Origin of the sequence: Streptomyces sp. NPDC090032, assembly GCF_044748025.1 — a bacterium.
In the GTDB taxonomy this organism is placed as follows: Bacteria; Actinomycetota; Actinomycetes; order Streptomycetales; family Streptomycetaceae; genus Streptomyces.
Map to the genome: position 1 here is coordinate 238,064 of NZ_JBIVFF010000005.1, position 57,104 is coordinate 295,167.

46 protein-coding genes and 1 pseudogene (2 of these 47 running past the window's edge) are annotated in these 57,104 nt (G+C 71.2%); 21 read left to right on the forward strand and 26 right to left on the reverse strand.

The window, feature by feature from the left end; all coding sequences use genetic code 11:
- From ACIPWY_RS13825 to ACIPWY_RS13840, 4 genes are all read left to right on the forward strand, one after another.
- A protein-coding gene (locus ACIPWY_RS13825) for a hypothetical protein (protein WP_393699766.1) crosses the window boundary here: on the forward strand, positions 1-333 show its 3' portion. The gene continues 576 nt to the left of window position 1, outside the view; the window shows 333 of its 909 coding nt (coding positions 577-909); its start codon lies off the left edge, out of view; its stop codon occupies positions 331-333.
- Positions 330-818 carry a hypothetical protein gene (locus ACIPWY_RS13830; RefSeq protein ID WP_362901390.1) on the forward strand — a complete coding sequence of 163 codons (489 nt, stop codon included), beginning with the start codon at positions 330-332 and terminating at the stop codon, positions 816-818. Before ACIPWY_RS13825 ends, ACIPWY_RS13830 begins: the two co-directional genes overlap by 4 nt.
- 120 nt (positions 819-938) lie before the next feature.
- Complete coding sequence (locus tag ACIPWY_RS13835) at positions 939-1,967, forward strand: endonuclease/exonuclease/phosphatase family protein (RefSeq protein WP_401533248.1); 1,029 nt, start codon at positions 939-941, stop codon at positions 1,965-1,967.
- A gap of 32 nt (positions 1,968-1,999) precedes the next feature.
- Positions 2,000-3,964: an FUSC family protein gene (locus ACIPWY_RS13840; protein WP_401533251.1), complete on the forward strand. Its 1,965-nt coding sequence runs from the start codon at positions 2,000-2,002 to the stop codon at positions 3,962-3,964.
- 67 nt (positions 3,965-4,031) lie between these two features.
- On the opposite strand, the gene snpA is transcribed toward ACIPWY_RS13840, so the two are convergent.
- Positions 4,032-4,697: a snapalysin gene (snpA, locus tag ACIPWY_RS13845; RefSeq protein ID WP_362901394.1), complete on the reverse strand. Its 666-nt coding sequence runs from the start codon at positions 4,695-4,697 to the stop codon at positions 4,032-4,034.
- Between the two features lie 196 nt (positions 4,698-4,893).
- Between snpA and ACIPWY_RS13850 the strand changes: the two genes are divergently transcribed.
- Complete coding sequence (locus ACIPWY_RS13850) at positions 4,894-5,835, forward strand: LysR family transcriptional regulator (protein ID WP_362901396.1); 942 nt, start codon at positions 4,894-4,896, stop codon at positions 5,833-5,835.
- A gap of 32 nt (positions 5,836-5,867) precedes the next feature.
- Here ACIPWY_RS13850 and ACIPWY_RS13855 read toward each other — a convergent pair whose 3' ends face one another.
- Positions 5,868-7,958, reverse strand: coding sequence for a PhoX family protein (locus tag ACIPWY_RS13855; protein ID WP_401533254.1), 2,091 nt, complete (start codon positions 7,956-7,958; stop codon positions 5,868-5,870).
- 227 nt (positions 7,959-8,185) lie between these two features.
- On the opposite strand from ACIPWY_RS13855, the gene ACIPWY_RS13860 reads away from it, so the two are divergent.
- From ACIPWY_RS13860 to ACIPWY_RS13875, 4 genes are all read left to right on the forward strand, one after another.
- Positions 8,186-10,201, forward strand: coding sequence for a VWA domain-containing protein (locus ACIPWY_RS13860; RefSeq protein WP_401533256.1), 2,016 nt, complete (start codon positions 8,186-8,188; stop codon positions 10,199-10,201).
- Positions 10,202-10,398: 197 nt separating this feature from the next.
- Positions 10,399-11,412, forward strand: a complete 1,014-nt coding sequence (gene adhP, locus ACIPWY_RS13865; RefSeq protein ID WP_393699362.1) for an alcohol dehydrogenase AdhP — start codon at positions 10,399-10,401, stop codon at positions 11,410-11,412.
- Positions 11,413-11,571: 159 nt separating this feature from the next.
- A complete protein-coding gene (gene metG, locus ACIPWY_RS13870) occupies positions 11,572-13,284 on the forward strand; it encodes a methionine--tRNA ligase (protein WP_393699360.1) in 1,713 nt (570 codons plus the stop codon).
- 95 nt (positions 13,285-13,379) lie between these two features.
- Positions 13,380-13,832 carry a hypothetical protein gene (locus ACIPWY_RS13875; RefSeq protein ID WP_362901405.1) on the forward strand — a complete coding sequence of 151 codons (453 nt, stop codon included), beginning with the start codon at positions 13,380-13,382 and terminating at the stop codon, positions 13,830-13,832.
- Positions 13,833-13,854: 22 nt separating this feature from the next.
- On the opposite strand, the gene ACIPWY_RS13880 is transcribed toward ACIPWY_RS13875, so the two are convergent.
- Both ACIPWY_RS13880 and aspS read right to left on the reverse strand, forming a co-directional pair.
- Positions 13,855-14,796: an intradiol ring-cleavage dioxygenase gene (locus tag ACIPWY_RS13880; protein ID WP_393699358.1), complete on the reverse strand. Its 942-nt coding sequence runs from the start codon at positions 14,794-14,796 to the stop codon at positions 13,855-13,857.
- Positions 14,797-14,912: 116 nt separating this feature from the next.
- Positions 14,913-16,682 carry an aspartate--tRNA ligase gene (gene aspS / locus ACIPWY_RS13885; protein ID WP_383895344.1) on the reverse strand — a complete coding sequence of 590 codons (1,770 nt, stop codon included), beginning with the start codon at positions 16,680-16,682 and terminating at the stop codon, positions 14,913-14,915.
- Between the two features lie 132 nt (positions 16,683-16,814).
- Between aspS and ACIPWY_RS13890 the strand changes: the two genes are divergently transcribed.
- Positions 16,815-19,010, forward strand: coding sequence for a SpoIIE family protein phosphatase (locus ACIPWY_RS13890; protein ID WP_401533259.1), 2,196 nt, complete (start codon positions 16,815-16,817; stop codon positions 19,008-19,010).
- On the opposite strand, the gene ACIPWY_RS13895 is transcribed toward ACIPWY_RS13890, so the two are convergent.
- From ACIPWY_RS13895 to ACIPWY_RS13905, 3 genes are all read right to left on the reverse strand, one after another.
- Complete coding sequence (locus tag ACIPWY_RS13895) at positions 18,950-20,047, reverse strand: AI-2E family transporter (RefSeq protein WP_362901413.1); 1,098 nt, start codon at positions 20,045-20,047, stop codon at positions 18,950-18,952. The genes ACIPWY_RS13890 and ACIPWY_RS13895 overlap by 61 nt on opposite strands.
- Before the next feature lie 76 nt (positions 20,048-20,123).
- Positions 20,124-21,086, reverse strand: coding sequence for a pirin family protein (locus ACIPWY_RS13900; RefSeq protein ID WP_362901415.1), 963 nt, complete (start codon positions 21,084-21,086; stop codon positions 20,124-20,126).
- A gap of 142 nt (positions 21,087-21,228) precedes the next feature.
- Positions 21,229-21,696: an SseB family protein gene (locus ACIPWY_RS13905; RefSeq protein ID WP_127827615.1), complete on the reverse strand. Its 468-nt coding sequence runs from the start codon at positions 21,694-21,696 to the stop codon at positions 21,229-21,231.
- A gap of 174 nt (positions 21,697-21,870) precedes the next feature.
- On the opposite strand from ACIPWY_RS13905, the gene ACIPWY_RS13910 reads away from it, so the two are divergent.
- Together ACIPWY_RS13910 and ACIPWY_RS13915 are read left to right on the forward strand one after the other, a co-directional pair.
- The gene (locus ACIPWY_RS13910; protein WP_362901417.1) at positions 21,871-23,697 is read left to right on the forward strand and encodes an acyl-CoA dehydrogenase; all 1,827 of its coding nucleotides are present in this window, start codon (positions 21,871-21,873) and stop codon (positions 23,695-23,697) included.
- A gap of 133 nt (positions 23,698-23,830) precedes the next feature.
- On the forward strand, positions 23,831-25,126 hold the full coding sequence (locus tag ACIPWY_RS13915; protein ID WP_401533264.1) for a M18 family aminopeptidase: 1,296 nt from the start codon (positions 23,831-23,833) through the stop codon (positions 25,124-25,126).
- A gap of 33 nt (positions 25,127-25,159) precedes the next feature.
- On the opposite strand, the gene ACIPWY_RS13920 is transcribed toward ACIPWY_RS13915, so the two are convergent.
- Positions 25,160-26,965: a thioredoxin-like domain-containing protein gene (locus ACIPWY_RS13920; protein ID WP_401533266.1), complete on the reverse strand. Its 1,806-nt coding sequence runs from the start codon at positions 26,963-26,965 to the stop codon at positions 25,160-25,162.
- A gap of 165 nt (positions 26,966-27,130) precedes the next feature.
- Between ACIPWY_RS13920 and ACIPWY_RS13925 the strand changes: the two genes are divergently transcribed.
- Entirely contained in the window at positions 27,131-28,006 is an 876-nt protein-coding gene (locus ACIPWY_RS13925) for a YhjD/YihY/BrkB family envelope integrity protein (RefSeq protein ID WP_362901423.1), read from the forward strand.
- Positions 28,007-28,048: 42 nt separating this feature from the next.
- Positions 28,049-28,543 (forward strand): LURP-one-related family protein, encoded by a 495-nt coding sequence (locus ACIPWY_RS13930; protein ID WP_362901425.1) that lies wholly within the window; start codon positions 28,049-28,051, stop codon positions 28,541-28,543.
- A 24-nt stretch (positions 28,544-28,567) separates the two neighbouring features.
- Here the strand turns inward: ACIPWY_RS13930 and ACIPWY_RS13935 are convergent, their stop codons facing one another.
- A complete protein-coding gene (locus ACIPWY_RS13935) occupies positions 28,568-29,389 on the reverse strand; it encodes a carbon-nitrogen family hydrolase (RefSeq protein ID WP_362901427.1) in 822 nt (273 codons plus the stop codon).
- Between the two features lie 144 nt (positions 29,390-29,533).
- Here ACIPWY_RS13935 and ACIPWY_RS13940 point away from each other — a divergent pair, with 144 nt between their 5' ends.
- Positions 29,534-30,358: a maleylpyruvate isomerase family mycothiol-dependent enzyme gene (locus tag ACIPWY_RS13940; protein WP_401533270.1), complete on the forward strand. Its 825-nt coding sequence runs from the start codon at positions 29,534-29,536 to the stop codon at positions 30,356-30,358.
- Between the two features lie 93 nt (positions 30,359-30,451).
- Here ACIPWY_RS13940 and ACIPWY_RS13945 read toward each other — a convergent pair whose 3' ends face one another.
- Together ACIPWY_RS13945 and ACIPWY_RS13950 are read right to left on the reverse strand one after the other, a co-directional pair.
- Positions 30,452-31,756: an MFS transporter gene (locus ACIPWY_RS13945; protein ID WP_362901430.1), complete on the reverse strand. Its 1,305-nt coding sequence runs from the start codon at positions 31,754-31,756 to the stop codon at positions 30,452-30,454.
- Complete coding sequence (locus ACIPWY_RS13950) at positions 31,753-32,421, reverse strand: GntR family transcriptional regulator (protein ID WP_393699348.1); 669 nt, start codon at positions 32,419-32,421, stop codon at positions 31,753-31,755. Before ACIPWY_RS13950 ends, ACIPWY_RS13945 begins: the two co-directional genes overlap by 4 nt.
- A gap of 239 nt (positions 32,422-32,660) precedes the next feature.
- Here ACIPWY_RS13950 and ACIPWY_RS13955 point away from each other — a divergent pair, with 239 nt between their 5' ends.
- A complete protein-coding gene (locus ACIPWY_RS13955; protein ID WP_401533273.1) occupies positions 32,661-33,554 on the forward strand; it encodes a D-alanyl-D-alanine carboxypeptidase family protein in 894 nt (297 codons plus the stop codon).
- 228 nt (positions 33,555-33,782) lie between these two features.
- On the opposite strand, the gene ACIPWY_RS13960 is transcribed toward ACIPWY_RS13955, so the two are convergent.
- From ACIPWY_RS13960 to pdhA (ACIPWY_RS13970), 3 genes are read right to left on the reverse strand one after another with little or no spacing between them, the layout of a single operon-like run.
- The gene (locus ACIPWY_RS13960) at positions 33,783-35,210 is read right to left on the reverse strand and encodes a dihydrolipoamide acetyltransferase family protein (RefSeq protein ID WP_393699346.1); all 1,428 of its coding nucleotides are present in this window, start codon (positions 35,208-35,210) and stop codon (positions 33,783-33,785) included.
- 10 nt (positions 35,211-35,220) lie between these two features.
- Positions 35,221-36,201 (reverse strand): alpha-ketoacid dehydrogenase subunit beta, encoded by a 981-nt coding sequence (locus ACIPWY_RS13965; RefSeq protein ID WP_362901436.1) that lies wholly within the window; start codon positions 36,199-36,201, stop codon positions 35,221-35,223.
- Positions 36,202-36,203: 2 nt separating this feature from the next.
- Positions 36,204-37,382 (reverse strand): pyruvate dehydrogenase (acetyl-transferring) E1 component subunit alpha, encoded by a 1,179-nt coding sequence (gene pdhA, locus ACIPWY_RS13970; RefSeq protein WP_362901438.1) that lies wholly within the window; start codon positions 37,380-37,382, stop codon positions 36,204-36,206.
- Positions 37,383-37,765: 383 nt separating this feature from the next.
- Between pdhA (ACIPWY_RS13970) and ACIPWY_RS13975 the strand changes: the two genes are divergently transcribed.
- The gene (locus ACIPWY_RS13975) at positions 37,766-38,428 is read left to right on the forward strand and encodes a response regulator transcription factor (RefSeq protein WP_362901440.1); all 663 of its coding nucleotides are present in this window, start codon (positions 37,766-37,768) and stop codon (positions 38,426-38,428) included.
- Between the two features lie 281 nt (positions 38,429-38,709).
- Positions 38,710-39,720, forward strand: a complete 1,011-nt coding sequence (locus tag ACIPWY_RS13980; RefSeq protein ID WP_362907703.1) for a phosphotransferase — start codon at positions 38,710-38,712, stop codon at positions 39,718-39,720.
- A 41-nt stretch (positions 39,721-39,761) separates the two neighbouring features.
- Here the strand turns inward: ACIPWY_RS13980 and ACIPWY_RS13985 are convergent, their stop codons facing one another.
- Entirely contained in the window at positions 39,762-41,405 is a 1,644-nt protein-coding gene (locus tag ACIPWY_RS13985; protein WP_362907704.1) for a protein kinase domain-containing protein, read from the reverse strand.
- A 312-nt stretch (positions 41,406-41,717) separates the two neighbouring features.
- Here ACIPWY_RS13985 and ACIPWY_RS13990 point away from each other — a divergent pair, with 312 nt between their 5' ends.
- The gene (locus ACIPWY_RS13990; RefSeq protein WP_393699342.1) at positions 41,718-43,298 is read left to right on the forward strand and encodes a protein kinase domain-containing protein; all 1,581 of its coding nucleotides are present in this window, start codon (positions 41,718-41,720) and stop codon (positions 43,296-43,298) included.
- A 130-nt stretch (positions 43,299-43,428) separates the two neighbouring features.
- On the opposite strand, the gene ACIPWY_RS13995 is transcribed toward ACIPWY_RS13990, so the two are convergent.
- From ACIPWY_RS13995 to ACIPWY_RS14010, 4 genes and pseudogenes are all read right to left on the reverse strand, one after another.
- The gene (locus tag ACIPWY_RS13995; RefSeq protein ID WP_362907706.1) at positions 43,429-43,977 is read right to left on the reverse strand and encodes a bacterial proteasome activator family protein; all 549 of its coding nucleotides are present in this window, start codon (positions 43,975-43,977) and stop codon (positions 43,429-43,431) included.
- A gap of 398 nt (positions 43,978-44,375) precedes the next feature.
- Complete coding sequence (locus ACIPWY_RS14000; RefSeq protein WP_401533278.1) at positions 44,376-45,185, reverse strand: hypothetical protein; 810 nt, start codon at positions 45,183-45,185, stop codon at positions 44,376-44,378.
- Between the two features lie 293 nt (positions 45,186-45,478).
- A complete protein-coding gene (locus ACIPWY_RS14005) occupies positions 45,479-46,459 on the reverse strand; it encodes an NAD(P)H-quinone oxidoreductase (protein ID WP_393699338.1) in 981 nt (326 codons plus the stop codon).
- Between the two features lie 245 nt (positions 46,460-46,704).
- Positions 46,705-47,397: pseudogene (locus ACIPWY_RS14010) on the reverse strand (potassium channel family protein); the annotation flags it as partial.
- Between the two features lie 536 nt (positions 47,398-47,933).
- Here ACIPWY_RS14010 and ACIPWY_RS14015 point away from each other — a divergent pair.
- The gene (locus ACIPWY_RS14015; RefSeq protein ID WP_362907709.1) at positions 47,934-49,043 is read left to right on the forward strand and encodes a potassium channel family protein; all 1,110 of its coding nucleotides are present in this window, start codon (positions 47,934-47,936) and stop codon (positions 49,041-49,043) included.
- Positions 49,044-49,111: 68 nt separating this feature from the next.
- On the opposite strand, the gene ACIPWY_RS14020 is transcribed toward ACIPWY_RS14015, so the two are convergent.
- The 5 genes from ACIPWY_RS14020 to pdhA (ACIPWY_RS14040) all read right to left on the reverse strand — a co-directional run bounded on the left by ACIPWY_RS14020 (position 49,112) and on the right by pdhA (ACIPWY_RS14040) (position 55,366).
- Positions 49,112-50,686 carry a molybdopterin molybdotransferase MoeA gene (locus ACIPWY_RS14020; protein ID WP_401533281.1) on the reverse strand — a complete coding sequence of 525 codons (1,575 nt, stop codon included), beginning with the start codon at positions 50,684-50,686 and terminating at the stop codon, positions 49,112-49,114.
- The gene (locus ACIPWY_RS14025; RefSeq protein WP_393699333.1) at positions 50,683-51,657 is read right to left on the reverse strand and encodes an NTP transferase domain-containing protein; all 975 of its coding nucleotides are present in this window, start codon (positions 51,655-51,657) and stop codon (positions 50,683-50,685) included. Before ACIPWY_RS14025 ends, ACIPWY_RS14020 begins: the two co-directional genes overlap by 4 nt.
- 216 nt (positions 51,658-51,873) lie before the next feature.
- On the reverse strand, positions 51,874-53,229 hold the full coding sequence (locus ACIPWY_RS14030) for a dihydrolipoamide acetyltransferase family protein (RefSeq protein WP_362907712.1): 1,356 nt from the start codon (positions 53,227-53,229) through the stop codon (positions 51,874-51,876).
- The gene (locus tag ACIPWY_RS14035; RefSeq protein ID WP_362907713.1) at positions 53,229-54,233 is read right to left on the reverse strand and encodes an alpha-ketoacid dehydrogenase subunit beta; all 1,005 of its coding nucleotides are present in this window, start codon (positions 54,231-54,233) and stop codon (positions 53,229-53,231) included. The genes ACIPWY_RS14030 and ACIPWY_RS14035 overlap by 1 nt, the downstream gene beginning before the upstream one ends.
- Positions 54,230-55,366 carry a pyruvate dehydrogenase (acetyl-transferring) E1 component subunit alpha gene (gene pdhA, locus ACIPWY_RS14040; protein WP_393699328.1) on the reverse strand — a complete coding sequence of 379 codons (1,137 nt, stop codon included), beginning with the start codon at positions 55,364-55,366 and terminating at the stop codon, positions 54,230-54,232. Before pdhA (ACIPWY_RS14040) ends, ACIPWY_RS14035 begins: the two co-directional genes overlap by 4 nt.
- A gap of 173 nt (positions 55,367-55,539) precedes the next feature.
- Here pdhA (ACIPWY_RS14040) and ACIPWY_RS14045 point away from each other — a divergent pair, with 173 nt between their 5' ends.
- Positions 55,540-56,130, forward strand: coding sequence for an Lrp/AsnC family transcriptional regulator (locus ACIPWY_RS14045; RefSeq protein WP_401533284.1), 591 nt, complete (start codon positions 55,540-55,542; stop codon positions 56,128-56,130).
- A 91-nt stretch (positions 56,131-56,221) separates the two neighbouring features.
- Here ACIPWY_RS14045 and ACIPWY_RS14050 read toward each other — a convergent pair whose 3' ends face one another.
- Entirely contained in the window at positions 56,222-56,812 is a 591-nt protein-coding gene (locus tag ACIPWY_RS14050) for a TetR/AcrR family transcriptional regulator (protein WP_362907716.1), read from the reverse strand.
- Positions 56,809-57,104 carry the final stretch of a 3-hydroxyacyl-CoA dehydrogenase gene (locus ACIPWY_RS14055; protein WP_362907717.1) on the reverse strand. Its footprint extends 1,228 nt past the window's final position, so only the last 296 of its 1,524 coding nucleotides appear in the window; the start codon falls outside the window, past its right edge — the gene reads right to left on this strand; it ends in the stop codon at positions 56,809-56,811. The genes ACIPWY_RS14050 and ACIPWY_RS14055 overlap by 4 nt, the downstream gene beginning before the upstream one ends.

Consider the following 57,104-nt stretch of genomic DNA (forward strand, 5'->3'; position numbering starts at 1 on the left):
CGCCCCCGGCCCGCCCTGGCCGCGACGGCGCTCGGCGTCGCCCTGGCCGCGGCCGCGCTCCTCGTCGCGCTCTCTGCGGGCCGCTCCTTCACGCTCGACAACCTGCCGTCGGACGTGGACCGCCCGGCGGCGGGCGCGGCCTACGACGCCCTCAGCTCGTCGGTGCGCACCGCGTCCTGGTGGACCGCCGGCGTAGCCCTCGCCGTGGCCGGATGCGCCTGGCTGTGGGGACGCCTGCGCCACCGGCCCCCGCCGCGCCCGGCGGTTCCTCCCGAAATGCGGCCAGCTCCTTCCGGGGTGAGCATTCCAGTGACACCGAGGAGGACCGAATGAGCGAGAACCCCACCCCGACAACGCCCCACGACCCGGGCCACGGCACCTGGTCGAGCAAGCACCACTCCGCCGAGCCCGACCCCACCCTGGGCTACGGCGCGGGCAGCGGCTGGGCGAGCGGCGGCACGGTGTTCGCGGGAGTCCTGATGATGGTCAGCGGCATCCTGGGCATCCTGAACGGCATCGCGGGCCTCGCCAAGGACGACGTGTACACCCGTGTCGGCGACTACACGTACGCCTTCAACCTCACCACGTGGGGCTGGATCCACCTGATCCTCGGCGTCATCGTCACGATCACCGGCTACGGCATCCTCCAGGACTCCGGCTGGGCGCGCGCCGTCGGCATCGGCCTCGCGTCGCTGTACGTCATCGCGTACTTCCTGTTCCTCCCATACGCCCCCGTCTGGTCGGTCATCGCGATCGGGATCGGCGTCTTCGTCATCTGGGCGCTGGCCGAGGGTCCGAAGAGCGCCGCCCGCACCTGAACCGGGCAACCGTTCCCCGCGCCTTCCCGTCTTTGAGGGAGGATTCCGGCATCGGGCATCCGGCCTCCGGCGCCGGAGGCCGGCGGAGCGAGCGGAAGGCGGGGCCGGGCCTTGGAGCATGTGACGCAAGCGCCCGGCCCGCCGCCGGTCCTCCCCCACGACGACCGGGCCCGCGGTCCAGGCGGTCCGGGCCGCTCCCTGGCCGCCTGGACCGCGGGCCTGCTCCTGGCCGGCGTCAGCGCGGTCATGGGCTGCCGGATCGCGGACGTGGACGGGGTCACCCCCGTCCCGCAGCTCCTGGCGTTCCTGCCCTGGCTCCTCGCGCCCACGGGCGCCGCGCTGCTGCTCACGGCGCTCGCGCGCCGGCGCATCGGCATGGTGTGGGGCGTCGCCGTCCTGGGCGTCCTCGCCTGGTACATCGAGCCGTACGGCAAGGACCTCAAGGACTCCGAGGCGAGCGGGCTGCCGGTCGCCGAGGTGCGGGTCCTCGCCTCGAACGTCCAGTTCGGGCGCGGCACCGAGTCCCTGGTGGGTGCGGTGCGCCGCGAACGGCCCGCACTGGTGTTCGTCGAGGAGTGCGATTACGGATGCCAGGACACCCTGCGCCGTGAGCTGCCGCCCGCCGGCTTCCCGTACCGGCAGGCCGTGGAGGCGGGAGGTTCGCAGGGGTCGGTGATCCTCAGCCGGTATCCGCTCAAGGCCACCGCGGGTGTCCCCGGGACCATGGGCATGCCAGGCGCCGTCGCCGAGGTGAAGGGCCACGCGGTGCGGCTCCAGCTCGCGCACCCGATGCCGCCGCTGCCCCGGCAGGTCGGCCTGTGGCGCTCCGAGCTGGGCAGGCTGCGCGACTTCGCCGCCGCCGGCCGCTCGCAGCCGACGATCCTCGCCGGGGACTTCAACGCCACCCAGGATCACGCCGCCTTCCGCCGCATCCTCGACGCAGGCCTGCACGACAGCACCCGCCTCGCCGGGAACTCCCGCACCCCCAGCTGGCCCTCGCGCGCCCCCGCGCCGCTCGGCGCCCAGATCGACCATGTGCTGGTCAGCGAGGAGTTCTCCGCGCGCTCCGCCCGCTTCGTCCAGCTGGCCGACACGGACCACCGCGCGCTCGTGGTCGACCTGACGTTCCACCGGCCACCGGCGTCCTGACCCCCCGCCGCCCGTAGCGTTCAATGGACGGCATGCGCCCCGAGCCCCCGGCACGCCGTCTCGCACCGCCCGAGTGGCTGGTCAGGACCCTGCGCCCGCACCCCGCGCCGATCCCGTGGGCGGCCGTCGCGCGCGCCTGCCTCGCTCTGTCGCTGCCCCTCGCGATCGGGCTCGCCGCCGGGCAGCCCGCGTACGGGGCGCTCGCCTCGATGGGCGCCCTGTCCGGCGTCATCGGCGACACCGCCGACGCCTACCGGATGCGGATCCTCAACATCGCGGTGCCGCAGCTCTTCGGCGCGGTCGGCGTCACGGTCGGCTCGCTCGTGTTCGGGCACGGCTGGGTCGCCGTCGCCACCGTCACGGGCGTGGCCCTCGTCTCCGGGATGATCTCGACGATCGGCGCGGTCGCGTCCGTGTCCGGGCTGCTGCTCCTGCTGAACTGCGTGATCGGCGCCGGGCTGCCCCTGCCGGGCGAGTGGTGGCTCGCGCCGCTCCTCATGACCGGCGGCGGACTCCTCGTCCTCGCGCTCGCGCTGCTCGCCTGGCCGATGCGGTCCGGGGTGCCGGAACGCGCGGCCGTCGCCGCCACGTACCGCTCCGTCGCGAACATGCTCGCATCGGCGGCCGACCCCGAGAACTACGTCGAGACCCGCTACGCCCTCACCCAGTCCCTCAACCAGGCCTACGACCTCGTCCTCGCCCGGCGCGCCCTCGCCCACGGCCGCAACCCCGAACTGGTGCGCCTGCTGGCCCTGTTGAACGCGCTCACCCCGATCGCCGAGGCCGCGCCCGCCGCCCACCAGCACGGAGTACCGCTCCCCGCCGCCGTCCCCGACGCGGTACGCCGCCTCGCCGACGCGGTGGACACCGGCAGCACCGACGCGGGCCCCCTCGACCTGCCCGAACCCGAAGGACCCGCCGCCCGCGCCGTCGACCACGCGGTGCGGCACGCGGCCGACCTCGTCACCAGCAAGGACACGCACCGCACCCACGACGCCGACCGCCTCGGCCGGCCCGCCGCCCTGCGCGTGCGCGCCACCCGCGCCGCGCGCCACCTCGTGCTGTCCGGCGCCTCCTGGCGCTACGGGCTGCGCCTGGCCGTGTGCATCGGCATCGCCCAGATCCTCGTCTCGACGGTGCCGGTCCCGCGCTCCTACTGGGTGGCGCTGACCATCACGTTCGTCCTCAAGCCCGACTTCGGCTCGGTGTTCTCCCGGGCCGTCCTGCGCGCCCTCGGCACGGCGGTCGGGCTGGTACTCGCCACGGTGGTCCTCGCCGAGGTGCCCCGCGGGTGGTGGGACGTGCCCGTGATGATGGTCCTCGCCGCGCTCATCCCGGCGCTCACCCCGCGCGGCTACGGCTATCAGACCGCGGCCATCACGCCGGCCATCCTGCTGCTGTCCGACACCCTCAACCACCAGGGCATCGGCCTCGTCCTGCCGCGGCTCCTGGACAGCCTCATGGGCTGCGCCATCGCTCTGGTCGCCGGTTATCTGCTGTGGCCCGAGAGCTGGCACACCCGTATCGGGGACCGGCTCGCCGACGCCGTCGCGGACACCGCGACGTACGTGGAGCGCGCGTTCGGGCCCTCCTCGGACCCGGACGTCCCGGCCGCCCGCGCCCGGATGCGCCGCCGTCTCTACCGCGACCTGTCCGTCATCCGCTCCGAGTTCCAGCGCGCCCTGACCGAACCGCCGCCCATCGGCCGCCGCGCCGCCGCCTGGTGGCCGCTCGTCGTCGCCGTGGAACGCATCGTCGACGCGACGACCGCGGCCCGGATCCGGGTCAAGCAGGGGGCGCCGGTGCCGGGGCCCGCGGAGGTGGCGCAGGCCGCAGAGCAGTTGCGGGAGCTGGCCGAACGGCTGCGCGTGTCCGACGTCCTGGAGGGGGTGCGCGTCGACTTCAGCGAGGCCGACCGCGACGGGGTCCTGGAACCCGTACGCCAGGAGGTCGCGGCCGCCCGCGCCATCGCGTCACCGGACCGCAGAAAGGTGTGACGCGGATGCGGGCCGGCCCGGGGAGGGGACGGCCCGCATCGGTGTGGGGGGTGGGTCGGTCAGTCCGTCAGCGCGCCTGGGCGGACTTCTCCAGCGACTTCACGGCCTTGGCGAAGCCGTTGGCCCACAGCTGGTCGACGCGGGACTTCTCGTTCGCGTCCGGGTACGGGTTCGTGCAGGACGTACCCGGACCGCCGCCCGACATCAGCTCGCTGCACGGGCCCTCGTAGTGGTCCGGGAGTCCGAGGACGTGACCGGTCTCGTGGGCGGTCACACGGGTGGAGTCGTACTCCTGGTTCTGCGCGTAGTCGAGGAAGACGTAGCCGCTGCCGTGCCCGTCCGTGGACGCGTACGAGCCGCGCGGGTCGTTGCCCTCGCGGTAGGAGAAGTCGCCGCCGCCCGAGGACGCCTGGAGCTTCACGTTCGACACGGAGGAGTTCCATATCGACGTGCTGTTGGCTATCTGCTGCGAGAAGGACGGGGCGCCCGACGCGTCGTACGTGACGGTGACCGACGCGGCGTGCGGGTTCGCGGCGCGCTTCTCCGCGACCGACTTCAGGACGGCCTGGAAGAACGCCTTGTTGGCGGCGGCCTCCTCGGCCGAACCCGCGTAGTGGGTGTAGCCGGCGACGACCGGGGCCGGGGCGGCGGACGCGGGGGCCGCGGTGGCGAGTGCGCCGGCGGCCAGGGCCATGCCGGCCGCGACCGAGGCGTAGCGCAGGGAGAGCTTCATGTGGGGGGCTCCTCCTCGTTCCGTGAGTGGGGTTACGTGAACGGTTCGGTACGAGGGAGAGTGTGGAGGCGCCCGGGACCCCTGGGGATGATGGCAATTGGCGATAGGACGGGGCTATCACCCGCCCAACTCGCCCGTTTCAGTTCGCATTTGGACGTCTGGTGCGACCTCCGTGACCGGCTTACGCTCGATGCCCATGGAGCTCGAGGTGAGGCACCTGCGCGCGCTGTGCGCCATCGACGACACCGGGAGCCTGCACAAGGCGGCCCGTCTGCTCGGCATGACCCAGCCGTCCCTGTCCACCCAGCTCAGGCGCATCGAGGACACGCTCGGCGGCACGCTCTTCGCCCGCGAGCGCACCGGGTGCCGCGCAACGCCCCTGGGCCGCGTCGTCCTCAGCCGGGCCCGCCCCCTCGTCGACGGCATGCGCGCCCTCGTCACCGAGACCAGGGCGGCCGGTGCGCTCGCGGCGGCCGGCCCCCATCTGCGGATCGGCTCCACGGCGAGCCGGGCCATACCGGGCTGGCTGCGACGGCTGCGGCAGCGCGCGCACCCGCCCGGCGCCGAGCCCACGCTCCGCATGGACGTCTCCGCGAACGCGCTCCTGCGACTCGTGAGTGACGGACAGCTCGACGTGGCGTTCGTGCACGAGGTCGAGGGCAGCCCGCTGCGCGTCCCGCCCGGCCTGCGCTGCCGCGTCCTCGTCGAACGCGAACCGCAGTACGTGTGCCTGGCCGCCGACCACCCGGCCGCCCGCCGCCGGGTCGTGCGCCTCGCCGACCTCGCGGACGACCGGTGGATGGTCGACCCCACCGTGGACGGCGAGTGGCACGGGCTCCTTCGGGTGCTGCGGGCCGCCGGGCTCAACCCCCGGATCCTGCACGGCGACTACCTCACGGCGGCGTCCCTGGTCGCCACGGGCGAGGTCGTCACCCTGTGCCAGCCGACCTCACGGGCCCGCCCCGACATGGCCGTCCGACCCCTCGACGGCGACCCCATCGGCGTACGCCTCGTCCTCGCCGCCCGCACGGAGGCCGAACTCGACGCGGTGTACGGGGACTTGGAGGACGCCTACTGGGAAGCGGCCCGGCAGGCCCCCGCGTATCGCGAGCGCCTGCCGGACGCGGCAACGGCCTGAGGCGGTAACGGCCCGAGGCGGCCTTCTGGCGGTCAGACGCCGATGTCGCAGCCGTCCTCGCGCCACACGGAGACCACCGACGGACGGACGATCTTCCCCGGCCCGTCGGGCCACGCGCTCGCCGGCTTCTCGACGGACGCGCCGTCGACCTCGCCCGGGTGCTGCACCGAGACGAGGACCCGGCGGTCCTGCACCAGCGGACCGCAGGTCTCGGCACCGTTCGGCATCGTCAGGAACTGCTTGAGCTCACCGCGCCGCTCGCCGCGCGTCGCGACACCGAACAGGCCGTCGTGCGTGCCGAGCGCGTTGCCGTCCGTGGAGATCCACAGGTTGCCGTGCGGGTCGAACGCCACGTTGTCCGGGCAGGAGATCGGGCTGACCCGGTCCTTCGGGAAGCCGGCGAAGTAGGTCGTCGGGTCGTTCGGGTCGCCCGCGACGAGGAAGAGCGACCAGCCGAAGGTCTTCGCGTCGGCGCGGCCCCGGCGCTCGGTCAGCTCCAGGATCTGCCCGTGCTTGTTGAGATTGCGCGGGTTCGCCTCGTCGGCGGGCGCCTTGCCGGCCTTGCCGCGGTCCGAGTTGTTCGTGAGCGCGACGTACACCTTGCCGGAGTGCGGGGACGGCTCGATGTCCTCGGGGCGGTCCATCTTCGTGGCGCCCACCTTGTCACCGGCGAACCGCGTGAAGAGGTAGACCTCCTCCGCCGTCATGCCGTCGACGTGCGAGACCGCGCCGTGCGGGCCGGCCGTGGCGAGCGGCAGCCACTCGCCGCCGCCGTCGAACTCGCCGTCCGCGGGCAGCTTGCCCGTGCCGTCGATCTCGGCGGCCGGGGAGTCGCCGGTCAGCCGGGCGACGTAGAGGGTGCCCTCGTCGAGGAGCGTCAGGTTGTGCTCGTGCGCGGCGCGCGAGCGGCCCTTCGCGACGCGCTTGCTGCTCACGAACTTGTAGAAGTAGTCGAACTTCTCGTCGTCGCCCATGTAGACGACCGGGCGGCCGTCGTCGGTCAGGCGCGGCTGCGCGGCCTCGTGCTTGAAGCGGCCGAGCGCGGTGCGCTTGCGCGGGGTCGACTCCGGGTCGTACGGGTCGAGTTCGACGACCCAGCCGAAGCGGTTCGCCTCGTTCGGCTCCTTGGCCAGGTCGAAGCGGTCGTCGAACCGCTCCCACTTGCGCTCGGAGGCCTCACCGGTCACGCCGTAGCGCTTGAGGCGGGCGGCCGTCGCCGGGTCCGTCACCTTCGCGGCGTTCGCGAAGTACTGGTTGAAGTTCTCCTCGCCGTGCAGCGTCGTGCCCCACGGGGTGGTGCCGCCCGAGCAGTTGTTGAGCGTGCCGAGGACGGTACGGCCGCGCGGGTCCGCCTTCGTGCGCACGAGCGCGCTGCCCGCGACCGGGCCCGACAGGCGGAACTCGCTGGTGGCGGTGAGGCGGCGGTTGAGCTGGTGGCGCGTGACGGCGGACAGCTTGCCGCTGCGCCGGGACTCCTCCACGACGACGACCGACAGGCCGTGCGCCGCCCAGGCGGTCTCCACCTGCTCGCGCGTCGGGTTCTCGGGGTCGTACCCCTTGAACATCAGGATCTCGTCCGTGTACTCGTGGTTGGCGACCAGGACCTGACGGCCGTGCTCACCGCGCAGGGGCAGGAGGCTCAGGAAGTCGTTGTTGTAACCGAACTGTCCTGCCTGGGCCTTAGCGGACTGCTTGTCCGGGTCGAAGGCGGGCGCTCCGCGCAGGATGGGCTGGCCCCAGCTGATGACGACGTTCTGGGCGTGGCCCTCCGGGACGGTGACCCGGTCCGCCGTGTTCGGCGCGACGGGCGTGAACCGCAGCCCACGCGCCCCCTTCTCGCCCTTGTGCGCTACGCCCGTTGCAGCCCCCGACGGCGTGGCGGCGGCGGCCTGCGGGGCCCCCGAACCGACGACCGTGCCGGCCGTCGCCGCGGCTACGGTCACGACGGCGGCCGTGCGCAGCATCGAACGGCGGCTCAGCGCACCGGCGATGACGTCACCGACGTACTCGTTGGAGCTGGTGTTGGGCACCTCCTGAAAACAGGCGTCCCCACAGCGGAACCGGCAGGTCAGCGCGGCACGGCCCCCGTTGTGCGAGCCGAGAAGCGGCAGCGTTTTACGCACTCTTTTCCTCCCCTTTACGGTCACTCGGGCGTGACGCTAGGGGCGTGGTCGAGCGGGGAGGGGGACGGTGGGTGAACGAGAGGTGAACCTGTGCCGGGCGTGCGGCAGTTGGAGGCCCTTCGCCCGGGTGGGCGACCCTGCCCAAGATCACTGAGCGTGGCGGCTAACCTTACGTGTCCGCCCTGGCCAGGGGTTACGGAAACCAACTCATGCGAAGGGTTGCGCACATGGGCATTCGGAATCTCCTGCGGAACGCGTTCGGAAGGCCGCGGAAGTCCTCGCGGGGTGAAGAGCCGACGACCGCCGCACCCGAGGTGACGGTCCCGGCACCGGCCGGCGAGGCGACGGTCCCGGCACCGGCACCGGCACCGGCACCGGCATCGGGCGACGAGGCGACGCAGCCCGCACCGCCCGCCGAGGTAAAGGCGAAGGTGCCCGCACCTTCGACCGAGCGGACCCCCGCACCGTCGACGCGCGAGGCGGACGACCTGGTGGCCGCGGCCTTCGACAACGTCAAGGTCCCGAGGCCGTCCGCGCCGGTGGGCGAGGAGGCGACCTCGACTGCGGCCGAGCCGGTCACCGAGGCGGTCACCGAGCCGGAAGCGGAGGCTGTCGCGGAGGCGGAAGCGGAACCGACCGCCGAGGCGGCTCCGGAGGCTGTCACAGAGACGGAAACGGAACCGGTCGCGGAGCGCGCGGAACCGGCGGCGGAGACGGAGCCTTCCGCTGCGCCCGCCGCCGAGGCAGAGGCGGAGCCCGTCGCCGAGGCAGAGGCGGAAGCGGAGGCCACGGCAGAGCCCGTCGCCGAGGCAGCTATGAAGGCTGAGGCAGACGCGGCCCCCGAGGCCGACGCCGAGACCAAGCCGGAAGCCGAGGCCACGCCGGAGACCGTCGCCGAGCCCGTCACCGACACGCAGGCAGAGCCCGAGGCCGTCGTCGAGTCGGAGCCCAAGGCGGTCATCGAGACCGAAGCGGAATCGGCTGCCGAGAGCGCGGAGCCCGTCGCCGAGACGGAGGCCGATGCTGTCTCGGAGCCCGTCGCCGAGGCCGAGGCGAAGGCTGTCGCAGAGCCGGCCGCCGAGCCGAAGGCCGAGGCTGAGACGGAGGCGGCCCCCGAGGCCGACGCCAAGACCGAGCCGGAGACCGAGACCGAGGCGGACGCGGAGGCTGTCGCAGAGCCGGCCGCCGAGCCGAAGGCCGAGGCTGAGACGGACGCGGCCCCCGAGACCAAGCCGGAAGCCGAAGCCGAGCCGGAGACCGTCACCGAGACGGAGCCGCAGGCCGAGACCGTCACCGAGCCCGTCACCGAGACGGAGCCGCAGGCCGAGACCGTCGCCGAGCCCGTCACCGAGACGGAGCCGCAGGCCGAGGCCGTCGCCGAGCCGGTCGCCGCAGCCGCGCCGGAGGCCGTCGTCGAGCCCGAGCCCGTCGCCGACCCCAAGCCGGAGGCTGTCGCGGCCGAGGCCGTCGTCGAGCCGGTCGCCGCAGCCGCACCGAAGCCCATCGCCGCCCCCGAGCCGGAGGCCGACGTCACCGCCCCCGAGCCGGAGGCCGCCGTCGCCGCCCCCGGGCCGGAGGCCCTCGTCCGGGTCAAGTCGCAGGCCCCCGGGCTCGCCGCCGCCTACAAGGCCGCCGGGAGCGTGCTCGAGAAGAACGAGCTCGCCGGGGTCCGTGCCACCGTCTACCTCGTGCTCGACCGGTCCGGTTCGATGCGGCCGTACTACAAGGACGGCTCCGCGCAGGCGCTCGGTGAGCAGGTGCTCGCCCTGGCCGCGCACACCGACCCCGAGGCGACCGTGCACGTCGTCTTCTTCTCCACCGACATCGACGGCACCGGCGAACTCACCCTCGACGGGCACGAGGGCCGCGTGGACGAGCTGCACGCGTCGCTCGGCCACATGGGCCGTACCAGCTACCACCGCGCGATCGAAGAGGTCGTGGCGCACCACGAGAAGTCGCAGTCGCAGACGCCCGCCCTGGTCGTCTTCCAGACGGACGGCGCCCCGGACGCGAAGGGCCCCGCCAACGCGGCCCTCGCGGACGCGGCCCGGCACCCGCTGTTCTTCCAGTTCGTCGCGTTCGGCGAGCACGACGCCAAGGGCTTCGACTACCTGCGCAAGCTGAAGGCGCCCAACGCCGCGTTCTTCCACGCGGGCCCCACCCCCCGCGAGCTCACGGACGCCGAGCTGTACGAGGGGCTGCTCGCGGACCTGCCGCAGTGGCTTCAGTCGCAGCAGGCCTGACCCGCACCACCCCCACCACCCGCGGCCCGCGACCCTGAACCGTCCCAGCGGGACAGTCCGCACCACCACACGCGCCCCCTGAACCGCCCCGGCGGGACAGGGGGCGCCGTCGTTCCCACGCGCCGTTCCCACGCGCCGTTCGCCCGGAATCGGGAGAAGCTGGATGAATTCCGGCACCGAGGGAAGGACCGCGCACCATGAAGGCCGCCGTAGTCACCGACTTCACCCGGCCCCTGGAGATCCAGCACCGCGTGATTCCGCGGCCGGCCGCGTACCAGGTCCTCGTCCGTATGGAGGCGAGCGGGCTGTGCCACACGGACATCCACGCCGCCGCCGGTGACTGGCCCGTCAAGCCGAGCCCGCCGTTCGTCCCGGGGCACGAGGGAATCGGCCTCGTCGAGGACCTGGGCGAGCGGGTCGGCCACATCAACGTCGGCGACCGGGTCGCCATCGCCTGGCTGGGTGAGGCGTGCGGCTACTGCGACCACTGTGTGTCCGGCTGGGAGACGCTCTGCCTGAAGCAGCGCAACAGCGGCTACTCGGTCGACGGTTCGTTCTCCGAGTACGCAGTCGCGCACGGCGACTACGTCGTGAAGGTCCCGGACGGCCTCGACCCTCTGGACGCCGCCCCGCTGACCTGCGCGGGAGTGACGACGTACAAGGCCGTGAAGGTGTCGGGCGCGGGCCCCGGCAAGCGGGTGCTGGTCTCCGGGATCGGCGGCCTCGGCCATCTCGCGCTCCAGTACGCGCGGATCGCGGGCGCGGAGACGGTCGCCGTGGACGTCACCGACGACAAGCTGCGCCTCGCGCACGAGCTGGGCGCCGACCATGTCATCGACGCCCGCAGCCAGGACGTCGTCGAGGCGGTGCACAAGCTGGGCGGCGCCGACGTCGCGATCGGGCTCGCCGTCTCGAACTCGTCGCTCCGGGCGGCGTACGGCTCGCTGCGCAGGCACGGCACGCTCGTCCTGGTCGCGCTGCCGGCCGGCGGCAAGCTGGAGCTGCCCGTCTTCGAGCACGTCCTCGAAGGCAAGAGTGTGATCGGTTCGATCGTCGGCACCCGGCAGGACCTCGCCGAGGTCTTCCAACTGCACCGCCTCGGCCGGACCCGCGTCATCCGCGAGCAGCGCAGGCTCAAGGAGGTCAACGAGGCGATCGAGGACATCCTGGCGGGCCGGGTCACGGCCCGGCTGGTCTTCGACTTCCGCTAGACACCGCACACGCACCCACGCCCGTACCCACACCCGTACTCCCAGGTCCGTCCACCCCGTAAATACCGGGAGGGGCGGCCCCGCCGTGTCGGATACGATTCTTTGATTCGACTCTGACGTACACCGTCACCGCACGCAGCGACTTGGGAGCAGCCCCCGATGGCTCGACACCTCATCACCAGCGCCCTTCCGTACATCAACGGAATCAAGCACCTGGGCAACATGGTGGGGTCCATGCTCCCGGCGGACGTGTACTCCCGGTACCTCCGCCAGCGCGGCCACGACGTCCTGTACATCTGCGCCACCGACGAGCACGGCACGCCCGCCGAGCTGGCCGCGAAGGAGCAGGGCCTGCCGGTCGCCGAGTTCTGCGGGCAGGCGCACGACGTGCAGAAGGCCGTGTACGACGGCTTCGGCCTGGCCTTCGACCACTTCGGCCGCAGCTCGTCGGCGCAGAACGCGGAGCTCACGCAGCACTTCGCGCGCAAGCTGAACGAGAACGGGTTCATCGAGGAGCGCGCGATCCGACAGGTGTACTCGCCTGCCGACGGCCGCTTCCTGCCGGACCGCTACGTCGAGGGCACCTGCCCGCACTGCGGCTACGACAAGGCGCGCGGCGACCAGTGCGAGAACTGCACGCGCGTCCTCGACCCGACGGACCTGATCAACCCGCGCTCGGCGATCTCCGGCTCCACGGACCTGGAGGTCCGCGAGACGAAGCACCTCTTCCTGCTCCAGTCGAAGCTGCAGGTCGAGGTCGAGGAGTGGATCGCGCGGACCGCGGGCGAGTGGCCGCAGCTGGCCTCCTCCATCGCCCGCAAGTGGCTGACCGAGGGTCTGCACGACCGCGCGATCACCCGTGACCTGGACTGGGGCGTCCCCGTCCCGGCCGACACGTGGCCGGAGCTGGCCGCCGAGGGCAAGGTCTTCTACGTCTGGTTCGACGCCCCGATCGAGTACATCGGCTCGACGAAGGAGTGGTCCGACCAGAACCCGGCGGACCGCGACTGGAAGTCGTGGTGGTACGAGGCCGACGACGTCCGGTACACGCAGTTCATGGCCAAGGACAACGTCCCGTTCCACAGCGTCATGTTCCCCGCCACGGAGATGGGCGTGCGCGAGCCGTGGAAGAAGGTCGACTACCTCAAGTCCTTCAACTGGCTGACGTACTACGGCGGCAAGTTCTCCACGTCGCAGAAGCGCGGCATCTTCACGGACGCCGCCCTGGAGATCCTCCCGGCCGACTACTGGCGCTACTTCCTCATCGCCAACGCGCCGGAGTCCGACGACTCCTCCTTCACCTGGGAGCACTTCGCGGCCACGGTGAACAAGGACCTCGCCGACACCCTCGGCAACTTCGTGAACCGCGTCCTGTCCTTCTCCCGCAAGCGCTTCGGTGACGAGGTGCCCACGGGCAAGGAGGCCGGCGAGGCGGAGGCGAAGCTGGGCGCGGAGATCGCCGCGCTGCTCGCCGAGTACGAGTCCCAGATGGAGGCCCTCCAGTTCCGCAAGGCCGCGGCCGCGCTGCGTGCCCTGTGGTCGGCGGGCAACTCCTACCTGGAGGAGAAGGCCCCCTGGCTGGAGATCAAGACCGACCCGGAGGCCGCGGCCCTCACGCTGCGCACGGCGATGAACCTCATCCACCTGTACGCGGTCGTGTCCGAGCCCTTCATCCCGGCCTCGTCGAAGGCGATGCGCGGCGCGTTCGCGCTGGCCGACGACACGGCCGCGTGGGTCACCGCCGAGCAGGCCACGGCCCTGGACACCGTCCCCGCGGGCACGGCGTTCACGGTCCCGCCGGTGCTCTTCGCGAAGATCACCGAGGAGGACCTGGAGTCCTACCGTGAGCGCTTCGGCGGCGCCCCGGAGTAAGACATTCCGCGGGAAAGGGGTGCGAGGGCCGGTCCTCGCACCCCTTTCCCGTACCCCGCTACTGGCATGTTCACGATCGCGATTAGGGTTTCGCCATGCCAGTTCCCGCAACCATCCCGATCGCCCACGAGCCGGACCACCGCACCGCCACCATCGGCCGGTACGCGGACGGCCAGTTCCTGGCCACGGTGTCGTACGCCTTCCCCGAGGGCTACCGCCCCGACGACGGCTGGGAGGAGCACAAGCGGCTCTACGCGGTGCTCCACACGTTCGACGCCTCGGGCAGGTACCGCGACTCCGAGATCTGGTGCGCGGGAACCTGGGCCGCGGGGGCCGAACTCGCCCAGGCCCACGCGCACTTGGACAAACTCCTGGCAGCCCTGCCCGGCCGCACCTACGGCGACATCGCCGTCCGCCCGTTCCGGCTCGCCGTGGACCGCGTGCTGTTCGGCCTGATCGCCGAGGACGACGACGAGGGCGGCTGGGCCGAGCTCTACCCGGACCGCCTCGGCTTCGGCGAACCGTGGGACGGCCGGTACGACACCTGAGCGCAGCCCGCGGCGGCGCCCGTCAGGAAGCCGTCGACGCGGAAGCGCCCGGCTGCGTGTCCGTGCTGTCGTGCGTCTCGTCGGGTGCCACAGCCATCGTGATCGACCCGATGACGCCCTTCGCGATGCGTCCCTTGCCGTACGTCAGCTTCAGCAGTCCGCCCGTCGTCCCGCTCTGGTCGTAGATCGTGTCCTCGGTCAGCGTCGTGCGCTCGGTCGTGCTCGTCGAGTACGGCGCGACCTTCCCGGACGCGATGACCGCGGCCTCCTCGAAGAAGAACTGGCCGGTGTGGCAGGTGTGGCCGCCCTCGTAGCCGGCGTCGGTCCACTTGCCGTCCACATGGACCTTCGTGTGGATGTGCACGGCACGGCCCCGGTACCAGCCGGGGAAGATCGTCCTGAACTCGACACTGCCGTGCTTGTCCGTCTTCCAGGTGCCCCGCAGATAACGCTCGTCGTCGGTGGGCTCCTCGTGCCCGCCGCCACCGCCGCCACCGGGTGGGGCGCCCGTCGGGGTGCCGGACGGCTGGTCGGTCGGGGCTCCGCTCGGGGCGCCGCTCGGGGGCGTGCCGCCACCGCCACCGGTGGAGAGGGACTCGTACCCGGAGTAGATCCCGAGCGCGTCGCAGTGCCAGATGTCGACCGCCGCGTTCCGCAGCGGCTTGCAGGTCTCGGCGTCGATCACCTTGAGGCGGAGGACCATCGGGATGCCCTCCTTGTCCTCCGTGATGTCACGGCGGAGCTTGTCCGCGTCGATGTAGTACGGGCCCTCGGTGGTCTCCGAGGTGAGCCGGTAGCAGGACTCCGCCTCGGACTTCCTGACGGCGGTGTCCGTCTCCCCGGCGAACGCGTTGGCGGCGATGGAGCCCCCGACGCCGACGGCCGCCACGGCGGCTCCGCCCGCGAGGATGACCTTCCTGCGGGTCATGTCACGTTTGTGCGCTGGTCCCTGAGTGTCTGTCATGGGAAGCGAAGCTAGGACCGCCACCTGTCAGGGACATGGGGATGGGCTGTGAGTCCGCACAGCGAAGGGGCCGGAACCGATCAACGGTTCCGGCCCCTTCGGACGACTGGCGTGCGCTACTTCGTCTCGCCCACCGGCTTGCGGAGCTGGATGTTCAGCTCGCGCAGGCGGGTCTCGTCGAGCTCCGTGGGCGCGCCCATCATCAGGTCCTGCGCGTTGCCGTTGAGCGGGAACGCGATGGTCTCGCGGATGTTCGGCTCGTCGGCGAGGAGCATGACGATGCGGTCGACGCCGGGGGCGATCCCACCGTGCGGCGGGGCGCCGAAGCGGAACGCGCGGAGCATGCCCGCGAACTGCTCCTCGACGGTGTCACGCTCGTAGCCCGCGATCTCGAAGGCCTTGAGCATGATCTCGGGCTCGTGGTTCCGGATCGCGCCGGAGGACAGCTCCACGCCGTTGCAGACGATGTCGTACTGCCAGCCCAGGATGTCCAGCGGGTCCTTGGTCTCCAGGGCCTCGAGGCCGCCCTGCGGCATGGAGAACGGGTTGTGGGAGAAGTCGATCTTCCCGGTGTCCTCGTCCTTCTCGTACATCGGGAAGTCGACGATCCAGCAGAAGCGGAAGACGCCCTCTTCGAAGTGCCCGGCGCGCTTGGCGGCCTCGACACGCACGGCGCCCATGATCTTGGAGACCTCGTCGAACTCGCCCGCGCCGAAGAAGACGGCGTGGCCGGCCTTCAGACCGAGGCGCTCGGTGAGGACCTTGACGTTCTCGTCCGTGAGGAACTTCGCGATCGGGCCCGTGAGGGAGCCGTCCTCGGCGACACGGACCCAGGCGAGACCCTTCGCGCCCTGCTCGACCGCGTAGTCACCGAGACCGTCGAAGAACTTGCGGGACTGCGACGCGGTGTCCGGGACGGGCAGCGCGCGCACGTGCTTCCCGGCGAACGCCTTGAACTCGGAGCCCTCGAACACGTCCGAGATGTCGACCAGTTCGAGCTGGGCGCGCAGGTCCGGCTTGTCCGAGCCGTACTTGAGCATCGCCTCGCGGAACGGGATCCGCGGGAACGGCGACGTGACGTGGCGGCCGCCGCCGAACTCCTCGAAGAGCTCCGTCATGAGCTTCTCGATCGGCTGGAAGACGTCCTCCTGCTCGACGAAGGACATCTCCACGTCGAGCTGGTAGAACTCGCCCGGCGAACGGTCCGCGCGGGCGTCCTCGTCTCGGAAGCACGGCGCGATCTGGAAGTAGCGGTCGAAGCCCGAGATCATCAGCAGCTGCTTGAACTGCTGCGGGGCCTGCGGCAGCGCGTAGAACTTGCCCGGGTTCAGGCGCGAGGGGACGACGAAGTCGCGCGCGCCCTCCGGGGAGGTGGCGCTCAGGATCGGCGTCGCCATCTCGTTGAAGCCGAGGGCCACCATCTTGGAGCGGATGGAGGCGATGACCGACGAGCGCAGCATGATGTTGCGGTGCATGCGCTCGCGGCGCAGGTCGAGGAAGCGGTACTCAAGGCGCCGCTCCTCGTTCACCCCGTCGTCCGCGTTGATCGTGAACGGGATCTGCTGGGCCGCGCCGAGCACCTCGACCTCGGCGGCCTCGATCTCGATCTCGCCCGTGGACAGCTCGGAGTTGACGTTGTCGGCGCCGCGCGAGACGACCTTGCCGTCGACGCGGACGACCGTCTCCTTGGTCAGCTTGTCGAGGACCTCGGCGGCGGCGGTGCCGGGCCGGGCGACGAGCTGCGTGATCCCGTAGTGGTCGCGCAGATCGATGAAGAGGATGCCGCCCAGGTCGCGCCGATTGTGCAGCCAGCCGCTCAGCCGGACGTCGGATCCGACGTCAGAGGCGCGGAGCTCGCCGCAGGTGTGGGACCTGTACCGATGCATCGTCGTTCATCCAGTCTTTGCGATTGGGGATAGGCCGGGCATGCCCGAAACCCCAGGGTACCGGCCGCCCCAAGATCGCTCTGCGAATAGTCTCGGTGGCCGTCCACGATCACCTCTTCTTAGAGTGGGGCCATGCGCACTGGTGACCCCCTGCCGCCCGTGGGGGAAGTCCTCGCCGCCCTCGACACCGGTGTGTGGCGGTGGGACAACCGGGCCGGGACGGTCACCTTCGACGCGGAGGCCGCCCGGCTGCTCGGCCTGCCCGAATCCCCGGTGACGCTGACGGAGGCCGCCGTGCGGTCCCGGTTCCACCCGGTCGACTGGAACGAGATCTACGGCGTCGTCCAGCTCGCCGTCGCCGAGAGCACCCTCGCCGAGGCCCGGCTGCGGATCATGGACGACCGGGGCATGGTCGTCAGGACGGTACGCAGCCGCTCCAAGCCGGTCGTGCACGGCGACTCGCACGCGTACGAGCTGATCGGCACGCTCCAGGAGGTCAGCGAGCCCACGCCCGGGTCCGCCGCGCTCACGCCCGTCACCGGCGACTGGCGGCGCTCCCGTGAGGCGTTCCTGCTTGACGCCGGGCGGGCGCTGGCCGAGGCGGGGTCCACCGAGGAGGTCATGCGGGTCGCGGCCGGGCTCTCCATGCCGGGGTTCTCGCCGGACGGCCTCGCCGTCTTCGGCGTCGCCGGCGACCGGCTCACGGTCATCGGGCACTTCGGGCACGAGCCGGGTGAGGAGGGGCCCTTCACGGACATGCCCCTGGACACCGACTATCCGGCCGCGGAGGTCGTGCGCACCGGCCGCGCCGTCTATCTGTCGTCACCCGAGCAGTACCGCCTGCGCTACCCGGCCGCCTGGCCGCTGGCCCAGCGCTTCCAGCGGCAGTCCTGGGCGTTCCTGCCGCTCGTCGTCGCCGGCCGCACCATCGGCACCTGGATGGCGGGGTTCGCCTATCCGGTGTCGTTCACGCCCGACGAGCGCTCCGTCCTGACGACGGTGGCGCGGATGCTGGCGCAGGCCCTCGCGCGCGCCGGGATCACCGAGTCGGAGCGGGAGCTGACGGACGGGCTGCAGCGCTCGATGCTGCCGGCGCTCGGCCCCGAGATCCCGGGGATGAGTGTCGCCGCCCGCTATGTGCCGACCGGCGGCGGCCTCCAGGTCGGCGGTGACTGGTACGACATGATCCCGCTGCCCACCGGGCGCATCGCGCTCGTCATCGGCGATGTGCAGGGGCACGACGTGCGGGCGGCGGGCCTGATGGGACAGCTGCGGATCGCGCTGCGGGCGTACGCGGCCGAGGGACACCGCCCGGACGCCGTCCTCTCCCGCGCCTCGCGGTTCCTGTACGGGGTCACCGACTCCATCACGTACGGCTCCACGGGCGGCCCCGGCAAGGGCATCGAGAAGGGCTCGGAGGCGGGCGACCCCCGCTTCGCGACCTGCCTGTACGTCGAGGCCGACCCGAAGACGGGAATCCTGGAGATAGCCCGCGCGGGCCATCCCGACCCCGCGATACGCATGACCGACGGGACGGTCCTGGTGCGGCCCACCGCGGGCGGGCTGCCGCTCGGCGTCGACCCCGACGCCGACTACCCCACGACGCGGCTCGCCCTCGAAGCCGGCGAGACGCTGCTGATCTGTACCGACGGCCTCATCGAGACCGGCGGCCACGACCTCGACAGCGGCTGGGCGCGGATCCGCGCCATCCTCGAGAAGCACGGGGATCACTCCATGGATCCCGAGCGCCTGGAGGATCTCGCCGACGCGCTCGTGCAGGCCGTGCACGGCCCCTCCTCGCACTACACGACGGGCGCGCTCGCCGACCGGCGCGAGGACGACATCGCCGTGCTGCTCCTGGCCAGGACGGGCGTGGCCGTGGCGCCCGTGCCCGCGCGCCGCACCGCGATGACCGTCGCCCAGGCCGAGCCCGAGCGGGTCGCCGCCGCCCGTCGGCAAGTGCGCGAGCTGCTGCACGACTGGAGCGACGAGGAGCAGGTCGACTCGGCCGTCCTGATGGTCTCGGAGATGCTCACGAACGTCCTCGTCCACACGGACGGCGACGCGCTCCTGGTCGCCGAGGTCACCGGCGGGCCCTCGGCGCGGCGGCTGCGCGCCGAGGTCGCCGACGCCAGCGACGATCTGCCGCACAAGCGCCACCCGGGCGAGCTGGCCTCGTCCGGGCGAGGTCTCGTCCTGATGGAGCTGCTCGCCGACCGCTGGGGCGTGGACCCGAGGGGCGAGGGCAAGAGCATCTGGTTCGAGTTCTACGAGCCTTCGGCCGGCGTTTCACGTGAAACTCCCGAGGGCCCCCCGCCCGCGGAGTAGCGCGTGCGCAGCTCCCCGATCACCCCGAACGCGGCCGCCGTCACCGGCACCGCGAGCAGCATCCCGAGGATGCCCGCGACAGAGGCACCCGCCGTGATCGCCAGCATCACCATCGCGGGATGCATCTGCACGGTGCGGGACTGGATCATCGGCTGAAGGATGTGGCCCTCCAGCTGCTGCACGGCCAGGATGACGCCGAGCACCCACAGGGCGATCACCCAGCCCCGGTCGGCGAGCGCCACGAGGACGGCCACCGCCCCGGAGATCGTCGCCCCGAGGTAGGGGATGTACGCGGTGACGAAGACCAGGGAGCCGAGCCCGACCGCGCCGGGCACCCGCAGGATGAGCAGGCCGACGGTGATGCAGATCGAGTCGATGAGCGCGATCAGCGTGGTCCCGCGCATGAAGCCCTCGACTGCCCGGAAGGCACGCCGCCCCATTGCCTCCAGGGTTTCCCCGAAGCGGCCGGGCGCGAGGCTGTGCGCGAGCCCCGCGGCCCGGTCGGAGTCCTTGAGGAAGAAGAACGTGAGCAGCAGGGCGAGAACGCTGGTCGCGAGGAGCGAGCCGAGGACGGAGAGCCCGGCGATCACCCCGCTCGCGGCGCTGGCGCCCCACTTGGACAGCAGCTTCTTGAGGCTGCCGGCTGCGGATCCGAGGTCGTCGGCCACGGTGATCCCGAAGTGGCTCTTGATCCAGCTGCCGGCCTCCCGCACCGAGTCGATGATCTGGTCGCCGGTGTCGATGAGGGTCTTGACGACGACGTAGCCGGCGCCGCCGACGACGGCGACGAGGGCGACGCAGGTGAGGGCGGCGGCGAGCGCCCGGTTGACCCTTCTGCGCATCAGCCAGCCGTGCACCGGCCCGAGCAGGGCCGTGCCGAGCAGGGCGAGCAGCAGGGGCGTGACGGCCGTCTTGAAGACGATGCACAGCCAGACGCCGACGGCCGCGACCCCGGTGACGAGCAGGGCGAGGGCGCACCAGGCGGCGGTGCGGCGGGCTGGTTCGGGAAGAAGCGGCTTACCTGTACCTGTGTGCACCACTCCAGGGCATCACGCGCGCGTGGCCCCGACCTTCCGGACGGGGCCACGCGGGTGACGGACAATCAGATACCGCTTACGTGTGCGGGATCCGCTCTCCCGGGATGACGCCGAGGCGGCCGGCCTGGAAGTCGTCGAACGCCTGCTGGAGTTCGTCGCGGGTGTTCATGACGAACGGACCGTAGTGCGCCATCGGCTCCCGGATCGGGCGGCCGCCCAGGAGGACGACCTCGAGGTCCGGGGTGTTGGAGTCCTGCGTCTCGTCCGCGCGGACGGTCAGCGAGGAGCCCGCGCCGAAGACGGCGGTCTGGCCCATGTGGACCGGCCTGCGGTCGGTGCCGACGGTGCCGCGGCCGGCGAGGACGTAGGCGAGGCCGTTGAACTCCTCGCGCCACGGCAGCGTCAGCTCGGCGCCGGGGCGGACGGTCGCGTGGACCATCGTGATCGGCGTGTGCGTGATGCCGGGGCCGTCGTGGCCGTCGAGCTCACCGGCGATGACGCGCAGCAGCGCGCCGCCGTCGGCGGTGGTGAGGAGCTTGACCTGGCCACCGCGGATGTCCTGGTAGCGGGGGTCCTTCATCTTGTCGGCGGCGGGGAGGTTCACCCACAGCTGGAGGCCGTGGAAGAGCCCGCCGGACATGACGAGCGCCTCCGGCGGCGCCTCGATGTGCAGGAGGCCCGAGCCGGCCGTCATCCACTGGGTGTCGCCGTTGGTGATGGTGCCGCCGCCACCGTTGGAGTCCTGGTGAACGAAGGTGCCGTCGATGATGTAGGTGACGGTCTCGAAGCCGCGGTGCGGGTGCCAGGGCGTGCCCTTGGGCTCTCCGGGCGCGTACTCCACCTCGCCCATCTGATCCATCATGATGAACGGGTCGAGGTACTTGTAATTGATCCCGGCGAACGCTCGGCGCACCGGGAACCCCTCGCCCTCGAATCCACTGGGCGCGGTCGTCACGGCCAGCACGGGCCGGGCGACGGCGTCGGCGGCGGCGGCCACGCGGGGCAGGGTCAGCGGGTTTTCGACGGTCACTGCAGGCATGTCGGGACCTCCTTGTGCTCCGAGTTTAGTTGAACGTAGAACTTTCTGCCACCTGGAACGCGGAACGCCCGGAGGGAATTCCCTCCGGGCGTCTCGGGTACCGGTCTGCGGCGGCCTTCAGCGGTCCGCGCGGCAATGGCGCCTAGCCGTACATGCGGCGCATCGCGAAGTCGACCATCTGCTCGACCGCCTTGGCGTCGAAGACCATCCGGTGCTCGCCCTCCATGTCGAGGACGAAGCCGTATCCGGTCGGGAGCAGGTCGATCACCTCGGCGCCGGTGATCACGAAGTACTTGGACTCCTTGCCCGCGTATCTGCGCAGCTCCTTGAGCGAGGTGAACATCGGGATGACCGGCTGCTGGGTGTTGTGCAGCGCGAGGAAGCCCGGATTGTCGCCGCGCGGGCAGTAGACCTTCGACGTGGCGAAGATCTGCTGGAAGTCCTCGGCGGCCATCGAGCCCGTGGTGAAGGCGCGGACCGCGTCCGCCAGTGACGGAGGGGACGGCTCCGGATAGAGCGGCGGCGCCTGCTGGCCGTACCCGCCCTGCATGCCCTGCTGGGGCGGCGCGTACTGCTGCCCGGGTCCCGCGGTCTGGTCGTAGCCGTACATGAGGGCCAGACTACCGAGCGGGGGCCGGACCGCGGGTGCCGTTAGACCCTGCTCACATCGGCGGATCAGGGGTTGCGCGTTATTACCGACGGGTAGCATCATCACAGGTACTTGCTACTTACGAGTAGCCCGTGTTTACGAAGATCCCGCTACCCATCAAACGGAGCCGTCGCCATGGGGCACTACAAGTCGAATCTCCGCGACATCGAGTTCAACCTCTTCGAGGTGCTCGGGCGCGACAAGCTGTACGGCAGCGGCCCGTTCGCGGAGATGGACGTCGACACCGCCAAGAGCATCCTCGACGAGGTCGCCCGCCTCGCCGAGAACGAGCTGGCCGAGTCCTTCACGGACGCCGACCGCAACCCGCCGGTCTTCGACCCGGAGACCAACACCGCTCCGGTACCGGCGAGCTTCAAGAAGTCGTACCAGGCCTTCATGGACTCCGAGTACTGGCGCCTCGGCCTGCCCGAGGAGATCGGCGGCACGACCTCGCCGCGCTCCCTGATCTGGGCCTACGCGGAGCTGCTGCTCGGCTCGAACCCCGCGATCTGGATGTACTGCTCCGGCCCGGCGTTCGCCGGCATCCTCTTCGAGGAGGGCAACGAGGCGCAGAAGAAGGTCGCCGAGATCGCCGTCGAGAAGCAGTGGGGCTCGACGATGGTCCTGACCGAGCCGGACGCCGGTTCGGACGTGGGCGCCGGCCGCACCAAGGCCGTCCAGCAGGCGGACGGCTCCTGGCACATCGAGGGCGTGAAGCGCTTCATCACGTCCGGTGAGCACGACATGTCGGAGAACATCCTTCACTACGTGCTCGCGCGCCCCGAGGGCCACGGCCCCGGCACCAAGGGCCTCTCCCTCTTCCTGGTCCCGAAGTTCCACTTCGACTGGGAGACCGGCGAGCTGGGCGAGCGCAACGGCGTCTACGCGACGAACGTCGAGCACAAGATGGGCCTCAAGGCCTCCAACACCTGCGAGATGACGTTCGGCGACCAGCACCCCGCCAAGGGCTGGCTCATCGGCGACAAGCACGACGGCATCCGCCAGATGTTCCGCATCATCGAGTTCGCCCGCATGATGGTCGGCACGAAGGCGATCTCCACGCTGTCGACGGGCTACCTGAACGCGCTGGAGTACGCCAAGGAGCGCGTCCAGGGCCCCGACCTGGCCCAGTTCATGGACAAGACCGCCCCCAAGGTCACCATCACGCACCACCCGGACGTGCGCCGCTCGCTCATGACGCAGAAGGCGTACGCGGAGGGCATGCGCGCGCTCGTGCTGCACACCGCAGCCGTCCAGGACGACATCGCGGTCAAGGAGGCCACGGGCGAGGACGCGTCCCAGCTCCACGCCCTCAACGACCTCCTCCTGCCGATCGTGAAGGGCTACGGCTCGGAGAAGGCCTACGAGCAGCTGGCGCAGTCGCTCCAGACGTTCGGCGGCTCGGGTTACCTCCAGGAGTACCCGATCGAGCAGTACATCCGCGACGCCAAGATCGACACCCTCTACGAGGGCACCACCGCGATCCAGGGCCAGGACTTCTTCTTCCGGAAGATCGTCCGCAACCAGGGCGCCGCGCTCAACGGCCTCGCCGAGGAGATCAAGAAGTTCCTCGCGGTCGGCACGGGCGGCGAGGACCTCGCCGCGGCCCGCGAGTCGCTCGCCAAGGCGGCCGTCGAGCTGGAGGCCATCGTCGGCGTCATGCTGACCGACCTCGCGGCCACCGAGCAGGACACCAAGAACATCTACAAGGTGGGCCTCAACACCACCCGCCTGCTGCTCGCCTCCGGTGACGTGGTCGTCGGCTTCCTGCTGCTGCGCGGCGCGGCCGTCGCCGCCGAGAAGCTGGAGACCGCCTCCGCCAAGGACGTGGCCTTCTACCAGGGCAAGATCGCCGCCGCGAAGTTCTTCGCCGCGAACGTCCTGCCGGGCGTGGGCCTTGAGCGCCGCCTCTCCGAGCAGGCCGACCTCGACCTGATGGAGCTGGACGAGGCCGCGTTCTAGCCTCCGGTCTCCCTGCGGTCATCGGCGCCGCCACCCGGACACTTCCGGGTGGCGGCGCCGTCGTGTCGAGATCGGGCGAACCCCCGTGCGGACCCCCCGCGCGCCGGGCGCGGGGCTCGTTAGGCTGGCCCGCATGAGCAACCCCTCCCGCTTCGACCGCGGTCACACCGACGACCTCATGTCCTTCCTCGCGGCCAGCCCCTCGCCGTACCACGCCGTGGCGAACGCCGCCGCGCGCCTGGAGAAGGCCGGATTCCGCCAGGTCGCCGAGACCGACGCGTGGGACGGGACGACGGGCGGCAAGTACGTGACGCGCGGCGGCGCGATCGTGGCGTGGTACGTCCCCGAGGGCGCCGCGCCGCACACCCCCTTCCGCATCGTCGGCGCGCACACCGACTCGCCGAACCTGCGGGTCAAGCCGCTGCCCGACATGGGCTCGCAGGGCTGGCGGCAGGTCGCCGTCGAGATCTACGGCGGACCGCTCCTCAACTCCTGGCTCGACCGGGACCTCGGACTCGCGGGCCGGCTCAGCCTGAGGGACGGTTCGACGCGGCTCGTGAACATCGACCGGGCGCTGCTGCGCGTGCCGCAGCTCGCCATCCACATGGACCGCTCCGTCCACACCGACGGCCTCAAGCTCGACAAGCAGAAGCACATGCAGCCCATCTGCGGCCTCGGCGACGGCGTCCACGAGGGCGGCCTGATCCGCTTCCTGGAGCAGGAGTACGGGCTCGCCGAGGGCGACGTCACCGGCTGGGACCTGATGACGCACCCCATCGAGGCGCCCTCCTACCTCGGCCGCGACAAGGAGCTCGTCGCCGGGCCCCGCATGGACAACCTCCTGTCCGTGCACGCGGGAACGGCCGCACTCGCCGCCGTGTCCGCCTCCGACGACCTCCCGTACATCCCGGTCCTCGCCGCCTTCGACCACGAGGAGAACGGGTCGCAGTCCGACACCGGCGCCGACGGCCCGCTGCTCGGCGGCGTACTGGAGCGTTCGGTGTTCGCGCGCGGAGGGTCGTACGAGGACAAGGCGCGCGCCTTCGCCGGGACGGTGTGCCTGTCGTCCGACACCGGCCACGCCGTGCACCCCAACTACGCCGAGCGCCACGACCCCACCCACCACCCGCGCGCCGGCGGCGGCCCCATCCTCAAGGTCAACGTCAACAACCGCTACGCCACGGACGGTTCGGGCCGCGCCGTGTTCGCCGCCGCCTGCGAGAAGGCCGGCGTCCCGTTCCAGTCGTTCGTCTCCAACAACGCCATGCCCTGCGGCACGACGATCGGCCCGATCACGGCCGCCCGCCACGGCATCAAGACCGTCGACATCGGCGTGGCGATCCTGTCCATGCACAGCGTCCGCGAACTGTGCGCCGCCGACGACCCGTTCCTCCTCGCCAACGCGCTCGCGGCGTTCCTGGAGGGCTGACCGGCCACCCCGGTCAGCCCTTGACAGTCCGGATCAGCCCCGGTCGTCCATGCCCGCGAGCACCAGCGGCAGCCGGTCCGCGCCCCCCTCGGTGAGCCGGACCGGCACGCCCCAGTCCTGCTGGTGGACGTGGCAGGCCGGGTACTCGTTGGCCGGGTCGTCGTCGCACGAGGCGGCCATCGCCGACACATGCAGGACGCCCTCCGTGACCTGCGGGTTCAGGACCAGCTCGCGCGCCAGGTCCGTGTCCGCCCCGTCCCCCGCGACCAGCAGCTCGGGCGGGGTGGAGGAGACCAGGAGCCGGGTCGAGGGCCCGTACCGCATGTCGAGCTTCTGACCCGCAGGCGCCTGGAAGATCACGTCCAGCTGGAGCTTGCCCGGGGCGACTTCGGTCGCCGCGCGCTGCGTCCGGTGCGCGACCGACTCGACCCGCACGGCCTCCTCGGGAAGCCGTAGCCGCGTCAGCCGGTGCCGCGCCGACTCCACCACGACGATCTCTGGAACGTCGTCCCCCACGAGCACGGCGTCGCTCGGCTCCCGCAGGTCCGTCGCCAGCGTGGTGACCTCGCCGGTCGCCGGGTCGTAGCGGCGCAGGGCGTGGTTGTACGTGTCCGAGACGGCGACCGAGCCGTCCGGCAGGGCCGTCACGCCCAACGGGTGCTGGAACAGGGCCTGTTCGGCGGCGCCGTCCCGGTGACCGAAGTCGAAGAGACCCGTACCGACCGCCGTGTGCACCGTGCCGTCCAGGTCGACGTACCGCAGCGCGGACGTCTCCGAGTCGGCCACCCACAGCCGCTCCTCGGTCGCCGCCAGCCCGGACGGCTGCGCGAACCACGCCTCGGCCCCCGGACCGTCGACGAGCCCCTCGTTCGTCGTCCCCGCCGCCACGGCGACCCGCTTCGTCCGCGGGTCGTACGTCCACAGCTGGTGCACGCCCGCCATGGCGATCCACACCTTGCCGCCGAAGAGCGCGACGTCCCACGGCGAGGACAGCGACACCTCAAGGGCGGGCCCGTCGGTCGGCGCGCCCTGCCACCACTGCTTGCCGGTGCCCGCGAGCGTCGTGACGTCCCCGCTCGCGAGGTCCACGGCCTTCAGCGAGTGGTGCACCGTGTCGGCCACGACGACGGTCGCGTCGTCGAGCAGCGCGAGGCCCTGCGGCTCGTTGAAGTCGCCGGGCGAGCCGATCCGCCGCACGACGCTCTCGCCGTCCGCGGCCAGCTCGACGAGCTGGTGCCGGGTCGTGTCGGAGACCAGGAAGTTCCCGGACGGCAGCACGAGCGCCTTGCCGGGGAACCGCAGATCCGTCGCGACCGGCTCGGGCGCGACGTACGGACCGTCGCCGCGGCGCAGCGTCCCCTTCGCCCCGTGCTCCGCCTCCAGCTGCTCGACCAGCTTCTCGATGGCGTGGGCGTGCCCCTCACCGGCGTGCTGCGCGACGACGTACCCCTCGGGGTCGATCACCGCGAGCGTGGGCCAGGCCCGCACGGCGTACTGCTTCCAGGTCGCCAGCTCGGGGTCGTCGAGGACGGGGTGCTCGACGTTGTACCGCTCGACGGCATCGACCACGGCGGCGTGCTCGGCCTCGTGCACGAACTTCGGCGAGTGCACGCCGACGATCACGACGGTGTCCCGGTGCTTCTCCTCGAGCTCACGCAGCTCGTCGAGGACGTGCAGGCAGTTCACACAGCAGAAGGTCCAGAAATCCAGAATGACGATGCGTCCCCGCAGGTCAGCCAGTGTGTACTGCTTACCGCCCGTATTGAGCCAGCCGCCCTTGCCGATGAGCTCGGGGGCACGGACACGGGCGCGACGGGGTGCGGGGTCGACATCGTTCATGGGTCAAGGGTGCCACTAAGCCGGCGCGTGCTCCGTAGTGGCGTACCGCAGAGGGTTCGGCCGGGGGCCCGCGGAGGTACCGGGGCCGCATCCCGGCAGCCGCAGCATGCCCCAGCGGCGCGTCTGCGGGCGGACGGGGCAGGGCGTGGCCGACGCTTGGCAGCTATGAGGGACGACAGCGCGCGCGGCGGTCTCAGCGGCACCCTGGCCAAGGTCACTCGGTGGGGCGCCGCGCGGGCCGGTGCGCTGCGGGAGCGAGTGCCGTTCATCACCCGCCTGACCCGGCAGATGGTGGACGTGAGTCTCCTCGACTCCTCGACACGACTGGCCGCGCAGGCCTTTCTGACAGCGGTCCCCGTGCTCTTCGTCGTCGCCGCGTTCGCCCCGTCCGCCGTACGCGACGGTCTCGTCGAGTCGGCCACCTACGCGCTCGGCCTGTCCGGCGCCGCCCTCAACCAGGTCCAGCAGGTGTTCGCGGCGCCCGACGACACCACGCGCGACACATCGGGCGCCGTCGGCGTCCTCGTCACCCTCCTGTCGGCGACCTCGTGCAGCCGTGCCCTGCAACGCGTGTGCGAGCGCTCCTGGCACGTACCGCCCGCCGGCCTGCGCCTCATCGCGTGGCGGTGGCTGGTGTGGCTGCTCGTGTGGCTGGCCGCGCTCGTGGTCCAGGGGCTGCTGCGCGACGGGTTCGGGCTGGGCCGCTGGCTCGGCCTGCTGCTGTCGTTCGTGTCGAGCACCCTGCTGTGGTGGTGGACGCAGCATCTGCTGCTCGGCAGCCGCGTGGGGTGGCTGCCGCTGCTGCCGGGCGCCGTCCTGACCGGCACGGGCGTGGTCGCCCTCGCCTGGGCGTCACGCTTCTACCTGCCGCGCACGCTGAACCGCTCCGTGGACGAGTTCGGCCCCCTGGGCCTCGTCTTCACCCTCCTTTCGTGGCTCATCGCGCTGTTCACGGTCGTGTGCGTCGGGATCGCCACGGGGTACGTCCTCGCCCATGAGCCGCCCCTCGCCCGCCGCCTCGGGACGCCGCCGCCCGAGTGAGGGGGAAGACTCCTCCCGCGCGAGCTGGGCACCCTTCGACGTATGAGATACGAAGTTCGAGAGCGGCTCTTCGCGGTGGGCGAGGACTACTGGATCGAGGACGAGCAGGGCCACAAGGCCTTCCTCGTCGACGGCAAGGCGATGCGCCTGCGGGACACCTTCGAGCTGAAGGGGCCCGACGGGCGGGTGCTCATCGACATCCACGAGAAGATGTTCGCCCTGCGCGACACGATGGTCATCGAACGAGGCGACGAGGCCCTCGCCAAGGTCAAGCGCAAGCGCCTGTCGCTGCTGCGCAACCACTACCGGGTCGAGCTGGTCGACGGCACCGAGCTCGACGTCAGCGGAAAGATCCTGGACCGCGAGTTCGTCGTCGAGTACGACGGCGAGATGCTCGCCCACATCTCGCGCCGCTGGCTCCGGGTGCGCGACACGTACGGCGTCGACGTCATCCGCGAGGACGCGGACCCGGCGCTGATCATCGCCGTCGCGGTGTGCGTGATCCACCTGGCGGAGAAGGAGCGGGGGGACGGCTGACGGCTGAGGCGTACGCCCCGCCGCTCACCGTCGAGGCGGTTCCAGGCCCAGCCGGCGGTCCTTGAGCGCCGGGAACCGTTCGCGGGTCCCGGCGACGGACGCCGCGTCGAAGTCGACGGTGAGGACCTCCTCGTCGGCGCCCGCCTCCGCGATGATCTGGCCCCAGGGGTCCACGACGACGCTGTGCCCGGCCTGCTGCACCCCGGCGTGCGTACCGGCGGTGCCGCAGGCCAGTACGTACGCCTGGTTCTCGACGGCGCGCGCCTGGGCGAGCAGCGTCCAGTGCGCGCGGCGCCGCTCGGGCCAGCCGGCCGACACGAGGAGGGTCTCGGCGCCCTGGTCGACCAGGCCCCGGTACAGCTCGGGGAAGCGCAGGTCGTAGCAGGTGGTGACGCCGAGGACGGTCTCCGGCAGGCGTACGGTGACGAGTTCCTCGCCCGCGCTCATCAGCACGGCCTCGCCCTTGTCGAAGCCGAAGCGGTGGATCTTGCGGTAGGCGGCGGCGAGTTCGCCGTCGGGAGAGAACACGAGCGCGGTGTTGTAGAGCGGTCCGTCCCCCGCGGCGGAGCCGCTGTCGGACACCGCGCGCTCGGGGATCGTGCCCGCGTGCAGCCAGACACCGGCGTCGCTCGCGGCCTTCGCCATCGCCTCGTACGTCGGGCCCTTCAGGGGCTCCGCCTCGGTCGCGAAGGCCTCGTAGGCGAAGGCGCCGGTGGTCCACAGCTCGGGGAGGACGACGAGGTCGGCGGACCCGGCTTGATCCCGCACCATCGAAGCGGCGCGCAGCCGACGGGAATTGGGCGATTCGTCATCATCTACACGGATCTGGATGAGCGAGGCGCGCACACTACCACCGTCCTGGCATTCGAGCCGTCCACACGGGCCTACGATCGTCACACGAAAGCACTGCCGGGGTGCCTGCCAGCAGCGTAACTTAACGTTCCAAGACACCCACTGCCCGCGCCACAACCGCCCGAGGGGTCCCGTTCCGTGAGTCTCCACCCCAGTCTTCAGTCCTACGCCGATGCCTGGACGCATTCCATCGAAGCGATATCCGAGCTGGTGACGCCCCTGGTGGAGGGCGAATGGAGCCGGGCCACGCCATGCCCCGGCTGGTCGGTGCGGGACATCGTCTCCCATGTCATCGGCCTCGACTGCGAGATGCTCGGTGACCCGCGGCCCATCCACACCCTGCCGCGCGACCTGTACCACGTGAAGAACGAGCACCAGCGGTACATGGAGATGCAGGTCGACGTACGGCGCCACCACACGGCGCCCGAGATGACGTCCGAGCTGGAGTACACGATCATCCGGCGCTCCCGGCAGCTGCGCAACGAGCCGCGCGAGCCGGGCGCGATGGTGCGCGGGCCGCTCGGCACGGAGGAGACCCTCGAATTCGCCATGCGCAAGCGGGCGTTCGACGTGTGGGTGCACGAGCAGGACCTGCGCGCGGCCGTCGGCCGACCGGGCAACCTCGACTCGCCGGGCGCTCACGTCACGCGCGACATGCTGCTCGCCGTGCTGCCCAAGGTCGTCGCGAAGGACGCGTCGGCGCCGGCGAACTCGGCGGTGGTCTTCGATGTGCACGGGCCGGTCGAGTTCCTGCGCACGGTCCGCGTCGACGCGGACGGGCGCGGCACGATCGACGGCGCCCCGTCGCTGGGCCCGGCCGCCACGCTCTCCCTCGACTGGGAGACGTACGTCAGGCTGGCCTGCGGTCGTGTGACGCCCGACGCGGTGTCCGACCGGATCAAGACCGAGGGCGACCTGGACCTCGCCCAGGCGATCCTGAACTCGCTGTCCACGACGCCGTAGTTCCTACGTAGCCCGTATGTACGGGCTCAGGGCGGTGGAGCGGACGGGCACAACCCTCGATGCCGCGCAACGGCATTCGAGGGCCCACCCACATCAAGCGGGCACGTGCACCGTCTCCACCCGGCTCGCCACCAGGCGCTCCCGTTCGCGCCGGTCCGCGCGGCGGCGCAGTCGCAGGATCTGGCTGATCCCGAGCGCTTCGAGCACGAACACCGCGGAGAACGCGATCCGGTAATTGTCGCCGGTCGCGTCCAGCAGGACCCCGATCGCGAACAGCGTCGTCATCGAGGCGACGAACCCGCCCATGTTGACGATCCCGGACGCGGTGCCCTGCCGCTCCGGCGGGTTCGCCGGACGCGCGAAGTCGAACCCGATCATGGACGCGGGCCCGCACGCACCCAGCACGACGCACAGCATGACCAGCAGCCACATCGGCGCGTGGTCCCCCGGGTACGCGATCGTCACGGCCCACATCACCGCCGTACCGGCGACCGTACCGAGCGCGAGCGGCAGCCGGGCCGTGTGGTGCCGGGCCACGATCTGCCCGTAGACGAGCCCGATGAACATGTTGGACAGCACGACGAGGGTGAGCAGTTCGCCGGCGGTCCCGCGCGAGAGGCCCTGCGCCTCGACCAGGAACGGCAGGCCCCACAGCAGCAGGAACACCATCGCCGGGAACTGCGTCGTGAAGTGCACCCACAGGCCGAGCCGGGTCCCCGGCTCGCGCCAGGACGCGAGGATCTGTCCGCGGACGAAGGCCCCGCCGGTGTGCCGCACGGGCTCCGGTTCGAAGCCTTCCGGGTGGTCCTTGAGGAAGACCAGCATCAGGACGAGGACGGCGACACCGGCGAGCGCGCTGCCGGCGAACGCGGCCTCCCAGCCGACGCCGTGCAGCAGCCGGGCGATCACGAGCGTCGACACGAGGTTGCCGGCCATGCCGACGAGGCCCGCGAGCTGCGCGACCAGCGGCCCGCGCCGGGCGGGGAACCAGCGCGTGCCGAGCCGCAGGACGCTGATGAACGTCATCGCGTCGCCACAGCCGAGCAGCGCGCGCGACACGAGGGCGGTCCCGTACGAGGGCGAGAACGCGAAGCCCAGCTGGCCGAGGGTGAAGAGGACGACGCCGATCGTCAGGACCCGCTTGGTGCCGAGCCGGTCGACCATCAGGCCGACGGGTATCTGCATGCCCGCGTACACGAGCAGCTGGAGGATCGAGAACGTGGACAGCGCCGAGGCGTTGATGTGGAAGCGTTCGACGGCGTCGAGGCCCGCGACGCCCAGCGAGGTGCGGAAGATGACGGCGACGAAGTAGACGGCGACGCCTATGGACCAGACGGCGACGGCCCTGCGGCCGCCGGGGGGATCCCCGGGCAGTGACGCGGTGCCTGCGGAGCTCATCGGACCTCGCCCCGCGCCAGGTTCGAGAACCAGCCGACGTGGCGGCGGACGACGGCGACGGCGGCCTCGGCGTCGCCGTCGCGCAGCGCCTCGAGGATTTCCGCGTGCTCGATGAGTGTTTTGGCGATGCGGTCCGGGTGCGAGTGCATCACGGCGACGCCCATTCTCAGCTGGCGGTCGCGCAGCTGGTCGTAGAGGCGGGAGAGGATCGCGTTGCCTCCACTGCGGACGATCTCGGCGTGGAAGCAGCGGTCGGTGCTGGCCGCGTCGGCCAGCTCGCCCGCCGCGGCCTGGGTCTGCTGGAGCGAGAGCAGTTCCTCCAGGCGCGCGATCAGGCCCGCGGGCGCGGGGACCGCCTTGCGTACGGAGTGCTCCTCGACGAGGAGGCGGGTCTCGACGACGTCCGCGATCTCCTGCGCGGAGACGGCCAGGACCAGCGCGCCCTTCTTCGGGTAGAGCTTGATCAGCCCCTCGACCTCCAGCTTGAGCAGCGCCTCGCGCACCGGGGTGCGGGAGACCCCGACGGCCTCGGCCAGCTCGCCCTCGGTGAGCAACGTCCCGCCCTCGTAGCGGCGTTCGAGGACGCTGCGCTTGACGTGGTCGTAGACGCGGTCGGCCGCCGGTGGTCGCTTGACGGCGGTGGGGGACGGGGGCGCTGAAGGCATGCGCACATCATAGATACAACACGTACGCATCGTCGGCGGTCGTCCAGGATGCGGACGCGGCACCCCTCGCCACAAACGGTCCGCATGACCAGCCCGCGCAAACAGCCCGCACAGACAGCCGGCGCAAAAACTCCGCGTAAATACTCCGCATGCCAGCACATCCATCCGGCACGCTCGTGAGTCTCTTCAGCGAGTGGCCCTCATGTGGCCGCATTCCAGGGGCATTTGGAGCGTTCAACTTGAAAACCCGCATCAAGGGCATTCGCCGCGTAACCGCCGCCGCCACCGTGACCGCCGGTGCGGTCCTCGCGAGCGGGGTCTTCGCGACCTCCGCACAGGCGGCCACGCTGCCCACCCCCACGATCGTCGCCAAGGGCGGCTACGTGATGAACAACGGGACCGGTACGAGCCTGTTCACCAAGGCCGCCGACACCCGCCGTTCCACCGGCTCCACCACCAAGATCATGACCGCGAAGGTCGTCCTGGCGCAGTCGAACCTGAACCTGGACTCCAAGGTCACGATCCAGAAGGCGTACAGCGACTACATCGTCGCGAAGAACGCCTCGTCGGCCCGCCTGATCGTCGGCGACAAGGTCACCGTCCGCCAGCTCCTGTACGGGCTCATGCTCCCGTCCGGCTGCGACGCCGCGTACGCCCTGGCCGACAAGTTCGGCTCCGGCAGCACGCGCGCCGCCCGCGTGAAGTCCTTCATCGGCAAGATGAACAAGTCCGCCACGGACATGGGACTGAAGAACACGCACTTCGACTCGTTCGACGGCATCGGCAGCGGGTCGAACTACTCGACGCCGCGCGACCTGACGAAGATCGCGTCGTCCGCGATGAAGAACTCCACGTTCCGCTCGGTCGTGAAGACGACGTCGACGAAGCAGAAGGTCACCACGAAGAGCGGCGGCTACCGCTACATGTCGTGGTCCAACACGAACAACCTGCTCGGCAGCTACTCCGGCACCATCGGCGTGAAGACCGGTTCGGGCCCCGAGGCCAAGTACTGCCTGGTCTTCGCCGCCACCCGCAACGGCAAGACGGTCATCGGCACCGTCCTCGCCTCCTCCTCGGTCACGAACCGCACGGCGGACGCGAAGAAGCTGATGGACTACGGCTTCAAGAAGTAGCCCAGAACAGCTCCACGGACGAGGGGCCCGCCGCATACCGCGGCGGGCCCTTCGCGCTCACTTCCTGTCTTCCTGACGTGGGTCCAGATCCTGTTGATCCGCCAGGCGATCACCCCGGACGAGCGTCTCTTTCCGGAGATCAGGATGTGCAGACGTACGGATGCCAGGAGAAGCCACGAGAACGCCACACGGGGCCGTACCCCTCAGGGACGGCCCCGTGTTGTTCGTTCACGCCCAGGTGATCAGCCGCTTGGGCTGCTCCAGGATCGCCGCGACGTCCGCCAGGACCTTCGAGCCCAGCTCTCCGTCCACCAGACGGTGGTCGAAGGACAGGGCCAGGGTGGTGACCTGACGGGGCTTCACCTTGCCCTTGTGGACCCACGGCTGGAGCTTGATCGCTCCGACGGCGAGAATCGCCGACTCGCCGGGGTTCAGGATCGGGGTGCCCGTGTCGACGCCGAAGACGCCGACGTTCGTGATCGTCACCGTGCCGCCCTGCATGGCGCCCGGCGACGTCTTGCCCTCGCGGGCCGTGGCCACCAACTCGCCCAGCGCCGACGCCAGTTCGGGCAGGGTCTTGGCGTGCGCGTCCTTGATGTTCGGCACGATCAGACCGCGCGGCGTGGCGGCGGCGATGCCCAGATTCACGTAGTGCTTGCGCACGATCTCCTGGGCCGCCTCGTCCCACGAGGCGCTGATCTCGGGGTTCCGCTTGATCGCGACGAGCAGGGCCTTGGCGATGAGCAGCAGCGGATTGACCCGCAGCCCCTGCATCTCCTTGTCTGCCTTCAGCTCCTCGACGAGCTTCATCGTCCGCGTCACGTCGACCGTCACGAACTCCGTGACGTGCGGCGCGGTGAACGCGGAGCCGATCATCGCCGCCGCGGTGGCCTTGCGCACGCCCTTGACGGGGATACGGGTCTCGCGGACGCCGTCCTGGACGACGGCCGGCTCGGCGGCCGGCGCGACAGCCACCGGCTCGGGCGACAGCAGCAGCGCCTGCGCCGGCGTCACGGTCGGCTCGGGAGCCGGGGCGACGGCCGCGTGCACGTCCTCGCGGGTGATGATGCCGTCAGGACCGGAGGGCGTGAGCGAGGCGAGGTCGACGCCGAGATCCTTGGCCAGCTTGCGCACGGGGGGCTTGGCGAGCGGGCGCCCGTTCCCCTTCGCGGGGGCCTGCGGCTCGGGCGCCGGCTCCGTGACCGCCGCGGGGGCCGCCACCACATCGCCCTTGCGGGGCCGGCGCTTCGTCGACGCCTCGGAAACGCCGTACCCCACGAGTACCGGCTGCCGCCCCTTCGGCTCAGCCTCCGGCTCGGGCTCGGGCGCCGTGGGCTCCGGCACGGAAACGGAAACGGGAGCGGGAGCGGGAGCGGCGTCCGCGGAGCCGGATCCGCCCGCGACGTCCACCGCGATGATCACCTGCCCCACGTCCACCGTCGTGCCCTCGGGGAAGCGCAGCTCCTGCACCACTCCGTTGAACGGGATGGGCAGCTCGACGGCCGCCTTCGCCGTCTCCACCTCGCACACGACCTGCCCGTCGGTGACCACGTCACCCGGCTGGACGTACCACTTGAGGATCTCGGCCTCGGTGAGCCCCTCGCCCACGTCGGGCATCTTGAACTCGGCCAGCGCAGCGTCTGTCATCGTCGTCACGGCCCTCTCCTCAGTACGCCAGCGAGCGGTCGACGGCATCGAGCACCCGGTCGAGGCCCGGCAGGTACTCATCCTCGAGGCGCGCCGGCGGGTACGGCACGGCATAGCCGCCGACCCGCAGCACGGGCGCCTCCAGATGGTAGAAGCAGCGCTCGGTGATCCGCGCGGCGATCTCCGCGCCCGTGCCGAGGAAGACCGGGGCCTCGTGCACCACGACGAGCCGGCGGGTCTTCTCGACGGACTTCTGCACCGCGTCGAAGTCGATCGGCGACATGGAGCGCAGGTCGACGACCTCCAGGGACTTGCCCTCCTCCTGGGCGGCCGCGGCCACCTCCAGGCAGACCTTCACCATCGGCCCGTAGGCGACGAGCGTCAGATCCGTGCCCTCGCGCAGCGTGCGCGCGCCGTGCAGCGGTCCGGGGATCGCCTCGGTGTCGACCTCGGCCTTGTCCCAGTAGCGCCGCTTCGGCTCGAAGAAGATCACCGGGTCGTCGCTCTGGATGGCCTGCTGCATCATCCAGTACGCGTCCGACGAGTTCGACGGGGAGACCACCTTCAGGCCCGCCACGTGCGCGAACAGCGCCTCCGGCGACTCCGAGTGGTGCTCGACCGCGCCGATGCCGCCGCCGTACGGGATCCGCACGACGACCGGCAGCTTGATCTTGCCGAGCGCGCGGGCGTGCATCTTCGCGAGCTGCGTGACGATCTGGTCGTACGCGGGGAAGACGAAACCGTCGAACTGGATCTCCACGACCGGCCGGTACCCGCGCAGCGCGAGGCCGATGGCCGTGCCGACGATGCCGGACTCGGCGAGCGGGGTGTCGATGACCCGGTCCTCGCCGAAGTCCTTCTGGAGCCCGTCCGTGACGCGGAAGACGCCGCCGAGCTTGCCGACGTCCTCGCCCATGATCAGGACCTTGGGGTCGGTGTCGAGCGCCAGGCGCAGCGACTCGTTGATCGCTTTCGCGAGCGGAAGCTTCTGTACCGCCATGATCAGTTGCCTCCCTCGGCATCGGAGAACGACGCCTGGTAGGCGGCGAACTGGGCACGCTCCTCGTCGACGAGCGAGTGCCCGTCCGCGTACGCGTTCTCGAAGATGGCCATCCGGTCCGGGTCGGGCATGGCCCGCACGACCTCGCGTACTCGAAGACCCAACGCTTCGCTCTCGGCCTCGAGTTCCGCGAAAAATCCCTCGTCCGTGTCAGTTTCGGACTCCAGATACGTGCGCAGGCGCTGGATCGGGTCCTTCGCCTCCCACGCCTCGCGCTCCTCGTCGGCCCGGTACTTCGACGGGTCGTCGGAGGTGGTGTGCGCGCCCATGCGGTACGTGAACGCCTCGACCAGCGTCGGCCCCTCGCCCCTGCGGGCCCGCTCCAGGGCCCACTTGGTGACGGCCAGGCAGGCCAGCACGTCGTTGCCGTCGACGCGGACGCCGGGGAAGCCGTAGCCCTGCGCGCGCTGGTAGAGCGGCACCCGGGTCTGCTTCTCGGTCGGCTCCGAGATCGCCCACTGGTTGTTCTGGCAGAAGAACACGACGGGCGCGTTGTAGACCGCGGAGAACGTGAACGACTCCGCGACATCGCCCTGGCTGGAGGCGCCGTCACCGAAGTACGCGATCACCGCGCTGTCCGCGCCGTCCTTGGCGATGCCCATGGCGTAGCCGGTGGCGTGCAGCGTCTGCGAGCCGATGACGATCGTGTACAGGTGGAAGTTGTTCGTGTTCGGGTCCCAGCCGCCGTTGTTCACGCCGCGGAACATGCCGAGCAGGTTCGTCGGGTCGACGCCCCTGCACCAGGCGACGCCGTGCTCGCGGTAGGTGGGGAAGACGTAGTCGTCGGCGCGGGTGGCCCGGCCCGAGCCGATCTGCGCGGCCTCCTGGCCGAGCAGCGAGGCCCACAGGCCCAGCTCGCCCTGGCGCTGCAGCGAGGTCGCCTCCGCGTCGAAGCGGCGGGTGAGGACCATGTCGCGGTACAGGCCTCGCAGCTCGTCGGCCGTGATGTCCTCGACGAACGCGGCGTACTCGGCGTGCGCGGGGTCCTGAACGCGCCGGCCCTCGGGGCTCAGCAGCTGGACGAGGTCGGGCGCTGTCGCCCCCGGGGACTTCTTCGCAGACTTTTTCGCAGCGGTGCGCTTGCGCGGCGTACGCGCTGCGGCAGTGCTGTCCACGGTCACGTGTGCTCCTCCGTCGGTCCGGCCCCCGGGTTCGCCGGGAAGCCTGGGGGTCCCCCCTGTTCCTCAGGAACCTGGGGAGGCTCGCCTGGCCGACCTGCGCACGGGGTGGGTGCGACTCGACCGGGTACAGGCGTGACAGGTGCCCCGGCGAGCGCCCTGCACCATGCACGTTACCCAGTGCCCCTCATATCTGCGAAACCCCATCTGACCTGCGATTTTGCTTGGATATCCAAGTAAATCGAGCAACTTCGGAACACTCGCTGGTCAGACGTGGTCAAAGCACTGTTCGGAGCACGGGTCACGGCCTGGCAGGCAGCCGGAACACGGGCACGTTATCCCGGGCACCTCGGGCACGGGAAGAGCCAGTATGTGAGACTGACCGCGTGTCCGAAGACGGAAAAATTCGCGTATTTCTACTCGATGACCATGAAGTCGTACGCCGCGGAGTGCACGAGATGCTTTCCGTGGAAGAGGACATCGAAGTCGTCGGAGAGGCCGGTACGGCCGCCGACGCCATGGTCCGCATCCCCGCCACCCGCCCCGACGTCGCGGTTCTGGACGTGCGGCTCCCGGACGGCAGCGGTGTCGAGGTGTGCCGCGAGATCCGCTCCCAGGACGAGTCGATCAAGTGCCTGATGCTGACCTCGTTCGCCGATGACGAGGCACTCTTCGACGCGATCATGGCGGGCGCCTCCGGCTACGTACTGAAGGCCATCAGGGGCAACGAACTCCTGAACGCGGTCCGCGACGTAGCCGCCGGGAAGTCCCTGCTCGACCCCGTCGCCACCGCCCGCGTCCTCGAAAGGCTCCGCGACGGGGGCCGCGCCATGGAGGACGACCGGCTCGCGAACCTGACCGAACAGGAGCGCAAGATCCTCGACCTGATCGGCGAGGGCCTGACCAACCGGGTCATCGGGGAACGCCTGCATCTCGCCGAGAAAACGATCAAGAATTACGTGTCCAGCCTGCTGTCGAAACTGGGCATGGAACGCCGCTCGCAGGCCGCCGCATTCGTGGCGCGGCTACAGGCCGAGAAGCGCCACTGAATTCGGGACCCAGGTGCCTTTCACAGGGCCTGGGGCTCTTTCACAGGGGGCCTGGGACTCTAGGCCCGGGACTCTTTCAGGGCGCGCTTTCGGCGGCGCACGCGCCGTGGAATCAAGCCCTCCGAATTCCAGGAAGACCGCGCCCCCACCGACGGCCGGTGGTCCGTCCAGTTCGTCACCGTGCACGAACTGACCGGCGGCACCCGTCACCGTCATCCGAAGCGGGCCTTTCACCACGTTCTGTAGCCGACGGCTACCCAGGGTGCCCTAACATCTGGCGCGTGCCGCGCTCATCTGCTCACTCCGCCCCACCGCTCCGTGCCCTGCTGCGGCAGTACGACGCCGGCTCGCCGCTGGCCTGCGAGCCCGTCGACCAGGGCCTGCTCAACCGCGGCTACCGGCTCGCCACCACACGCGGCCACTACTTCCTCAAGCACCACTTCGACCCCGAGACCGCCGACCCGGCCGCCATCGCCCGCCAGCACCGCGCCACCGAACGCCTCGCCGCACTCGGCGTCCCCGTCGCCCCGCCCCTGCCCGCCGCCGACGGCCGCACCTTCACCGTCATCGGCGGCGCCAGCTACGCCCTGCACCCCTGGGTCGAGGGCCGCCACCGCAGCGGCGCCCAGCTCACGGCGGCCCAGTGCCGCACGCTCGGGGCGCTCCTGGGACTCGTACACGCCTGTCTGGAGAAGGTCATGGGCGCCGCGCCCGCGCGCGGGCGGGACAGTGCCGATCCCGCGGACACCCTCGCGCTCATCGACACCCTGCTGGAGCGGGTGCGCCGCCACCGCCCGCACGACGCGTTCGACGAGCTGGCCCGGCACCGGCTCGTGGAGCGCCGCGCCCTCCTGGAGACCTGCGCGGGGCGGCGGCCTCCGCAGGCCTCGGCGACCGGCTGGGTGCACGGGGACTTCCACCCGTTCAACCTGCTCTACCAGGGCGGCGTACCGGCCGCGATCGTCGACTGGGACCGGCTCGGGGTGCAGCCGCGCGCCGAAGAGGCCGTGCGCGCCGCCGTGATCTTCTTCGTGCGTCCCGTCGGCACGCTCGACCTGCCGAAGGTGCGGGCCTACGCGCGCGCGTACCGCCGCGCCTCGGGCGCCGGGGCGGACGAGCTCGCGGCCGCCGTCCACCGCGTGTGGTGGGAGCGGCTCAACGACTTCTGGATACTGCGCTGGCGCTACGAACGCGGCGACCACCGCGCCGACCCGCAGTTCCCCGCGGCGTCGGCGCTCGCCGTGTGGTGGACGAAGGAGTACGCGGCGGTGCGCGACGCGTTCGCCGAGTGAGCGGCCGTCAGTGGTGAGCCGGACCGGCCGGACCGGCTGGGTCAGCCCGTCGCCGGGTCGCCCGTCGAGACCTGGAGCTGGATCGAGTCGGGGTTCTTCGGGTCGATCTCGGTGCCCGCCTTGGGGTACTGCACGATGACCGTGCCCTCACCGAAGGTGTTCTCGTCGACGTCCCGGACGTCGAACTGCCAACCGGCGGCCTGCATACAGGCCTTGACCGACGTGATGTTCTTGTAGGTGAAGTCCGGGAGCTGGACCTTGTCGGGGTCGTTGTAACCCGTCTCAGGCTCCTTGCACTGGTCCTCTTCGATCGTCTTCGTCAGGTCGGGCCCCTTGTGACCGGCGACGGCCGACGGTGACTTCTTCGCGTCGCCGCCGCCCTTCTCGTCACCGCCGTTCATCGTCAGGGCCGTGATCAGACCGCCGACCGCGATCAGCGCGACCACGATCGAACCGACGATCACGCCGGTGTTCCGCTTGCCGCCACCGCCGCCGCCCGAGACGGACGAACTCGGCGTCGTCTGGGGCGAGATGGTGTAGGGCGCAGGCGTCTGCTGGTGCTGGTACTGCTGCTGAGACGCGTACGGAGAGGCGGGCGGCGGGGTCTGATAGCCCTGCTGCGGATATCCGTAGCCCGGAGTCGCCGGTGCCGGCGTGGGCGTCCCGTAGGGGCCCGGCTGGTACGGCGTCTGCACCGGGCCGGTCGGCGCCTGCGCCGACTGGTCGACCGGCGGGAACACCGCGGAACCGACACCCGCGCCGCTGGACGTCTGCGCACCCGGCACGATGCTGGGCGCCGCGGCCTGCAGCGACTGGGCGACCCGCAGGCACTCGTCCCGCATCGCCTCGGCGCTCGGGAAGCGCTCGTTCGGGTTCTTCTTCAGCGCGCGGGCGACCAGCGCGTCCACGGCCGGGGGAACCGACCGGTTGATCGACGAAGGAGCCACCGGCTCCTCCTGGACGTGTGCGTACGCTATGGCCAGCGGCGAATCCGCCTCGAACGGCAGCCGCCCGGTGACCAGTTGGAAGAGCATGATGCCGACCGAGTACAGGTCGGAGCGGGCGTCCACGCCACGGCCGAGGGCCTGCTCGGGCGAGAGGTACTGCGGGGTGCCGACGACCATGCCGGTCTGCGTCATCGACGTGACACCGGACTGCATGGCGCGGGCGATGCCGAAGTCCATGACCTTGACGACGTTCCGCTTCGTCATCATGACGTTGCCCGGCTTGATGTCGCGGTGGACCAGACCCATCTCGTGGCTGATCTCCAGCGCCGCGAGGACATCGGCCGTGATCTTCAGGGCCTTGTCGGTCGGCATCGCGCCGTAGTGCGCGATGTCGGCGTCGAGCACGGAGCCGAGGGGCTGGCCCTCCACGTACTCCATGACGATGTACGGAGTGGTCATCCCGTCGAGGTCGTCCTCGCCGGTGTCGAAGACCGAGACGATGTTCGTGTGCGTGAGCTTCGCCACGGACTGGGCCTCGCGGCGGAAGCGCTCACGGAACGCCTGCTCGCGCCCGAGCTCGGTGTGCAGCGTCTTGATCGCCACCTGGCGGTCGAGCACCGCGTCGTACGCGAGGTGGACCGAGGCCATGCCGCCCTCGCCGAGGAGATCACGCAGCTGGTAGCGACCGCCGGCGACGGCACGCCCTGCGTACCGGCCCTGTGCGCCGTCCTGGCTCATGTTTCTACGTCCCCCATCGGCGCGGCCGGTGATCGATTGCCACTATTCCCGGCCAAGTCTGCCCCGTGGCACCGACACGTCAAGCTCGGTGCCCGTTCCGTGACCGTACGGGCAGGAAGCGTCGCGGAAGCGTTACAGGAATTGCGCAGACGATTTGCATCGCATTGACCGCAGAAGGTTTGATGGCCGGTCCATCTCGGAACAGGGCGCCGGGCGATGCCTGTAGCGTGGCCCGACGGAGACCGTAACGACCACCGCGCGTACATCCGAGAGTGCGGACACGGACGCGGACAGAAACGACGGCGAGGACTGATGGCACAGACGCAGCGCGCTCAGGGCCCGTCCGACCCCGAGGCGGCTGGCGGCGGTATGTCAGATGCGCCGGAGTTGTGGGGAAACGGCGGGCTGGTCGGTGACGGCCGGTACCGACTGACCCACAGACTCGGCCGGGGCGGCATGGCGGAGGTTTTCGCCGCGGAGGACGTCCGGCTCGGACGCACCGTCGCGGTCAAGCTCCTGCGCTCCGACCTCGCAGAGGACCCCGTGTCCAAGGCCCGCTTCACGCGCGAGGCCCAGTCGGTCGCGGGCCTCAACCACCACGCGGTCGTCGCCGTGTACGACTCCGGCGAGGACACCGTCGGCCGCTCGGTCGTCCCCTACATCGTGATGGAGATCGTCGAGGGCCGCACCATCCGCGACCTCCTCCTGAACGCCGAGGCGCCCGGACCCGAGCAGGCCCTGATCATCGTCTCCGGTGTCCTGGAGGCCCTCGCCTACTCGCACCAGCACGGCATCGTGCACCGCGACATCAAGCCGGCGAACGTGATCATCACCAACACCGGTGCGGTGAAGGTGATGGACTTCGGCATCGCGCGCGCCCTGCACGGCGCGCAGTCGACCATGACGCAGACCGGCATGGTCATGGGCACACCCCAGTACCTGTCGCCCGAGCAAGCCCTCGGCAAGGCCGTCGACCACCGCTCCGACCTGTACGCGACCGGCTGCCTGCTCTACGAACTCCTCGCGCTGCGGCCCCCGTTCACCGGCGAGACCCCGCTGTCCGTCGTGTACCAGCACGTCCAGGACACCCCGGTGCCGCCCTCCGAGGTCTCGGACGTGGCACCGCCGGAGCTCGACGGGCTCGTCATGCGCTCCCTGGCCAAGGACCCGGACGACCGGTTCCAGACCGCCGAGGAGATGCGCGGTCTCGTCCAGTACGGGCTGCAGATGCTGTACGACCAGGGCGGCCACACCAACACCTGGAACACCGGCCCGGTCAGCGCCGACATGCACAGCGGCGGCAACACCCCGGCCATGGGCGTCGCCGGCACGACGGCGCTGCCGCACCCGACCGACGGCGGTACGGCGGCCCAGCCGATGCTGCGGCCCCCGGGCAGCGACGACGGCGGCTTCGACGGCGGCCACCGCTCAGGCGGCGGCAGCGGTCGCGGCAAGATGTGGATCCTCGCGGTCCTCGCCGTGATCGCGATCGCGGGCGGCGCGGCCTGGGCGATGACCGGCAGCGACGACCAGAAGGGCGGGACCGGCACCACGCAGTCCCCGACGCAGTCGCACTCCCAGAAGGAGAAGGAGCCCAGCCAGAGCTCCGACGACACGTCCTCCGGGGACGACACCACGGACCCGGGCGCCGGGACCGGCGGGCAGTCCGACTACCCGCCGTCGGAAGAGCCCAGCTCGGGCGACGTCTCGCCGTCCGACAGCGCGTCCCAGCCGAGCGACGAGCCGTCGAACCCGACGCCGACCAAGAGCCAGTCGGTGCCCGAGGAGTCGCCCTCGGGCGACCCCAGCCTGCCCACGGAGGAGCCGCCCACGGGTGGCGCCAACGGGGACCCGGGCGGAAACGCCGCGGCGGGCACCGACGGCGGCGCCTGAGCCGCCGCCCTCCCGGCAGACGGCCAGGAGACATACGAAGGCGCCCGGCCGGTCATGGTGACCGGCCGGGCGCCTTCGCGTTGCGGGTTCGATTCGGGTTGCGACAGGTACCGGGCAGGGGCGCCTGTCCTTACAGGTACGGGCCTCCGGAGCGGCCGGCGATCCGCGGGTCGTCGCCCTCCTCGCCACCGCCCACGCCGGGCGGCAGCGCGCGGCGCATCTGCTCCAACTGGGCCCGCGCGGCCATCTGCTGGGCGAACAGCGTCGTCTGGATCCCGTGGAAGAGCCCTTCCAGCCAGCCCACCAACTGGGCCTGCGCGATCCGCAGTTCGGCGTCGCTCGGGATCACCTCGTCGGTGAACGGCAGGGAGAGGCGCTCCAGCTCCTCGACAAGCTCCGGCGCGAGACCGTCCTCGAGCTCCTTCACGGAGCTGGCGTGGATCTCCTTGAGCCGCACCCGGCTCGCCTCGTCCAGAGGAGCCGCCCGCACCTCCTCGAGCAGCTGCTTGATCATGCTGCCGATGCGCATCACCTTGGCGGGCTGTTCCACCATCTCCGTCACCGGGACCTCGCGGGACTCGTCGTCTCCACCGCCGCCGCCTCCGAGCGCCATCCCGTCCTGGCCCACGACCAGGACCTGGGGGCTCTCCGGCGGCCTTTCGTTCCTCGGCATCTCCATGCCGCCATTCTCTCGTACCGCACCGTCACACCTGGGTAGTGCCCCCTTACGAGGGTGATCCACCGTGTCCGGGCGTACTCCCACCGTGAGGGACGGTGTTCCCGACGCGTACGGGCCTCGGCGAGGACGGCGGCGGCCGTCGGGGCGGGCGGGGCGTCGAACGGGGACCGCGGGCCGGCCGGGAAGGGCCGCCTCGGGCGTGGAGGGGGTGGGAGGCGTATGGCGTGGGTGGTGCGTATGTCATGGGGAGTGCGTATGGCGTGGAGGGCGTGTCTGTCATGGGCAGCGGAGACTTCACGTTCGGACCAGACTTCGTGGGCGGCGGAATTTTCATGGGCGGCTGAGACTCCGTGGCCGGCTGAGACTTCATGGGCGGCCGAGACCGAGCGACTGAGACTTCATGGGCGGCGCAGACGCAGTGCCAGGAATCCGACGCCGAGGCCGACCAGGACGAGGCCGAAGCCCAGCGGCAGGATGGTGACGGCAGGGATCACGGGTTCGGCGACGGCCTGCCGCGGGGTGTGGTCCGCGTTGTCCACGGGGACGCCCGTCGGCCGGGCCGACGGCTGGACCTCCTGCTCGTCCGGCTCGTCATCGCGGACCTGCGGCTCTTCCGGGGGCAGGGGCACGGGTATGGACTCGTGGGCCGGGCGGGTGCGGGACGGGTCCCTCGACGGACGGTGGAACCGCTTCGGCCCGGCTGCGGACGCCGAGGCGGAGTGACTCGTACGGGCGGTGTGACTCGTACGGGCGGGGTGACTCGTACGGGCAGGGTGGCCCTTGTGAGAGGGGTCCGCGGGCGATGCCTTCGGACGGGTGTGGGACGCGCTGGTCCGTCCGGGGGAAGCGCTGGCCGAGGGCTTCGCTATGTGAGGCACGGACGGTGCGGCCTCGGACCGCTGCTCGCGCGGCCGGTCCATGGGCGCGGACGGTCCGGGGCGGACGTGGTCCGCCGGGTCCGACTCGGCCCGTCCCGGATGCGTACGCCCCGCCCCGGGATCGCCACCGGCGTCCCTGCCGGCCGGGGTCTCGTCATCGCCAGAGGCGGGCGTGTGCGTGGGCGCGGGTTCGGCGGCGTACGCGTAAGTGCCGGAGGTGGCCGGTCCAAGGAGGAGGGCCATGAACAGCAGCGGCCACAGCGGCAGCAAAAGCGCCAGCGGCAGCGGCAGCGGCAGCGGGCGGCCGGTGGTGCGGAGGCGTGGAGTCATTCCGCGCGCCCCTCCCGGAATCGAGTCACCAAGATCGGAGGAATCCCGGAATCAGCGTCACATGACGCCACAATTCCGGCACCTTGGCGCCACTCCACTCACCCCGGCTCGGCGCCCTGGTGCCACTCCACTCACCGGCTCGGCGCCCTGGTGCCACTCCACTCATCCGGCCACACCGCCCGGCCGCCGGGGGACCGCCCACTCGCCAGGGCCACGCCCCCGCCCACCCGACTGCCTGCCTGCCTGCGTGCGGGCGGGCGGTGGGTGGATGGGCGGCCGGCGGGTCGGCGGACCTACTCCACGGTGAGCAGCACCTTCCCGATGTGCTTGCTCTCCTCCAGGACCCGGTGCGCCTGTGCCGCGTCACTCATCGGCAGGCTCCGGTCCACGATCGGCCGGACGCGGCCCGAGTCGATCAGCGGCCAGACGTGTTCCCGTACCGCCGCGACGATCGCGGCCTTCTCGGCCAGCGGGCGCGCGCGCAGCGAGGTCGCCGTGATGGCGCCGCGCTTGTTGAGGAGCATGGCGATGTTCAGCTCGCCCTGGATGCCACCCTGCATGCCGATGATCGCGAGGCGGCCGTTGGTGGCCAGCGCCTGGACGTTGCGGTCCAGGTACTTGGCGCCCATGTTGTCGAGGATGACGTCCGCGCCCGCGCCGTCGGTGGCCCGCTTGATCTCCTCCACGAAGTCCTGCTCGCGGTAGTTGATCAGGATGTCGGCGCCGAGCTCGGCGCAGTAATCGAGCTTCTCCTTGCTGCCCGCCGTCACCGCCACCCTGGCGCCGATGGCCTTGGCCAGCTGGATGGCCATCGTGCCGATGCCGCTGGATCCGCCGTGGACGAGGAAGGTCTCGCCGGGGCGAAGGTGGGCGATCATGAAGACGTTCGACCAGACGGTCGAGGTCACCTCGGGCAGCGCGGCTGCCGTGACGAGGTCGGTGTTCGCGGGTACGGGCAGGAGCTGGCCGGCCGGGACGGCGACCTTCTCGCCGTAACCGCCGCCCGAGAGCAGCGCGCACACCTCGTCGCCGACGGACCAGCCGGACACGCCGGCGCCGAGGGCGACGATGCGTCCCGAGCACTCCAGGCCCGGGATGTCGGTCGCGCCGGGCGGCGGGTTGTAGAAGCCCTGACGCTGCAGGAGATCGGCGCGGTTGACGGCCCCGGCCGCCACCTCGACCAGCACTTCGCCCTCAGCGGGTACGGGATCGGGAACCTCCGCCCAGACGAGCGCATCAGGTCCACCGGGTTCCGGAATCGTGATCGCATACATGCCGGCGAGGCTACTCCTCGGGGTGATCCAGAAGGCGGGGCGGCGCGTGCCCCGTCAGGCCTCGCGTCCCCTCAACTGTCAGTCCCGCGCCCTCCGTCGCGTGCCCTCAACTGTCAGTCCCGCGGCAGCCCCCGCCCGTCCGGGACGGCACTGGATACCGAGGGTGGCCCGGACGATCGTCAGTCCCGCGGCAGCCCCCGCCCGTCCGGGACGGCACTGGATACCGAGGGTGGCCCGGACGATCGTCAGTCCCGCGGCAGCCGCCGAACGTCCGGCACGGACTGGGCGCCGGGGGTGGCCCGGACGATCGTGATCAGGCGGTCCGTCAACTGGAGCGTGCCGATGGCCCGGTCGTCGTACCCCAGCACCCGGTGCCCGCGCACCACGCTCACCACCAGGTCCTCGGTCTCCCTGGCCGTCAGCCCCACCTCGGCCTTTATGACGGGCCGCTCGACGATGTCGAGGCCGCTGCCCTGCTGGATGAGGTCCTCCATGACCATGCCGGCGCTCGGGCTGAGTACGGACAGTCCGAGCAGCCGTCCCGCCGCGCCGGCGCTGGTGATGACGGCGTCGGCGCCCGACTGCCGCAGCAGCGGGGCGTTCTCCTCCTCGCGGACGGCCGCCACGATCTTCGCCTCGCGGTTGAGCTGGCGGGCGGTGAGGGTGACCAGGACCGCGGTGTCGTCGCGCTGCGTGGCGATGATGATCTGCCGCGCCCTGTTCACCTCGGCCCTCAGCAGCACATCACTGCGCGTGGCATCGCCGACGACTCCGGCGAACCCCTGCGCCGTGGCCGCCTCGATGACCTTGCCGCTGGGGTCGACGACCACCACCTGATCCGCCTTCAGCCCTGTCGCGCAGACGGTCTGGATCGCCGACCGGCCTTTCGTGCCGAATCCGACGACCACGGTGTGGTCACGCAAGGTGGACCTCCAGCGCTTTGACAAACGCAACCTAGATTCATGGACAACGACCTTGTGCAGCGCGCTCGGTGCGAAGATCTCAAAGGTCGGAACCGGGCCGATCTGGTCCAGTCCGGTTCGGTCCAGTCCGGTTCGGTCCAGTCCGGTTCGGTCCGGTTCGGCTGTCCTTCGAGGTCGACGAGGGTCCCGCTACCACTGGGAACGACGCTACCGCTGAAACGGACGAAGCGGTGCTCATCGCAGCGGGGTACCGACGAGACCGACAGATGCAGCGACACCGGTGCATCATCGCCTCGACCGCCAACGTCCTGGCCACGACCGCCATCGTCGTGAGCGCGACCGCCATCGTCGTGAGCGCGACCGCCATCGTCGTGAGCGCGACCGCCATCGTCGTGAGCGCGACCGCCTTCGCCCTTCCCTTTGGGTCCGCACAGCGCGACGCGGCACATATGGCGGCTTGCCGGGTTCTACTGCTCCAAGACGTGCGTGGCTTCGTCCAGGAACATGGTCACCGTGCCGACTTTCTGGATCACCGCTGCAGGGGGCAAAGGATGAGAGACGAGAAGCAACCACCTTCCAAGACGGAGCAGTTCTCGATCTACCGGTCCCTCTGGTACCGCTCCCGCACCGAAGCGCTGGACGACGCGGAGGCCGGACGGTCCATCACCATGCCGGCGCAAGGGGCCGTGCCGCCCCTCCAACAGGTTCTACGACGGCTGGCCATGGCCTTGTTGGTTCTGGCCGTGACGACGCTGCTCGTCTACTTCGACCGCGCCGGCTACAACGACAACTCCGACAGCAGCGTCGACTTCCTGGACGCGGCCTACTACGCGACGGTCACCCTCTCCACGACCGGATACGGCGACATCACGCCTGTCAGTGACGGCGCTCGGCTCATCAACATCCTTGTCATCACACCTCTGCGCGTTCTCTTCCTGATCATCCTGGTCGGCACCACTCTCGAAGTGCTCACCGAGCGCACCCGCCAACAAGTGCGCGTCCACCGTTGGCGCTCGCGCATGCGGAACCATGTGGTCGTCGTCGGCTACGGCACCAAGGGGCGGCACGCCATCCAGACGCTTCTCGGCCAGGGAATCACCAAGGACGAGATCGTGGTCGTCGATCCACAACGGAAGGTGCTGGACATCGCCAACGGTGACGGGCTCGTGTCAGTCCTCGGAGACGCCACCCGCTCCGAGACGCTCCTCAAGGCCGAGTTGCCGCGGGCAGCGCACGTCATCATCGCGCCGCAGCGGGACGACACCGCGACGCTGGTCACCCTCACGGCACGCCAGCTCAACAAGCGCGCGACCATCGTCGCCGCGGTTCGAGAGGACGAGAACGTGCCGCTGCTCAAGCAGAGCGGCGCGGACACAGTGGTGACCAGTTCCAGTTCCGCCGGTCGCCTGCTCGGCGTTTCCACGGCGAGCCCCCACGTCGCGGACACTCTCGAAGACCTGATGACCTACGGCAGCGGCCTGGATCTCGTCGAACGTCTGGTGACCAAGGACGAGGTGGGCCAGTCCCCGCGCGAGTGCTCCGACCTTGTCGTGGCCGTCGTGCGCGGGAAGAAGGTGTTGGACTACGCCGACCCACAGGCCGCAACTCTCCAGCTCACAGACCGCGTCATCACGGTCAGCCGTGCGACCCCTACCCGCTGATCAGGCGAAACGCCCCTGCGCGGCCAGCGGCACCCCCGGCAGACCATTGACTCCAGCGATGCAGAGTTTCACGTGAAACACCTCCCGGCAGGGCCGTCGCTCCCGTCACCACCCGCCGGGTTCCACGACCACGGCAGGTCGAGGATCTCCACTTCCCGCCCGGCCTTCGCGCCGCCGGGCGCGATGACGGCGAGCCCGTCGGCCGCCGCGATCCCTCGCAGCATGGCCGGCCCGCTGTAGCGCAGCGGCAGGGCGCGCTCCCCCCGCACCACGACGGGGACGAGCCGCGTGTCGTGCGGATGACCGTGCACAGCCTCCTGAAGCGGCACGGTGTACGACTCCTGCTCAGGCCGTCCCGCGAGGATTCGCAGCAGCGGCTCGGCGAGCGTGAGGAGCCCGGAGACCGCCGCGAGAGGGTTGCCCGGCAGGCCGACGAGATGCTGCCCCTCCTTGGTGCGGGCGAGCAGCATCGGGTGCCCCGGCCGCACCGCGACCCCGTCGACGAGCAGTTCGGCGTCGACCCGGCTCAGCGTCGGGTGCACATGGTCGACCGGGCCCGACGCGGTGCCGCCGGTCGTCACGATGAGGTCGGCGTCCGATGCCTGCACCGCCTTCAGCAGCGCCTTCGGATCGTCACCCAGCCGCCGTACTGAGCTGACCTCCGCACCCAGCGCCCTCAGCCACGGCGGCAGCATCGGACCGAGCGCGTCCCGGATGAGGCCTTCACGGGGGAGGCCCTCGGACAGCAACTCATCGCCCAGGACGAACACTTCGGCCCGCGGCCGTGCCACCGTCAGCAGTGCGTCGTACCCGGCGGCCGCCGCGAGCCCGAGCACCGCCGGCGTCACCAGGGCTCCGGAGGGCAGGAGTTGGTCGCCGGAGCGGCACTCCTGGCCTCGGGGACGGATGTCCTGGCCGTGGCCGACGTCGCGCAGAGCGAACAGCCGGCCATTGTCGTCGGTACGGCCGTGCTCGCTGCGGATGACGGCGGTCGCGTCCCTCGGGACCCGGGCGCCGGTGGCGATCTGGACCGCCTCACCGTCAGAGAGCGGCGCGGGCCGGTCCTGCCCGGCGAGTACCCCCTCGGCCCGTACGTCCCAGGGGCCCGGCCCGGCTACAACCCAGCCGTCCATGGCGGACGTGTCGAAGGACGGAAGATCGGAGAGCGCGGCGAGGGGCTCGGCCAGCGTCAGACCGAGCGCCCGGTCGAGCGGCTCTCGGCGCTCCGCCGCACGTCCCCGGAGAGCAGCGGCCGCGCGTCCGGCCCGCCCGGCGACGGCTCGCGCGGCCGACCAGGGGGCGGCACGGTGCTGGGAATCGGTTCCGGAGCCCGAGGGAGCGCTGTGGCGCGCGGGGCCCTCAGGACTGTGCGGATGATTCATATGGTCCCCGCGGTTCATCTGCCCAGTGGGGGTGGCGAGTTCGGTGCGCCGGGAGCGATCTGCCGAACCGCGGCCCGTGCCGGGGCTTCCCGCTCCCGCGCGTCCCGTACCGGAGCCTGCCGCGCCGGGGAGCGCCGCACGGCCTGCGCCGCGGTCGTCCGCCGCCCGGGCCTCGTTGACCAGGGCGAGCGCCTCGTCGACGGCGCCGTCCTCGGCCGCGCGCGCCTGCTCGGCCAGCGATTCGGCGCTCTGACCGCTCATCCCGCATCCGGCCGCGCGCCCGATGGCCCATCGGTCGAGGCACCGTCCGACGCGGGGCCGTCAGCAGCGGCACGGGAGCCGGCGCCTGCCGCACCGGTCGCCGACGCTTCCTCGTCCGCGGCCTCCTTCGCCCAGCGGTCCGCGAGCGCGGCGGCCTTCGCGCAGGCCTCGGCGACGGCCTCGCGGCCTCCCCCGGCGTTCGCGGCCGCGTACCCGACGAGGAACGTCGTCAGGGGAGCGGCCGGCCTGGCCACGCCGTGCGCGGCGTCGCGGGCGAGGTCGAGCAGGACGCCGGTGTCGACGTCGAGCTCGATGCCCAGTTCGTCCTTGGCTGCGGAAATCCATTCATCCAACACGTGACCATGCTCCCTGATACGTGACCGGGCGGCGGCGATGTCGTCCCAGGTGTCGCAGTCGAAGGACGCGACGGGGTCGGTGATGCGGGTCAGTTCGAGCCGGCCGACGAGCAGCCGCAGGGGCAGCCCGGAGAGACCGTCGTCGTGTGCGGCGGCGAGTTCGGCGAGGTGGTGGCGCAGGGGTGCGCTGCGGTAGGCCGCGACGAGCGGCTGGTCACGGCCGTCCGCGTCGCTGAGCATGACCCCGTCCGCCGTCCCCGCATAAAGGGCGTCGAGGAGGCGCCGTACGGTCTGCTCGCTCAGGAAGGGCAGGTCGGCGGAGAGGACGAGGACTTCGTCGGCCGTGGTGGCGCGCAGGCCGGCGTCGAGTGCGGCCAGCGGTCCGCCGCCCGGCGGGTCCTCGCGGGTCCAGCGCACGGGGTGCGCGGTGGGTCTGGGCTCGGCGACGACGACCGTGGTGCCGGCCGTGGCGCAGGCGGCCAGGACCCGGTCGAGCAGCGGCCTGCCGCCGACGCGGACCGCCGGCTTGTCCGCGCCGCCGAGCCTTCGGGAGGCGCCGCCGGCGAGCACGACGGCGTCGTGGGCGTGGCGGCTCGGCGCGGGAGCAGCGTTCATCCCACGAGTATGGGCGCACGAAGGATCAATGCCACCCCTGGAAACGGCCCGCACCCGCGAGGATTTAGGTCACACCGGGGGTGGGCGGGGGCGGGCCGCTGGTCGTCACAGGTCGGGACGGACGGGATCGGGCCGCCGGTCGTCACAGGTCGGGACGGACGGGATCGGGCCGCCGGTCGTCACAGGTCGGGACGGACGGGAGCGGGCCGCCGGTCGTCACAACGTGCGCAGGAGCACCGCCGGCTGTTCCACGCAGTCCGCGACGTAGCGCAGGAAGCCGCCCGCCGTGCCGCCGTCGCACACCCGGTGGTCGAAAGTGAGCGACAGCTGGACGACTTGTCGCACGGCCAACTCCCCCTGATAGACCCAGGGTTTGGGGATGATCCGGCCCACGCCGAGCATGGCGGCCTCGGGGTGGTTGATGATCGGCGTCGAGCCGTCGACGCCGAAGACGCCGTAATTGTTCAACGTGAACGTGCCGCCCGTGAGTTCCCCGGGCGTGAGCCGCCCGGCCCGCGCCACTTCCGTGAGGCGGGCGAACTCGGCGCTGAGGGACTCGGCGTCGCGCACGTGCGCGTCCTTCACGACAGGGACGACGAGTCCGCGCTCTGTCTGGGCGGCGAACCCGAGGTGCACGGCGTCGAGCTGCACGATCTCCTGGGCCGCCAGGTCGACCCGGGAGTTGAGCTCCGGGTAACGGGCCAGGGCGGCGGTGCAGATGCGGGCGAGGAGGGCGAGTACGGAGATCTTCTCCCCGCCGGCCGCGTTCATGGCCACGCGCGCGTGCATGAACTCGGTGGCGTCGGCGTCCACCCAGCAGGTCGCGTCGGGGATCTCGCGGCGGCTGCGGGTGAGCTTGTCGGCGACGGCGCCTCGGAGGCCGCGCAGGGGGACCCGGATACCGCCGGCGGTCCCGTCCACGGGGGTCGGGGCCTGCGCAAGGGCCTCGGTGGGTGCCTCGGTGAGGGCCGGGACCGGGGGCATGGCCGCCGCCTCGGCCACGTGAGCCCGTACCTGCACGGTCTCGCGCATGGCGCTCTCGACGTCGGCCCGCAGGATGAGTCCGTCGGGTCCCGACCCGAGCAACTCCCGCAGATCGACGCCGTGTTCACGGGCGAGCTTGCGTACGAGGGGGGAGATGACCGGCACAGGGCCGCTCCGCGGCGGCGCCTTCGGAGCCGGGGCGGACGGTGAGGACAGGACGGGCGCCGCCGCGGGGACGTCGTCCTGGCGGCGGACCCTGCGGCGGCGCGCGGGGGCGGCAGCGGTGCCGTATCCCACCAGGACGTTCCCGGAGCCCTCTTCCTCACCCGCGCCCTCGGCCGGGTTGCCGACGGCGACCGTCAGGAGCGGGGAGCCGACAGGCAGTTCGGTGCCTTCCTCGCCGAAGCGGGCGGTGACCACGCCCCCATAGGGGCACGGGACCTCGACCATCGCCTTGGCGGTCTCCACCTCGACGACCGGCTGGTCCACCGCCACGACGTCGCCGACCTGGACGAGCCAGGTGACGATCGACGCCTCGGTGAGGCCTTCGCCGAGGTCGGGCAGCTTGAACTCGAGGACCTGTGCCATCAGCTGCCCGCCTCCCACTGAAGCCGGGCGACCGCGTCCAGGATCCGGTCGACCCCCGGCAGATGGTGCCGCTCCAGCATCGGCGGCGGATAGGGAATGTCGAACCCGGCCACGCGCAGGACCGGCGCCTCCAGGTGGTGGAAGCAGCGCTCGGTGACCCGCGCGGCGATCTCGGCGCCGGGCCCGGCGAAACCACCCGACTCGTGCACGACGACCGCTCGGCCGGTGCGGCGCACGGACGCGCTGACCGTCTCGTCGTCGAACGGCACCAGGGAGCGCAGATCGACGACCTCCAGATCCCAGCCCTCCGCTCGCGCGGCCTCGGCTGCCTCCATACAGACCGGCACCGACGGCCCGTACGTGATGAGGGTCGCGCTGCTGCCGGGCCGCCGGACCACGGCCCGGCCTATGGGTTCGACGTCCGTCGGGTGCTCGGGGTTCCAGGAGTCCTTCGACCAGTACAGCCGCTTGGGTTCGAGGACGATGACGGGGTCGTCGGAGGCGATGGCTGAGCGCATCAGGCCGTAGGCGTCCGCGACGGTGGCGGGCGTGACGACATGGAGGCCTGGGGTGGCCATGTAGTACGCCTCGGAGGAGTCACTGTGGTGCTCGACGCCGCCGATGCCGCCGCCGTAGGGCACGCGCACGGTGAGGGGCAGCGGCATCGCGCCCCTGGTGCGGTTGCGCATCTTCGCGACGTGCGAGATCAGCTGCTCGAAGCCGGGATAGGCGAAGGCGTCGAACTGCATCTCGACCACGGGGCGCAGGCCGTACATGGCCATGCCGACCGCGGCCCCGAGGATGCCCGCCTCGGCGAGCGGCGTGTCCGTGCAGCGGGCGTCACCGAACTCCTCGGCGAGCCCGTCGGTGACGCGGAAGACGCCGCCCAGCGTGCCGACGTCCTCTCCGAGGACGTGCACGGAGGGGTCGGCGGCCATGGCGTCGCGCAGGGCGCGGCCGAAGGCCTGCGCCATGGTGGCCGGCTTGGCGGCGACGGTCGTCATCGGTCGTCCCCGTCCGCCTCGGCGTCGAGCTCGGCGCGCAACTGGGCGGCCTGCTCGCGCAGTTGGCTGGTCTGCTCGGCGTAGACGTCGCGGAAGAGGTCCATGGGGTCGAGCACCGGGTCCTGGTTCATGCGCTCGCGCAGGCCGGCGGCCATCTTGTCGGCGTCGTCGCGCACGGCCCGTATGCCTTCCTCGTCGAGGAGTCCGCGGTCCGTCAACTCCCGCTCCAGGAGCAGGATCGGGTCGTGCTCGCGCCAGGCGTCGACCTCGGCGTCGACGCGGTAGCGCGTGGCGTCGTCCGCGTTCGTGTGCGCTTCCATGCGGTAGGTGACCGCCTCGACGAGGGTGGGGCCACCCCCTTCGCGCGCGTGGCGGACGGCTTCGGCGAGGACCTCGTGGACGGCCACCGCGTCGTTGCCGTCCACGAGGCGACCGGGCATCCCGTATCCGACGGCCTTGTGGGCCAGGGACGGGGCGGCGGTCTGCTTGGCGAGCGGTACGGAGATCGCGAAGCCGTTGTTCTGGACGAGGAAGACGACCGGAGCCTGCCACACCGCCGCGAAGTTCAACGCCTCGTGGAAGTCGCCCTCGCTGGTGCCTCCGTCGCCGACCATGGCGAGCGCGACCACGTCGTCACCCTTGAGACGAGCGGCGTGCGCGAGACCGACCGCGTGCGGGAGCTGGGTCGCGAGCGGGGTGCACAGGGGAGCGATGCGGTGCTCGCGCGGGTCGTACCCGGTGTGCCAGTCGCCCCGCAGCAGGGTCAGGGCCTGTACGGGGTCGAGGCCACGGGCGACGGCGGCGAGGGTGTCCCGGTAGCTGGGGAAGAGCCAGTCGCGCTCCTCCAGGACGAGGGCGGCCGCGACCTCGCAGGCCTCCTGTCCGGTGCTGGAGGGGTAGACCGCGAGCCGGCCCTGCTTCGTCAGGGCGGTCGCCTGCGCGTTGTACCTGCGCCCACGCACCACCTCCGCGTACAGCTGGTGCAGAAGCCGGGCGTCGGCCTTGGCCGCGGCGTCGGTGCCGAGGATCCGGTACGGCTCGGCGTCGGGCAGCAGCGGCGCGGGATCCGTGCGGGGCTGCCAGGCGGGCGGCGGGGTGAGCCGGTAGGCGTCCCGCTGCTCCATGACCGTCATGACGGCACCTCCTCGTTGGAAGCGGCTGAGAGACGCGACGGGGCGATGCGCCTCACCTACCGATTGTTCGGTCGTCGGCACATTTTGGCTACAGGCGCCTCCAGGCTGTGGACAAACGGTTCTCCACAGCCTGGGATGGACGCAGTACGTCCATGGTAGGGAGGCGGGGGGACATGGCATCTGAACGAATGGCCGACGGCCCGGGCGGCGACCGCCACGAGCCCCCGCCCCGAGCGCCCGACGGCTCCACCGGCAGCGGCACCGACAGCCGGCCGGACGCCCCGTCCAGGCCGCCCGACGGCCGCCCCGAGTACCAGCCGCGCCCACTGGACGCCATCGACCGCGACATCCTGCAGATGCTCCAGATGGACGGCCGCGCCTCGATACGCTCCGTCGCCGAGCGCGTCCACGTGTCACGGGCCAACGCCTACGCGCGCATCAACCGGCTCATCGACGACGGCGTCATCCGCGGCTTCGGCGCCCGCGTCAACCACGAGCGGGCCGGGCAGGGCGCCTCCGCGTACATCACGCTCAAGATCGTCCAGAACTCCTGGCGCACCGTGCGCGCGCAGCTGCGCCGGCTCCCCGAGGCCTCACACATCTCGCTGGTCAGCGGCGACTTCGACGTGCTCCTGATGGTGCACACGCAGGACAACAGGGCGCTGCGGGAACTGGTTCTCACCAAGCTCCAGGCCATGCCGGAGGTGCTGAGCACGCGGACGCTGCTGGTGTTCGAGGAGGAGGATCTGGAGCCGGACGCCTGACGCGCCCGCTCCCGCGCCCGGGGGACCGACAGACATATGTTCCGGCCCGGGCCGGAAACCGCCAGTCGCCTGACGGGCCCGCGCGGGGCCGTCAGCCCTGGCTGCGCAGCCCTTCGAAGATCAACTGTGCGACGGCGTCGGCGACCTCACGGTCGTCCATGCCCCGGCCGCCCGGCCGGTACCACTCCACGATCGAGTTGATCATGCCGAACACGAGGCGGGTCGCGAGCCGCACCTCGATGTCGCCCCGCACGTCACCGTCTGCCGCGGCCGCCTTCAGGAGATCGGCGACCTGGTGGTCGAACTCCCTGCGCCGCTCCATCGCCCAGCGCTCCGTGTCGGTGTTCCCGCGCACGCGCAGCAGCAGGGTCACGTAGGGCAGCTCGGATATCAGGACCTGGACCATGCGCCGGGTGACGTACTCCAGGCGCTCGACGGCACGCCCCACGCGCGCGTGCTCCTCGCCGAGGATGCCGAAGAGACCGTCGAGCGCGCGGCTGACGGCACGGCGAAGCAGTTCCTCCTTGCCGGCGACATGGTGGTAGATCGACGACTTGGAGATACCGGCCGCCTTGGAGAGGTGCTCCATCGAAGTGCCGTCGTAGCCACGCTCGTTGAAGACCTGCACGGCGACCGACAGGAGGGTCTCCGGCGTGTAGGTGTCGCGCCTTGCGGTGGTCATGCGGAGCCCTCCCGCTTGTCGGAGGCGTACGAATGGCGGTAGAGCGCGAGCGAGGGTGCGTAACGGCCGGACGGATCGCGCAGGTGCAGATCGTCGAGGAGGGAGTACGCCCAGTTCTTGCCGAGCTTCCTGCTCCACTCGACAGGCCCCAGCGGGTAGTTGACGCCCAGGCGCATCGCCGTGTCGATGTCCTCCGGAGTGGCCACTCCCTTGGCGACGGCGTCGTGCGCGAGATCGATGAGCCGCGCGACCGTGCGGGCGACGATCATGCCGGGCACGTCGCCGATGACGC

Coding starts and splice junctions, on each gene's coding strand:
- ACIPWY_RS13830 (WP_362901390.1), top strand. CDS start 330: ATGAGCGAGAACCCCACCCCGACAACGCCCCACGACCCGGGCCACGGC.
- ACIPWY_RS13840 (WP_401533251.1), top strand. CDS start 2,000: ATGCGCCCCGAGCCCCCGGCACGCCGTCTCGCACCGCCCGAGTGGCTG.
- snpA (WP_362901394.1), bottom strand. CDS start 4,697: ATGAAGCTCTCCCTGCGCTACGCCTCGGTCGCGGCCGGCATGGCCCTG.
- ACIPWY_RS13850 (WP_362901396.1), top strand. CDS start 4,894: ATGGAGCTCGAGGTGAGGCACCTGCGCGCGCTGTGCGCCATCGACGAC.
- ACIPWY_RS13860 (WP_401533256.1), top strand. CDS start 8,186: ATGGGCATTCGGAATCTCCTGCGGAACGCGTTCGGAAGGCCGCGGAAG.
- adhP (WP_393699362.1), top strand. CDS start 10,399: ATGAAGGCCGCCGTAGTCACCGACTTCACCCGGCCCCTGGAGATCCAG.
- metG (WP_393699360.1), top strand. CDS start 11,572: ATGGCTCGACACCTCATCACCAGCGCCCTTCCGTACATCAACGGAATC.
- ACIPWY_RS13875 (WP_362901405.1), top strand. CDS start 13,380: ATGCCAGTTCCCGCAACCATCCCGATCGCCCACGAGCCGGACCACCGC.
- ACIPWY_RS13880 (WP_393699358.1), bottom strand. CDS start 14,796: ATGACAGACACTCAGGGACCAGCGCACAAACGTGACATGACCCGCAGG.
- aspS (WP_383895344.1), bottom strand. CDS start 16,682: ATGCATCGGTACAGGTCCCACACCTGCGGCGAGCTCCGCGCCTCTGAC.
- ACIPWY_RS13890 (WP_401533259.1), top strand. CDS start 16,815: ATGCGCACTGGTGACCCCCTGCCGCCCGTGGGGGAAGTCCTCGCCGCC.
- ACIPWY_RS13900 (WP_362901415.1), bottom strand. CDS start 21,086: ATGCCTGCAGTGACCGTCGAAAACCCGCTGACCCTGCCCCGCGTGGCC.
- ACIPWY_RS13905 (WP_127827615.1), bottom strand. CDS start 21,696: ATGTACGGCTACGACCAGACCGCGGGACCCGGGCAGCAGTACGCGCCG.
- ACIPWY_RS13910 (WP_362901417.1), top strand. CDS start 21,871: ATGGGGCACTACAAGTCGAATCTCCGCGACATCGAGTTCAACCTCTTC.
- ACIPWY_RS13915 (WP_401533264.1), top strand. CDS start 23,831: ATGAGCAACCCCTCCCGCTTCGACCGCGGTCACACCGACGACCTCATG.
- ACIPWY_RS13920 (WP_401533266.1), bottom strand. CDS start 26,965: ATGAACGATGTCGACCCCGCACCCCGTCGCGCCCGTGTCCGTGCCCCC.
- ACIPWY_RS13925 (WP_362901423.1), top strand. CDS start 27,131: ATGAGGGACGACAGCGCGCGCGGCGGTCTCAGCGGCACCCTGGCCAAG.
- ACIPWY_RS13930 (WP_362901425.1), top strand. CDS start 28,049: ATGAGATACGAAGTTCGAGAGCGGCTCTTCGCGGTGGGCGAGGACTAC.
- ACIPWY_RS13945 (WP_362901430.1), bottom strand. CDS start 31,756: ATGAGCTCCGCAGGCACCGCGTCACTGCCCGGGGATCCCCCCGGCGGC.
- ACIPWY_RS13950 (WP_393699348.1), bottom strand. CDS start 32,421: ATGCCTTCAGCGCCCCCGTCCCCCACCGCCGTCAAGCGACCACCGGCG.
- ACIPWY_RS13965 (WP_362901436.1), bottom strand. CDS start 36,201: ATGGCGGTACAGAAGCTTCCGCTCGCGAAAGCGATCAACGAGTCGCTG.
- ACIPWY_RS13985 (WP_362907704.1), bottom strand. CDS start 41,405: ATGAGCCAGGACGGCGCACAGGGCCGGTACGCAGGGCGTGCCGTCGCC.
- ACIPWY_RS13990 (WP_393699342.1), top strand. CDS start 41,718: ATGGCACAGACGCAGCGCGCTCAGGGCCCGTCCGACCCCGAGGCGGCT.
- ACIPWY_RS13995 (WP_362907706.1), bottom strand. CDS start 43,977: ATGGAGATGCCGAGGAACGAAAGGCCGCCGGAGAGCCCCCAGGTCCTG.
- ACIPWY_RS14000 (WP_401533278.1), bottom strand. CDS start 45,185: ATGACTCCACGCCTCCGCACCACCGGCCGCCCGCTGCCGCTGCCGCTG.
- ACIPWY_RS14005 (WP_393699338.1), bottom strand. CDS start 46,459: ATGTATGCGATCACGATTCCGGAACCCGGTGGACCTGATGCGCTCGTC.
- ACIPWY_RS14015 (WP_362907709.1), top strand. CDS start 47,934: ATGAGAGACGAGAAGCAACCACCTTCCAAGACGGAGCAGTTCTCGATC.
- ACIPWY_RS14020 (WP_401533281.1), bottom strand. CDS start 50,686: ATGAGCGGTCAGAGCGCCGAATCGCTGGCCGAGCAGGCGCGCGCGGCC.
- ACIPWY_RS14025 (WP_393699333.1), bottom strand. CDS start 51,657: ATGAACGCTGCTCCCGCGCCGAGCCGCCACGCCCACGACGCCGTCGTG.
- ACIPWY_RS14030 (WP_362907712.1), bottom strand. CDS start 53,229: ATGGCACAGGTCCTCGAGTTCAAGCTGCCCGACCTCGGCGAAGGCCTC.
- ACIPWY_RS14035 (WP_362907713.1), bottom strand. CDS start 54,233: ATGACGACCGTCGCCGCCAAGCCGGCCACCATGGCGCAGGCCTTCGGC.
- pdhA (WP_393699328.1), bottom strand. CDS start 55,366: ATGACGGTCATGGAGCAGCGGGACGCCTACCGGCTCACCCCGCCGCCC.
- ACIPWY_RS14045 (WP_401533284.1), top strand. CDS start 55,540: ATGGCATCTGAACGAATGGCCGACGGCCCGGGCGGCGACCGCCACGAG.
- ACIPWY_RS14050 (WP_362907716.1), bottom strand. CDS start 56,812: ATGACCACCGCAAGGCGCGACACCTACACGCCGGAGACCCTCCTGTCG.